Genomic DNA, 57,671 nt, shown 5'->3' with positions numbered 1-57,671 from the left:
CCTTCAAAAGCCAGTTGGTAATCTATCGGTGATTGGACTAACTGCATTTGATCGGAAGACAAACCAGCCACTTGAAGCTGTGCCTGTTTAATTGGTTGTTGTAAAATAGTTAATTCATTCTCAAAGTCATCATGGACATCATCGCCGACCATATAGGTGACCGTTCCAGATTCCAATGTCTCTTGGTTGATTAAAACGTAAGCAGCTTTTTCTTCTTCGTTTAACTGCTCCTGCATTTGCTCCGGTTCATCAGATGTTTCAACAACATCCCACGATACAAAGTCACGATCTTCCAACATTGGCTGGATAGCTTCAAACACTCCTACCTCGTCATTTAAATAAACAGTTGTTTCAGAGTCTTCATCGTCTCCAAAATTACTTAAAAAAGTTGGAGCCATTGCAAAAATAACGAACAATAGGGGTGTGATAAAAAGCGAAATAATAAATGATTTATTTCTAGCATTTCGTTTAAACTCCCAATTAGCAACCTTCATACTATTACGCATTTGACCCACCTACTTCCTCTGCCAGATTTTTATCCGTCGCAATATCAACGAAAATTTCGTGTAAGGACACGCGATCCACGGAAAGCTCCTGTACGTCTAGTGAATCTGGAAGTTGTTTCAGCCAGTTGGTAACTTGTACGTCTTGCGTTAAGTATATAATCGAAATATCATCACTTTGCTCAACGCGAGTGACAGCTGGTAACTTTTCAAGGACGGATAAGTCATTTTTTCCTCGAATGGTACATTTAAAGTTGGCGTATTCTGTTTTAACTTCGTCCATTGAACCATAAATCACTTTTTGTCCACGGTTAATCATAAAGAGTCGATCGCACATCTCTTCGACTAAGTTCATTTGGTGTGAGCTTAGTAAAATGGCCGTACCATTTTTAGCTAATTGTTTAATTTCGTTTTTGAAAATTTCTTGGCTAACAGGATCCAATCCAGAAAATGGTTCATCTAAGATTAACAGTTCCGGTTCATGAATAATGGAACCAATAAACTGAACTTTTTGCCCCATACCTTTTGAAAGTTCTTCTACAGAAGCATATTCCTTCCCTTTTAGGCCTAGCTTTTCAAGGTAATCAATTGCTCGTTTTTTTGCTTTATCTTTTGGATAATCTTTTAAACTCGCAAAATAAAGAAGGACATCCATCACTTTGACATTCTTATAAAGACCACGTTCTTCAGGTAAATACCCAATTTTATGACGAGGTATTTCTGATCCATTATGGTTATGAAACGTCACGTTTCCTTTATCAGGATACATAATACCCATAATATTACGAATGGTCGTTGATTTACCCGCGCCATTAGGCCCTAATATTGCCATGATCTCTCCTTGGTGCACATCAAAGGAAATTCCTTTTAATACCTTGGTTTTCTTAAACCATTTTTCAATATTACTAACACTTAATACTTTTTCCAACACGCTCTCCCCCTTGTTATATTGTTAACATTAATGAAATGGTATCTTCTAAACTAAGCTGCTCTTTGTTTAACCAATTCAATTGATGTTGACTTAAATACTGTTCTAATTGAACTTCATTCTCCGTAACAATCGATTTACTACCTTTACGCTTCACTTCACCTGGTAATGAATCACTCGGAAGTGGGTCGACCATCCAATATTGAGTATAGGATTGTGTCAGCGAATCCTTATCTGTATGAGCGAGTAGGTCTCCGTCTTTCATAATAGCCACCATATCAGCTAACTTACGAATATCTTCGACTTGATGCGTGGCTAAAATGAGTGTCCGATCGTCATGTTCCATCCATTCCGCTAACAAATCTAATAAAATACTTTTTGAAACAATATCAATATGTGAGGTTGGTTCATCAAGAATCAAAATTGGAGTATTTCTTGGGATAGTTAAAGAAAGTAACAGTTTTTGTTGCATTCCTGGTGATAGACTTTTAAAGTTTTTACGTAGGTTAACGTCTAATTCCTTAACCATACGGTTGAATAACTTGTCATCCCAGTTTGGATATAAGCTAGCGATCAGCTCTTTTAACTGATTGCCATTAAACGGGTCATAGCCTAATTTATTCTGAGGTAAATAAGCGATTTCTTTTTGCCAATCTTGCGTTTCCTCTACATAACTTCCTAATATACGAATATCACCAGAGGAAGGTTTCACTAGGTTCATGATTGTTTTTATAAGTGTACTCTTTCCAGCACCGTTATTTCCGACTAGAGCTGTGACAATCCCAGGTTCAATGTTAATATTTATTGGTCCTAAATGAAAATCATCTCTTATTTTTTCAAGTTGGGTAACCTCTATAGATGCCTTCATAACCTTCCCTCCTGATCATTTAATATTGCGTTAAATAATTTGTTAATTTCTGTTTTACTGTAGTTATGCTGATAAGCGGTCTCGATGGCTGTCTTTAATGCTCTAACCACGGTGTCTTCTTTAATTTCTCGTTTGAGTGAAGAATGAATATTTGCAACAAATGTTCCTTTACCTTGTAAGGTTTTAATAAATCCTTCATACTCTAAATTCTGATAAGCCCGGCGTGTCGTGATGACACTCACCTCCAAATCTTTTGATAAAGCTCGAATGGAAGGAAGAGGTGTCCCAGTTTCTAATTGACCGCTAGCTATCAGAGCTTTAATTTGGTGTTCGATTTGATGATAAATTGGTTCTCTTGATTGTTCTGATAGTTTGATTGGGAGTTCCAAGGCGCCATCTCCTTCCTTAAATATCAAAGTCTTCTTTTAACAGTTTGTTTTCGGCATATTTAATCCAGATCCAATTTGAAACGGGGATTAGGATGAGTGAAAAAATAGACAACGCTAATGGATGTAGGTTCGCGATTTCAACCGATAAATTAATAAGACCATTATCATAGAAAATATAAGTTGGAATGGTAATCAATAACAAGGCTCCTATAAAGAAAATCGTAATCCAGATTAGCCGGACGGTACTAACATTACGATCTCCAACATCACTAGCTGGGTAGATCGCACTGCAGCTAAATCCTATACTGCTCCAAAACAAAGCAAAAGCGATATAAGATTCAAATGTAAAAATTCCATTAAAATCAGGAATAAAATAAAGCAGAGTAAATATAATCACTGACATCGGAATTAAGTTAATATAGAAGATGGCAAAACGACTTCTAATTAAAACCTCATTTTTTATAGGTAATTGATGGAGCATAAAAAATACAGGTGAAGCATAGGTTTGCTCGCTAATTTTTTGGTATTGAAAATCTTTTGGTATCGACCATGCATACCCGAATGCAAGAAACGTAATTAAGAAAATATCAATGCCAATACCGCCATCTTCTAATTGTGATCCAATTAATGAGCTTATAAATAGTATTAAAACTAATAAAGTTAATAATTGAATAAAAATTCGTTTAATCCACATAATTTTCCACTCAAATAGAGCGAGTTTAAATGCTTCTGACCACATATGTTGACCTCCGATTAACTGTTATACTGTTAATATCAATATACACAGTATACACACTTTAAAACTTTATGTAAACAGCTTTCTTTTAATTTAAGGAAATATCATATAGGATAGTCGATATGATTAAATAATTAAGAGGTGTTTGAAAATATGTCATCAAGATCATCCCATTGGAAATTAATACTCATGCTTGGCGCTTTCACGGCACTAGTACCATTAACGATAGACTTATATTTACCCGCTTTCCCGGAATTAGCAGGAGATCTTGGTACTTCGGCGTCGTTAATTCAATTAAGTTTAACAACTAGTTTAATAGGAATTGCTTTTGGGCAGCTTGTCATTGGTGCATTAAGTGATATTTTTGGAAGGAAAAAACCCTTAATCATCGCGATTTCTGTGTATATAGTGGCTTCCATTATCTGTGCGGTAGCACCAAACATTTGGGTGTTAGTTGTTGCGCGCTTTATCCAAGGCTTTTCAGGGGCTGGTGGAATTGTTATTTCCCGGTCCATAATTCGAGACCTTTATTCAGGTTCCGAGTTAACCAAAATGTTCTCCTTACTCGTTTTAGTAATGGGGCTTGCCCCAATTCTAGCACCTATGATTGGTGGGCAAATTTTACTCTTTACAAGCTGGCGTGGTTTATTTGTTATTTTATCAGTAGCTGGATTAATCTTAACGGCAGTGGCTATTTTGAGATTAAAAGAGTCATTACCGCTGAATGAGAGATCAGATGGCGGACTAAAGGCAACCATCAGTGTTTTTGTGCGATTGACGAAACATCGTCGATATATGGGCTTTGCACTCGTACAAGGTTTTGCATCGGCGGCGATGTTTGCCTATATTTCGGGTTCATCTTTTATTTTACAAGACATCTTTGAAATTTCTCCTCAAGCTTATGCCATGATTTTTGGGTTAAATGCCCTTGGGTTTATTTCTATGAGCCAAGTCGTTGGACGCCTATCTGGAATCGTTCATGAAGAGAAACTACTCATCACTGGGTTTATCATTGCGTTAACTGGTGGTGTGACCTTAGTATCAGCAGCCGTTATGCATGGAGGCTTAATCTTTGTTATCGTAGGGCTCTTCTTCATCACCTCTAGTACAGGTATGATGAATCCGACTAGCCTATCGTTAGCCATGCAAACACAAAATCGTAATGCAGGTAGCGCATCAGCCTTACTCGGCTTGTTTCAGTTCGTATTTGGTGGGACAGTGGCTCCTATTGTGGGTGTGTTTGGAACAAGTACTATTTTACCGTTAGCTATCATAATTTTAGTAAGTCAAATCTTAATTGTGCTAAGTTATATATTATTAGTGAAAACGAAGGAGGAGGGAAATGAATCTACCATATAAGGTTGAAACTCAAAACGGTACGGCAAAATTAGACGACCTAATTAAAAATGAAAGAACCGTTTTAGTTTTTACAAGACATCTTGGTTGACCAATATGTAGACAATTTCTCGCGCAGTTGCGTGAGCAGTATGAAGACATCGAGAGTGAAGGCTACCAGGTTGTGGCGGTCGCTCCATCTAAAGCAACATTTATAACACAGTTTTTAGATGCTTTTGGGCCTTATCCGTTTAAGATTGTTGGTGACCCCAATCGTGAAGCGTTTAACGGGATCGGTGCGATCACTCCGTCTAAAACTATGCCGATGGCTAAAGTGATGGTTGGAGTGGTTTTCGGGAAATTTAAGGACCTTATACCGAAGGACAAACAACAAGCCTCATTTGTTAAAAAATCTATGACCACTCAAGATGTATTTATTCAAGGTGGAACGTTCATTTTTAATGAAAATGGTAAGTTGTTATGGAAACATTTAGACGAATCACCTGAAAAACATGCGACAATAGAACAAATATTAAAAGTGATAAAAAGCTGACGAAATGTCAGCTTTTTTATTGTTAATTTTTGTGAATTTAGTATGATGGAGATGGCTAATAAAAAAGAGATTGGAGATGAAGGGATGAGGAACATTCGACGGTCAGAAAAGCTGTTAGTTTTGGGGCTTAGTATCATTTTAATATTTATGATTATACAAGATTGGGTTCCATTAGGTTCTTTGAATGATGTTCAAGCAATACATCAAGCAAAATCGTCTTCTGAGTTAATAACGACCACATTAATTGGAGTTGTACAGTTTCTCCTTCTATTAGGCCTAGTTTTAATTTTTATCGGCAAAAGATATCCAATTTGGGCAAGACTTTGGTTAGTGATTCATCAATTATCTATATTTATTGGCGTATTGTTTTCTTGGTACCTACCCTATTTCTTGGGCTATAAAGCAGAAGAAAAAGTAGAGGAATACCGAGAGATGTTCGGCGATACCCATTCATTTTTACCTGAGATGAATGGAATTGTGCCAAATACTTTTCATGTGGTATTCCATCTAACGTTATTATTTTCTATCGTGCTTTCAATCTATATATCGCTCACAAACAATAAAGAGAGTTCAAAGATTTATAAAAAAGCTAGTTAGATTTTATCGTTTTTTTCATTTAATCAGGGAAAAATATATCCTCTATCGAACAATTAAACGTTCTAGCAATATCAAATGCGAGTTGTAACGAGGGGTTGTATCTCCCTTTTTCTATTGAAATGATAGTTTGTCGGGAAACGTCTAAAATCTCAGCTAGATCATCTTGTGTATACCCGAATTCTTTTCGTTTGTCTTTTATGTTATTCTCCAAACTTTCACATCCGTTTCGAAGTGACGATAAATGATGTCCATATCATGATCATGATAAAAGATGTTAAATATTGAATTAACTTCATGGTTTCTAATTGGGCGTCAAAAAAACCTATGAAGATGATGATAAACAATAAAAATCCCATTATACCAAAAAAGCTATAAAATAAACCTCGTTCTTTAATCCGTTTTGTTCGTTCGTCATTCATTTTAAATTGTGGATACAAGTAATAAATACTCCACCCCATATAAGCCAAGCTAATCGTTATCATATCAATTCCTGCAGGGAAGTCACCAGCGTAAATAGTTGTAATTGAAATAAACACAGCATTGATCGTCATTAAAATGGCTAAAATCAGATAAACCGTCCTTGAGTTGTTTGATTTAAACAAAACAATCCCCTCCCAAATGTAAAGGTTACTTAACGTAAAGTTTACTTTACAATAAATGAGGTGTCAACTCTGTTTTACTGGACAATTACGTATTAGAATCCATGAATATTATGCGGAATCGAAATCAAACATTTATAAAACATAAATGATTCGTAAAGGACAAACTGGCTCTAATGTTAATTAAATATTTTGAATTTTTAGTTTAATGTTGTTAAAATATAATCAAGAGTAAAACTCTGTTGACTACATAATGGACACCATGAAAGCGTATACATTCGCAGAGTTCACTCCAAATTAAAATTATCAATAGGGAGGAATTATGAATGACGTATGCTTTAATGTCGTATGCTTTTCCGAACACAGATGGTGCTGTTGTGAATTTTAAAGACCGTTATGAAAACTATATCGGTGGTAAGTGGACCAAACCAGTAAATGGACAGTATTTTGAAAATGTAACTCCTGTAACAGGGAAACCTTTTTGTGAAATCCCACGTTCAACCAAAGAAGATGTGGAGTTAGCAATAGATGCTGCTCATGCTGCAAAAGATGAATGGGCGACAACATCTGTTGCTGAACGTGCAAATATGTTAAACAAAATTGCTGACCGTATTGAAGAGAATTTAGAAATGCTTGCGGTAGCTGAAACTTGGGAAAACGGAAAGGCCGTCCGTGAAACATTAAACGCTGATTTACCTTTAGCGGTGGATCACTTCCGTTATTTTGCAGGTGCTATTCGCGCACAAGAAGGTTCCATTGGTGAAATTAACAATGACACAGTAGCGTATCATTTCCATGAGCCAATTGGTGTGGTTGGTCAAATTATTCCTTGGAACTTCCCGTTATTAATGGCTACCTGGAAATTAGCACCAGCCCTAGCGACAGGAAACTGTGTCGTCCTAAAACCAGCTGAACAGACTCCTTCCTCAATTTTAGTTTTAATGGAATTAATTGAAGATCTAATCCCAGCTGGGGTTGTCAATATCGTAAATGGCTTTGGTCTTGAGACAGGTAAGCCACTTGCACAACACCCTCGTATTGATAAAGTTGCCTTCACTGGTGAAACGACAACAGGTCGTTTAATCATGCAGTATGCGTCACAAAACTTAATTCCAGTTACCCTTGAATTAGGTGGTAAATCACCAAATATTTTCTTTAAAGATGTCATGGACCAGGATGATGATTTCGTCGATAAAGCGATTGAAGGTCTCGTTATGTTTGCTCTAAACCAAGGAGAAGTTTGTACGTGTCCGTCACGAGCCCTCATTCATGAAGATATTTATGATGAGTTTATGGAACGGGCGTTAGAGCGTGTGAAAGCTATTAACACAGGTAATCCACTTGATCCAAATACGATGATGGGTGCTCAAGCCTCAAGTGAACAGTTAGAGAAAATCTTATCTTACTTAGACATTGGTAAGCAAGAGGGTGCTGAATGCTTGATTGGTGGTGAGCAAAACATTAAGGATGGTGAGTTCGCAGACGGTTATTATGTTCAGCCGACTGTTTTTAAAGGGCATAATAAAATGCGTATTTTCCAAGAAGAAATTTTTGGCCCAGTATTATCAGTTACGACATTCAAAGATGACGAAGAAGCACTCGAGATTGCGAATGATACGTTATATGGCTTGGGTGCGGGTGTTTGGACGCGTGATATTAATAAAGCTTATCGCTTTGGTCGCGGTATCAAAGCAGGTCGTGTCTGGACTAACTGCTATCATGATTATCCAGCACACGCGGCATTTGGTGGATACAAGATGTCTGGAGTAGGTCGTGAGAATCATAAGATGATGTTAAGTCATTATCAACAAACGAAAAACCTATTAGTGAGCTATAGCCCACAGAAATTAGGTTTCTACTAAGGTTAAATGAATAAAATGAAAGTAAGGGAGCCTGTTGATTAAGGCTCCTTTTTACAAAATTTAAGAAAGGTGAGATCTTTCATGGTTAAACGTGTCACAGCGACAGATGCCGCCTTGGGGTTAATCGAGCTACTAAAGGAAAAACATGGTCCGATCATGTTTCATCAATCAGGTGGGTGCTGTGATGGTAGCTCACCGATGTGCTATCCAGAAGGAGATTTAATGATTGGCGACCAGGATGTTTACTTGGGTGAAATTGGAGGAGTTCCATTTTATATCCATCGAAACCAATTTGAATACTGGAAACACACACAATTGATTATTGATGTAGTGGATGGAAGAGGTGGCATGTTTTCACTAGAAGGAGTTGAGGGCAAGCGTTTCTTAACTCGATCACGAGCTTTTACTAAAGAAGAAAATAAAGAATTACAATCATAAAAGGCCTTGCGCGCCTATGCGCAAGGCCTTTTTCGTATGAATTATAAAATAAGGCTTGTATAATGAGGCAATAGTTTTGCAATCCCTTAAAAACATACGTACAATATAATGAACAACGTACAAAAAGGGGTGATTTGCGGTGGAAGTTTTATTTTATGTAACGTCTCTTTTAGCTCTTACTATAGCCGCATTCCTGCTTTATAAAGGCCTGAATAAGCTATTTGTTCAAGGAAAAAACAATTAAATATAGAGGAAAACGAAGCGAGACATATTAATACGAAATAATGTAATCATTTGAATTTCTTATAAAAATATAGAATAATGGCTTTGAAACGAAATGTGGAGGTCGTAATATGAAGATCGAAATTTGGTCTGACGTTGTATGTCCTTTTTGTTATATAGGGAAAAGACGTTTAGAAGAAGCCATGACTCAATTTGGGCATAAAGAAGAGATTCAAATCCATTTTAGAAGCTATCAATTAACTCCAGATGCAGAAAAAAATATAAATCAAGATATACATGAAGTTTTAGCAAATAAGTATGGTATGCCATATGAAGAAGGTAAACGTATGAATGATCAAATGGCACAACAAGCTAAAACAGTTGGGTTGGAATTTAACTTTGATCAAGTGATTCCAACTAATACGGAAGATGCCCATCGCCTTAGTCATTTTGCCGATCAACAGGGTAAGATGTATGATATGATGGAACGTTTAATGCGAGCTTATTTCACAGAAGGTAAAGACGTTGGGAACCATCAAGTACTTTCGGATTTAGCGGAAGAAGTTGGTTTAAACCGTGATAACGTGATGGAAATGCTGGAATCATCCAAGTTCAAGCGCAATGTGAGTGCCGACCAACAAGACGCTAATCAAATTGGAGTGCAGGGGGTACCGTTTTTCGTATTTAACGAGAAGTATGCTGTATCAGGTGCACAACCAACGGATGTATTTCTCGATGTCTTAAACAAAGTTTATGAAGAAGAAAAAAACCAACCTAAAATCCAAGTCTTAAATGATAAACAATCTAAAACAGAATACTGTGATGATGGGTCATGTGGAACATAAACAAACTCCTCGGTTGTACCGGGGAGTTTTATTTATGCTTTATGAGACCATATAGCTTGTTTTAACGGTTCAAAACCACTTGCAGCTGTAGCCTCAGCGATCACTTCATATCCGTATTTATTAGGATGCAGCCTCCCGAAATTAAATAAATGCTCCCCTGCATAGATAAAGTAAGAATAAATATCGACAAACTGAGTCTGTTCATCTTTAAAAGATAGCAAAATATCATTAAATCGCTGTACCCAAAAATCACTATAAGATAAATGAGGAAATGGGTTGTATAATCCGATTAATCGAATGATATATGGAGTCGGGTGAAGTGATTTGAGATAATGGATTTCTGATAAGATGGACATCATATTGAGATAAAACTGAAAGGTGACTTCATCAAAAACGCTCGGGTTAAACGAATGCAAAAATGTCTCGTTAGCTTGTAATAAGTCATTTCCGCCGATTGTAATGGTGATGATATTAGCTGTCATTAACCGCGATTGGACTTTTTCATCTTGAATGCGGTATAACAAGTTATCACTCGTCAGTTTATTTTTAGCGAATACTTCAGTTCGGACTGGTAGCTGAAGTGTTTCAACTGCTCGTTGGGCATAGCGATTCACAAAGCCTTTAGAAAAATAATTACCAATTCCTACAGTTAGCGAATCACCAAGGGCTTTATATACGATAAAGTCGTTCATCCTTTTCCCTCCTCTAGGGCAATGGTAGGGGTGAGTTATCTAAGGTTTTGACCTACCATAAAAAGCTGCCTCTTATCATTAAATGACAGAAGCAGCGAGGAGGAATGGGTACTTACCATATCTTTAATAAAAGAATGGAAAGAAAATTCTCCTTAAATTAAAAAATGGGAAACGGAAACGCCTGAATCGACGGAAACGTCTTGGATAACCGTATCCATATTGTGGTCCAAATCCTGGTCCAAAACCGTACCCATAGCCTGGTCCGGGGCCATATCCATCTACACGATCTTGATCACCATAAGGCACCAGTAAAGTCACACCATCATCGTCATACTCATCAATGATCCCTTCGAACATTTGACCATCGATTGTTTCAGTCTGAACAAGGTATAGATGATGTTTGTGACAAGTATCAAATAAAGATTTCTTGTGATGATCTGCATTTCCCATATTTGCTTGCCCAGCGATGTTTTCATTAGGATGATTAGGGCCCATATGATGCATCATGTTCGGTCCCATATTATGTTCCATGTGACCACCCATGTTAGGCCCCATATTGTGTCCCATGTGATGAGGGTTCATGCCGTGATTCGCATTAGGCTGTTTATAATAGGAATGCTTATTAGAATCTTTTTGATACTTCATATTGTCATATTTGTCCTTTTTGTGTTCTCTGTCACCTTTAAATTGATCCATAATCTAACCTCCTTAGCCTTCATAGTTAAAATATTCAAAGCGTTGGGCAAATGTGCTTGGTGAATTTAAAAAGAAATCTATCCTTTTCCAAAAAAACGGGTTCAAATTTTGAATTATTTTGAAATGTAGTAACCTCATATTGAATAAGTTATGTACGGGTGTTAGAATATATAAAATTATTAAACTAAAATGCGATGAAGAGAAGAGTAAATGGAATCGATTCATAACAGAGAGCTCCAGATGCTGAGAAGGAGTATGAAAGTTTCATTGAAACAAGTCTCGGAGGATCACGTTGGATTTGATAAATGATAGCGTGACAGTTGCTCCTGTTATAGAGCTAGAGTATAAGCTTTTCGCTGTACTTGAAGAGGTTAATATGGCGACATATTAATGAAGTGGGGTGGCATCACGTAATACTCGTCCTCAAGGCAATAGGTCTTGAGGGCGAGTTTTTTTATTTTAAGGAAGGGGAGAAGTCATTGGTGATAAAAAATAAGTTAAAATCATGGAAATATCCTTCAATTTTATTACTGGGTATTGGGGTATCAAATATAGGTGAATGGATCTATTTTATTGCTTTAAATTTAATTGTATTGGATATGACGGGTTCACCGCTTGCTGTATCAGGTTTATACATCATTAAGCCATTGGCAACTCTATTAACTAACTTTTGGGCAGGAAGTGTTATTGATCGTTTGAATAAACGAAATTTGATGATTTTCCTTGATATATTTAGAGCTTCATTTATAGTTCTTTTGCCTTTTATGGACTCGATTTCTCTTATCTATTTAGTGGTCTTCATTTTAAATATGGCCAGTTCAATGTTTGAGCCAACTTCCATGACTTATATTACTAAACTTATACCAAAAGAAGAGAGAAAAAGATTTAATTCGCTTTATAGTTTAGTAACCTCAGGTGCCTTTTTAACTGGTCCAGCATTTGCAGGCTTACTGTTTGTTATTGGAACTCCAATCTTTGCTATTTACACAAACGCCATTACCTTATTTCTTTCTGGTTTACTTACGTTTCTAATGCCAGATTTAGAGGGACATACAAGCTCTCTAGCTACACAGAATAATGTATCAATAAAACTATTAAAAAAAGATTGGGATGTCGTCATGAATTTTAGCCGTCAACAAACCTATATCTTCATCATTTATTTTCTGTTTAGTAGTGTAATGGTCGTGATGGCAAGTGCAATTGTGTTAATATAAGTGTGTATGAAAGAGTAGCATTTTAAAAACGGAATGTAAAAACAACGCGGATGGTTCTGAAAACGTTCAGTATTTACGTATTTACGACGTAAATCATTCCAAAGGTGAGTGATAGCGCATAACTACTTCGAATATTAATAAATGGAGTAAAGAAATCTATGAAGGAAAGAGGTGATATTATATGAAAATTAGATACTTTTTACAATCTAAAGCTGTCTTATTTTGGTCTACTTTTTTCCCCGAATCCTATAAAAAATTTTCAATTAAAGGCACAATTGAAAAGAATGATTTACCAGCATCAAACACGTCGAAACCATTAAATTCGGCTAATGTAGCTTTGCTAACAAGTAGTGGTGTTCATCTAAATTCTGATCGACCATTTGATGTGGAGTCAGATGGAGATTATACGTTTCGAATAATTCCTGCACATTCCTCGGATCAGGAGCTGACAGCCACTCATTTATACTACGATACGAAAACAGCCAAAAAAGATATTTCAATTGTTTTCCCCCTTCAAACACTTAAAGAAATACAAAAAGATGGCATGATTGGTAGCGTCTCTAATCTAAACATTGGAGTTAATGGTGGTACTCTTAAACCAGAACCTCATGAGGACACAGCTACTCAAGTGGCACAGAAACTAAAAGAAGGTAAAGTTGATATATTATTGCTAACTCCTGGTTGAGGAGCTTGCCATACGGTATTGGGGCTGTATGCTCGCAAAGCAGAAGAAATGGGAATCACAACTGTGATGGTTACGTTAATTCCTGAGATTGGTGAAAGGTTAAAGATACCACGAACCTTATATGTTCCTTTTCGATTGGGGAGACCATGTGGAGAGCCGTTTGATTTAGAAACACGGAGAAAAGTGGTAGAAAAGATGTTGATTTTAGCCTTGAGTCCTTCGGGTACTCATGGAACATATTAATAGAACAAGACTATAGATATTGTTGAACCGTTTAGTTTTTGTATAAAACTGTACGGTTCTTTTTATTAAAAAAGCGCCGCGAACTTCAACATCTTCAACTTCCATTAAACGATCATTTAATTCCTGAACAATGGTTTCCTTTTCAGATGGTGAGATGCCTTGTTCTGGCGTCACAATCATTTCTGTATAGCGATTAAAAACATCTGGCATAATCGTCATTGGAATTTTACTGACTAAGAAACTTGAACCAATTAACATAAAAATGAACAGAGCCACAATAGCTAGGCTATGCATTTTTTTGCGAACAACCCAGTTTACAAGACGCCCGTAGAAACCTATAATCTTACCTTCATCTTTATTTTGCTTTTGATCTTTAATTTTTAAAAAACGATCTGCTAGTGATGGAATAATCGTAAATGCAACGATTACCGAACTAATTAAGGTAGCAGCGACAACTAGTGATAATACGATCATGAAGCTTCCGATATCGCCACCAACTAATCCCATTGGCAAGAATACCACAATAGTGGTTAACATTGAGGCCATAACAGCAGTTGCAACTTCTTTAACCCCTTTTAAAACGGCTTCCATCCCATGAATGCCTTTTTCTTTTTGACGGTAAATGGACTCTAAAATGACGATAGAAGAATCAACCATCATCCCAATTCCAAGCCCTAAACCAATAAGGGATAAAATGTTAAAGCTATAATCTAACAACCACATAGCTGTAAATGTTAGGAGAATAGATGCTGGAATTGTGACACCGATAATAATAGTGGCACGCACATTTCTTAAAAATATAAGGAGAACAACTAGCGCGAGGAGTCCACCAATTAATATGTTTTGACTAACTCCACTTAAAGCGTCCTCAGCATAATCGGCTTGAGAAACAACTTCAGTAGCGATGACATCTTGAAATAATCCTTCATCTTCCATTGCTTGAATTTCTTGACGTACGGCGTCAGCCATCTCGATCTGAGTAAAGTCTTTATTTCGACTGATTTGAACTAGCATAAAATCTTGTGACCCATTCTTCCACGCCATGGATTGCTGAGTACTATCTTGGATAGAGACATCAGCGACATCGTCCAACTCAATAAAACCAGATTCAGTTGGGACAGAAATAGATTCGATGTCCTCGAGTGATTGGATATTAGAAGGCCAACGCAAAATAGATGTCTGGTCTGCTTCGTTAAACTCACCTAATGTAGAATCCGTATTAGCTTGCTCAATGACAGATAGTAACGAGTGAGCATCTAAATTATAATCAGCCAGGGCATCCTGGTCAAAAGCGATTAAAACCTCTTCTTGAAAACCGCCTTCAAAAGACACATCATTGATTTCCGGCAAACTTTCTAGGCGAGGTTCAAAAGTATTTAAGGCGAATTGCGTCACTTCTTTTAAATCATCACCTGAAAGATCCATGAAAAATTCATAGCCTTGATCGGTACTTAATTGCCCAGACATAAAACTACTAATCTCATTAATTTCAGATGCCTTTGAATAGACGGAGGATTCAATGTCTTGATAAACATCGGATCCACGCCCTTCTTCTATTAAAATTTGAAATTGACTCATACCGTAGTAAGTGGTTGATTCAATCGTTTCAACCCCATCAATTCCTTCTAATTCTTGTTCAAGAGGGACCGTAATAGATCGCTCTACTTCAGTCGCAGGCAAATCATCTGCATAGGCATAGACATAGGCTGCGTCCAATTCGACATTAGGCAGTAGTTCTTGATCTAGTTTCAAGATGGCATAACCGCCAACTAAAAAAACTAATACAGTGACTAATCCAACTAAGATTTTTCGATTCAATAGAAATTCAATCAACTTCATTAGCTATCCTCCATAAATATTGACGTTTTGTTAATCCATATCAATTGTATGTTAAAAAACAATTGTTAACATTTGTCTTGAGGAGTAAATTTTTCTAAGTCTTAGGTCTGATAATTTTCATAATTCTATTTGTGTGTTAACTTATAATAAACTATAAGTCTAAAATAAGGTGGCTAATGAATGGGAGAACATAATCATTCGAACTACGAGGATCTTAAACTCATCAGTGATCAATTAGAAAAACGAAAATATGATTTGGCGAAGAAAATGGGCACTGATGAAGAGGTTACAGAAGAGCGTCTAGAAATCAGAGCTCAACTTGTAGGTTTTTTCGCTAAAGCTTGTACACCTGATTTTAAAGATAGCTTAGAACAAATTTCTAAGTGGGGTAAAAATACTGGTGACTGGGCGATAGAACGTGGGACGGATTTAAGTGATACGTTAGAAAAAGTATCATGTTTACGTTTAACCGTTTGGAAAGAGATTGAAGGGATTGCTTTAGAACAAGGTTTTTCAACTAAAACTATTTTTGAACTTATCCATAGGTTAGACCCATTATTAGATCAAGGAATCCATTCTTTTACATTAGCTTTTATAGAACAATATAAAACAAGAATCCAAGAAGCACATGATAACTTCTTAGTATTGTCTGCTCCTGTCGTTCCTCTAGGTAACGGAACTGCTGTATTACCTGTGGTTGGTAATATAGACACAGAAAGAGCTGAAATTTTACTAGATACAGCTTTAACAGAAGCAAATCGCCAAAGCCTATCTCAAATTTTTATTGATTTATCAGCAGTCCCAGTGATCGATACGATGGTCGCAAGCCATATATTTAAAATTGTAGAATCTATGGAACTAGTTGGAACGCATGCGGTATTAGTAGGAATAAGGCCAGAAGTTGCCCAGACTATGGTCAATCTCGGCGTGCGTTTCAAATCGGTTGAAACTCATAACACACTCAACCAAGCATTAATGCGAAAACGAATTTTTAATTAAAAAGTCCCTAGTTGGCTAATGGCTAACTAGGGATTACTTCGTAAGAATAGTTAATCATAGTTTCTTTAAAACCTAATGTCTCATAAAGTTTTATTGCGCTTGTGTTGTCAAGGTCAACAGCTAGAAAAACTTTTTCATTTGAGTTGTGCTTAGATTGAATTAATACATATTTTATAAGGTCGGAGGCAATACCTTGTCTCCTAGCAATAGGATTCACTGCGACATCTTCTAATCTAACAAAATTAGTTCCGTCAACATCATCCCATAGTATAGCTCCCATTAGTTGCTCACCATGTTCAATCAAAGCCGACTCCATCCCAAACTCATTTAACTCGTGCTGTAACCTTTCCTCGGCATTTTCCCAATTAAAAGCTTCTTTAAATAGTTCTGCTACTTTTGGTAACATTTTTTGGTCAGTAGGGAGAATGGGATGTTTAATCGAATAGGGTTGAATGTTTCTAAGATTAAATTGCATTTCCAACTGTTGGTGTGTACGTTTCCAACCAAGTCGTTGAAGGGCAGAGTTTGTGATTTGGTTTTTAGATGGAGTTGTGATCATCAGCCTAGAAAAAGTAGCTTGCTCTCGCAGCATTTCTAATATTTCGCTTACATTGTGTTCTGAATGTTCTTTCTCAGTAAATACAGGGCCAATGACATAGGCTTCATCATCACCGGGTTCAAATAAATATCCAGTAAACCCAATCGGATTCTCGTCACGTTCAATGATGAAGACGCAATTTTCAAGCGTATGATCATACTCAGCTATTTCAGCTTTTAGTACGTCCAAACTTTCAACTCTAGGATATCCAATCCACTGTTTTTCATTATCATAACTTAATACACATAAATCATGAATAAATTTATAATCTTGTTTATTAGGTTGTCTAGTTTTCATATTTTCCTCCGTATTTGGCCTATGTGCCATTATGTTGACATTCCTACAAAGAATAACGTAAATATCGCCACTACAATATTTGGCGCACCAAAGGTAAGTAGTTTTAACATAAATTGATGTCGGTTTTCGCGAAATTCTTTCGGCTCAGAATGGTAATTGGCTCTATTGCGGTCGCCACTTATAAAAGCTCCAGATAGAATGCCTCCAAATAATAAAGATCCCAACCCAGCAATGCCAGTAATAGAAAATGCTATATCCCAGTTATTAGTTACAAAACTAATGATGAGTGCCAAAAGAGCTACTGTCATTCCACTATATAAATAAGGCTTCAAATAATCACTCCTTAAATATTTGAAGTAAGAATATCTTCAATCAATCCCTCATGAGGTATGTAACCTTAATTTTTCAGATAATTATAAACATTGTATAATGTAAACAAACTATTAGCAAATCATGGAAAATGAGGTGTTGTTTTTGGATATTAGACTGTTCAATCATGAAAGTTATATGAAAGAGGCTTTGAAGGAAGCGGAAAAGGCTGGTGAGCGAGGAGATCTACCGATTGGTGCAGTGATTGTGCATGAAGGCAATATCATAGCGCGTGGTTCGAATCATATAGAGACGACTAATCATAATACGGCTCATGCTGAAATCGATGCTATTAATCAAGCTTCAAGTTACTTAAGAAAGCATGCAAGGGAATGTGTTATTTATTCGACGGTTGAGCCATGCGTCATGTGTTTACCTACCATTGTGATGGCTAATATTCGTCATATAGTTTTTGCGACAAAGGATCATTATATGGATACTGAATCATTAATTGAGAGTCATGATTATTTGAAGAAGCGCGTTCATACTTATATAGGTGGAATTCTTGAAGAAGAATCATTAAAGGTTATGGAGGAATATAACCCCAAGGCAGCTCGTGTGGTAAGAGGCGAATTTGTTTAGTTTTTGCAATTCTATTATACCATATTTTAGAAGAAAAAATTAGACTACTATTTGGCGCTAGAACCATTTACGATTGAGGAACACCATTATAGGAGGGGTTCTGTGTTAGGTTTACAAAAAGGTGAAGTGAAATTAGTTCCACACAACCCAGAATGGATAAAACAGTTTAATCAGGAAAAGGAATTACTAGAATCGCTAATTGGAGATTATATTTTAGGTATTGAACACATTGGAAGTACAGCAATTGAAGAGATTCATGCGAAACCGATTATTGACATCATGATTGGCTTAAAGCCATTAAATAATGCTAGAGATATAAGTTTAAGAACAATGCAAAAAGCTGGTTATTACCGTCTGAGAAAGCAAACTGTAGAAAATAAAGTTATTTTTGCGAAGTTTACTGCACTAGATTCAAATCGCCCTTTAAAAACTCACTATTTACATATGGTTGAATACGAGGGAGATTGGTGGAAGGAACATATCGCATTTCGTGACCGATTAAATGCAGAACCAAATCTAGCAAAAGAATATGAATCCCTTAAATTAGATTTAGCGAGCCAATATCAAGATGATGTTATGGCTTATGCAGAGCAAAAACTTCGCTTTATAAAATGTGTTATACAGTAGTATGCTTCTTTAAATCCTTCCAAGTAAATCTGGAAGGATTTTAAGTTTAATCGCTTATTTATAAGTTATTGTAAAAACAAGAGAGTTCTAGTGGTTATTTAGGGGCTAAATATAATTTTATAGGATTTAATCAAGAAAAATCTGAATTTAATAAAAATTTAAAACGTGAGACAATATATTATTAGTAAGATTAATTTTTTCGGGGGGTAATTTTTTAAATGAAGAAGATAATGTTGTTAGTGACGGCAGCATTCACCATAATGGTACTAGCTGCATGTGGTACATCAGGTGGGAGTGGTGATGGTAATACATATACAGTAGCTACAGATGCTAACTTCCAGCCGTTTGAGTATAAAAACCCAGATACAGGCGAAATGGAAGGGTTCGATATTGAGCTAATAGAAGCGATTGCGGAAGACCAAGGTTTCGAAGTTGAATTCGAAACTATGGAGTTTGATGGTTTACTAGGTTCTATGAGATCAGGTAAACATGATATTGGAATTGCAGGGATTTCAATTACAGAAGAACGTAAAGGATTCATTGATTTCTCAGACGCTTATTATGATTCGGGGTTAATTTTAGCAGTTCCCGTTGATTCTGATATCGAGTCAATTGACGATGTTTCTGGTTTAAATGTTGGGGCTCGTCAAGGCTCGACGAGTGAAGAATATTTATTAGATAATACAGAAGCTGAAGTGACAGCTTATCCAGAAATTGTAACAGCCTATATGAATTTAGAGCGAGGCCGTTTAGATGCCGTTTTATATGATTTGCCTAACGTGCAGTATTACATTAAAGAAAATGCAGCTGATAGCCTTAAAACCGTTGGCGATGTCATGGAAGGGCAACCATATGGAATCGCTCTACCAAAAGATGATAATCCTGAACTATTAGAATCAATTAACGAAGGTTTAGCAAATATTAAAGAAAACGGAACATACGATGAAATTTATGAGAAGTGGTTCGGTGAAGCGCCACCACAATAAGAGTTAATATAATAGCATCCATGAAAAACTAGAAATCATGCGTAACAAGTACTTCCTTGTTACGCTATTTTTAAAGGGGAGATCTAACAAGAATGATAGAAAACTTTTTAGATTCAGCATATGTAAAATCATTACCATATTTGTGGGAAGGCATTCAACTAACATTATATATTACGATAGTAGGTCTATTATTAGGGTTTATATTGGGAGCAATAACTGGACTTGGTCGCCTATCTAAAGTGGCGATATTTCGAGGGATTAGTACCGTTTATGTCGAGGTTGTCAGAGGGACACCGATTCTAGCTCAAGTGCTATTTATTTACTATGGTTTAACAGCCGTAAATATCGGTGAGCTGACAGCTGCTATTATTGCGATTATGATGAACGCAGGTGCGTATATAGCTGAGATTGTTCGAGGGGCCGTTTACTCTATTGATAAAGGGCAACATGAAGCGGGTCGTGCGATTGGTCTGACCGAACGACAGACGATGCGTTATATTGTTTGGCCACAAGCGTTCAAACGGATGATACCACCTTTAGGGAATCAATTTATAATAAGTTTAAAAGATACATCTTTATTTTCAGTTATCGCAGTTGGAGAAGTTCTCTATATGGCAAAACAGTACTATAATACAACATTTGAGATTTTTGAAACGTTAATTATGGTTTGTATTTTCTATTTACTCATTACTATTCCAACATCGATAATCTTGCGTAGAGTAGAAAGGAAGCTTGATGTATGATAACAGTTAAAGACTTGCATAAATCGTTTGGTGAACTAGAGGTGTTAAAGGGAATTGATGCCCAAATAAAAGAGCAAGAAGTGGTCTGCGTTATTGGCCCTTCAGGTTCAGGTAAAAGTACGTTTTTACGTTGTTTGAATTTGTTAGAAGATGTAACGTCTGGTGAGATAGAAATTGATGGGCAACAATTAACAGACCCGCGCATTGATATTAACGAAGTACGTTCACAAGTTGGTATGGTGTTTCAACATTTTAATTTATTTCCACATAAAACAGTATTAGAGAATATAACACTTGGTCCTATTAAGGTTAAAGGGGTCAGTGAAGGCGAAGCAAAAGAAATCGGTCAGTCGTTATTGAAAAAGGTCGGCTTAGCAGATAAAGAGAATGCGTATCCTGACAGTTTATCTGGTGGACAAAAACAGCGTGTCGCAATTGCTAGATCATTAGCTATGGATCCAAAGGTTATGCTGTTTGATGAACCGACTTCAGCTCTAGATCCTGAGTTAGTTGGTGACGTATTAGAAGTTATGAAGGATTTAGCGCAAGAAGGTATGACGATGGTTGTGGTGACGCACGAAATGGGATTCGCTAAAGAGGTGGGAGATCGTGTCTTCTTTATGGATGAAGGCGTTATTATGGAAGAAGGAGATCCAGTACAAATCTTCGATAACCCTCAAAATCCACGTACACAATCATTCCTTAGTAAAATTTTATCGTAAATCGGATAATAGTGTGGAATTCTTATAAACCCTCATAATTGCTCACAAAAAAGCTCTTCATTTAAAAATAAGTATTTCAATACAAAATCCCTTTTCATAAAGTATCTTCTTTCTATTGACTCTAACGTAACGTAATACTCTATAGTGGTAATTGAAGGAGGTGCAAAGTGATGGATATGAAGGTAAAAGAAGTGGCAGAATTGGTTGGTGTTAGTATTCGTACACTTCATCATTATGATCAGATTGGATTGTTGACCCCAAAAGAAATCACTGATTCTGGTTATCGACTCTATTCAGAAGAAAACCTTGAAACATTACAACAAATTTTATTTTTCAAGGAACTTGGATTCACCTTAAAGGAAATTAAAAAGATTATTAACAGCCCTTTATTTAACCGACAAGAAGCATTGATTTTACAACGAAAAATGTTGATTGAGAAACGAAAAAAAGTCGATAAAATGATTGAAACCATTGATAAGACGATTAAACATATGGCGGGAGAAATACAAATGACGAATGAAGAGAGGTTTGAGGGAATTAACGTTGGATTCAACCAATTTGAAGAAGAGGCTCGTCGCCGTTGGGGAAATCAATCTATTGATGAGATAAACGCAAAACTAAAGGGAATGTCCAAAGATGAACAAAATGATTTATCTGATAGATGGGATATGATCTTCAATAAACTTGCATGCCTTCGTAATCAATCCCCCGAATCCCAAGAGGTACAAGCAACAATTAAACAATGGTATGACTTTTTAAATGAAAATTTTAGTAAGTACTCTCTTGATGCCTTTTATGGATTAGGTCAACTTTATATTAATGATGAACGTTTCACAAAAAATATAGATCAGTATGGTGAGGGTTTAGCAAAACTCATGAGTGAGGCGATGGAGGTCTTTACGAATAATCAAATAAGAGGTGGTAGCAATGAAAATAATAATTGAGGATACAATTGAACAATACGATAAATTGTTTTCAATGGAAGAAGATAAAGAAAATTTTTATCGGTACTCAATGATGAAGCCTTTTGAAAAGATGTGGAATATGATTAATGTTCCATTAAAGGCTAAGCAACCTAATGGGTATGATGTAATAATGGCTACAAATATGCTTGGCTATCTTAATGTATCAGATACTCAAACTGGAAGACAAGCATTAGAAAGTTTAAAAGAAATTCAGGCTCTTCAAACAGCACATAGCACTTTGAATCATTGTATTGATTTTATTGAAAAAAATAATATAAATATTAATGCTGATGAATTGAGATTTGGTATGTATATAGCTGACCCGAAGAAGCTCGAATTACAAAAAGGTTATTGTGGTTTTGGAGGAATTCCAGGGTTTATTCAAGTATCTATTTACCCAAACTCCTATAATATTCCAAGGATTCCTGCTGTAATTGCACATGAATTCCATCATAATATCCGTTTTTCATATTTTGATTGGGATCATGGAGACGTTACCGTTGGTGATTACTTAATTATAGAGGGTTTAGCTGAGTCATTTGCAAAAGAACTTTATGGAGAAGATCTTTTAGGACCTTGGGTTACTTCTTTTGATAAAGAGGACTTAGAATATTCAAAAGAAGTTATAAAGGATGCTTTAGATATTAAAGGGTTTGCTGAGGTCAGCAGTTATATGTTTGGTGATACCATTGCAAAGGAACAAGGCTATCAACCTGTTGGCTTATCACCATTTGCTGGTTATGCAGTAGGCTACCATGCAGTGCAGTCTTTCATGGAAACCAATAATGTGGGGATAGAAGAAGCTACCTTACTTGGCACAGATGAAATACTAAGCAATTGTGGACTGTTTTCTAAATAACCTGTTTGTACTAATGAAGGCATTACTGTGATAGCTAAGTAATGCCTTTCTTATTTAACTGCAATTCATATGATTTTCTTATTAAATGCTCAATAAAACAAAGGGAAATGAAATAATGACAACTAATATGCTCAATCTACCAAGTTTTAAGATTATTGATATGAAGGAGAGTGAATATGATTATAGGTTCTTAGTTGAGACTACATTGCCACCTCCTTCTTATTGCCCAAAATGTGGTACGGTTGCTAATCTATATAAGCATGGTAAAAAGGAACAATTATTCTTTGATTTGCCGATGCACGCTAAACGAGTTGGCATCTTCGTTAAAAGACAACGTTACAAATGTAATGAGTGTGGGGCTACATTCTTTGAAAGTCTTCCAGATATAGATGAAGGCCGTTCTGTTACCAATAGGCTAATTAATTGGATTCAAGAAGCAAGCCTTGTAAAAACGTTTACCAGTGTTGCAGAAGAGATTGGCGTTGACGAAAAGACTGTACGAAACATCTTTAATGACTACGTTGATGAGCTTGAAGCTCAAACTGATTTTAGAACTCCTAAATGGCTTGGTATTGATGAAGTCCATTTACTTAAAAACTATCGTTGTGTCATCACAGATGTTGAAAACAAGTCAGTAATTGACATCTTACGCAAACGCAATAAAGATAATGTTATCAGTTATCTTTCAAAGCTCCAAGACATTGATAAAATTGAACTTGTAGCAATGGATATGTGGAATCCTTATAAGAGTGCTGTTAACACAGTGATACCACATGCCAAAATCGTAATTGACAAATTCCATGTCGTTAAATTAGCCAATGAAGCCTTAGAGAAAATCCGAAAAGCTAACCGTAAAAATATTACAGCCAAAGAACGTAGACAACTTATGAGAGATCGTTATGTGCTTCTTACAAGGAGTAAAGACTTAACAGACTTTGATGACCAGATAAAGCTACAGGTATGGACTCAGAACTTTCCATTACTCGGACAGGCTTATGAACTCAAAGAGCAATTCTTTGACATCTATGAAGCTGAATCAATCAACGATGCCTATATACTCTATCAAAATTGGGTTTCAAATGTACCTAAAGAATTAATGACTTATTTTGAAGATCTGATTAGGGCTATGAATAATTGGGAAGAAGAAATATTCAACTATTTCAATTCTCCTATTACAAACGCTTATACGGAATCCCTCAATCGTTTAATTAAGACAATGAACCATGTTGGTCGTGGTTATTCTTTTGAAGCCCTTAGAGCAAAGATTTTGTTTACTCAAGGCTATCGTAAAGTTAAAAAGAAAAAGAAATTCAAAGAAGTTGAAGTTACTTTTGGAAAAATGTTACCCGATCAATTCCCAAGTTGGTCACAAACTGGTTATGAATGGGTGTATGAAGAAATTTATGGTGCTGATTTTTCCACACTGTCTAAGGCTATGGAAGAGGGTACTTTTTAACCCTCTTTCCACACTATTTTCCGATTACCCAATTTTATAACCTAAGCTAGCCGATCCATTTTTCGTTGCTCGGTAAAATCAAACCACTGTTTGTCGCTACCGGGGTTGTTGGCATGATGAATCACACAACGGATTTGATCTTCTACACAAGGGTCTATTCGTTCGCCTACAATCTCTTCAAACCAATCGAAAAGGTAGGCGGGATCATAATCTTTAATTTCTTTTAATGAGTAAATATTTAAATAGTGTACAAGGTTATAAGCCATTCGGTAACCGATAGAAGGAATTTGTTGGAATATCGCAAGACCTGTGATGTATTTGGCTCTTTCTAAGGTAACCTGAATGGCTTTTGCTAATTCTTCAGGACGAATTAAATGTAGGTCACCAAGCCTAATTTTGGCCATGCGTAATTTTTGGCGCTCTACTTCGGTAAGGTCTAATTTTGTGGACATGTTACCACCTCGTTTTTTGAAATGACAAAGCTTAATTTTATTTTATCATGAACCACATTGCTCAACATGATAATATGACTCTGAGTCTATCGCCATTCTTCTATCATTACCTATATTATCCTTTTTTCCCGTTTTAACACGAAAATAACCGAAATTAAGTTATTTAACCAAATAAAAACCCCTTAGGAAAAAGGGGTTAAAAAGTTGTCGGAACAGGACCAATATATTCAGCATTTGGTCTAAATATCGTATTGTTAGAACGTTGCTCCATAACGTGGGCAGACCAACCCACTATTCGACTCGCGGTAAATGTGGCAGTGAATAGTGACGAATCAATGTTTAATGCTTTCATGACAGCTGCCGCATAATACTCAACATTTGTGTAAAGATTGCGTCCAGGCTTTAATTCTTCTAGTGTTTGAATCGCAATGTCCTCAAGCTCCAAAGCTAAGCTAAACCATTGATCTGCTTTTGGGTTTTGCTGGAGGATTTCTTTTAAGGCCTCTGCTCGAGGGTCGAGTGTTTTATAAACACGGTGGCCGAATCCCATTAGCTTTTCCCCGCGTTCCATTTTTTCACGAATCATCGATTTAATATTGTTGGAATGAGAAGCATCATTTAATAGCTCTATGACACCAGTTGGAGCCCCGCCGTGTAGTGGGCCTTTCATGGTTCCAATGGCAGATGTCATAGATGATGCGAGATCAGACTCTGATGAAGCTGTTACTCGTGCTGAAAAGGTCGAAGCGTTTAATCCGTGTTCCATCGTTAAAATCATATAAGTTTCAAGTGCGTGAGTGAGTTCTGGTTTTGGGTCAATACCAGTCGCCATGTAGTAATAATAAGCGACGTGGTTAAGGTCTTGGCGAATAGTTGGGAATTTTTTCGTACCTAGACTGTGTAATCGGTAAGCGATGATGGCTGGTATGATGGCAGTTAATCGAATAGCGTCTTCCACCGTCGGGATCTCTGGTGAGTTCAAATGTACAGATGAGATACTTGTACGTAAGACGTCGAGTATTCCCAATTCTTTAGGTAAGTTTTCAATGATGTTTTTCATATAGTGAGGAAGGTTGCGATGCGTTTTAAACTTTTCTTCAATCCACTGTAGTTCAGACTCATTCGGTAATGTTCCATACCACAACAAATATGCGACTTCTTCAAACGAGTGATTCATGGATAAATCTCTCGCGTCGTAGCCTGCATAGATGAGCTTACCTCGTTCACCATCGATCATGGATAATGTCGTTTCCGTGCATGTTACGCCTTTAAGTCCTTTATAAATCATGTAAATCCCTCCTTACATTGTCTACTATAATTATATGAGGTATGATTGATTAATAAAATTAAATGTTATTAATTAAATTAATTATGATTATTAATTAAAGGGTGTGAAGTATGGAGTTGTCTTGGATGAAAACCTTCGTAACAGTCGCAGAGACAGGAAATTTCCGTAAGGCATCGGAAAGACTTTATGTTTCCCAACCAACCGTAACGGTTCATGTCAAATCATTGGAGAAGGAACTTGGGGTTACTTTGTTTGAAAGAGGCAAACGTTTTGTCCGTTTAACAGAAGAAGGAAGGGTCTATTTACCGCATGCTCGTCAGTTGTTAAAGTTTCATCAAGATGGGTTAAACAATATTCAGTCTTACACACAAGGATATAGAAAGAGCTTGAAACTAGCGATTTCTCCACTCATTGCTGATACGATTATGCCTTTTGTTTTGAAAAAATATTTAGAAGAGAACCCAGAGGTCGAAATTTCCGTGGAAATTATGGAGTCTAATCAAATTGAACAAGCTGTCCTTAAAGAGGACGTGGATCTAGGGTTTACGTTACTTGAAACGAGACAAAGTTTATTGCATCAAGAGAAGTTGTATGATGATCCTGTAGTTTTCTGTGTCCCGCATGATGGATTAGATGCAGAAATAGCTCCCGCCTTCGAAGTTGAACAGTTATTAGAAGAGTATTACTTACTAACGCATAACCATCCCGTGTACTGGGATTCGTTGCTTACGCAAATTAAAGCTACATACCCCAAAACGAAAACGATGAAAGTGTCGCAAAACCATATTACGAAACGGTTCATTATTAGTGGACTTGGCGTGTCTTTTCTACCTAAATCAACCATACGCAGGGAAGTGTTAGAAGGAAGAATCCTTCAGATTGAAACCCCTCATCTAAACCTTCCTAATGTAAGTGCTTATGCTGTAACCAAATACCATCACAGTTTAGAGGTTGATTTTATCCAATTCGTTTCACAGTTTCATTTTCAATGAAAAATCCCGCCTCAGCGGGATTTTGCCATTTTAATTCATTTCAACAACATAAGAGGTTAGCTCTTTTATTTTTCCAGATTTATGACTACTCAATCTATAAACGTCACAAAAGCCAAACTTTTTATGTTCGCCTTCTTTCGTTGTGAACGTAATGACGCCATTAACGGATGCAGCAGTCCCATGAGTGATCGTATTATAAATGGTTAACTTAAACGTGTCGTTCGTTTTGACACCACCTAGTGCTTCACGAAGGGCCTCTTTACCTACAATCATATCGTCACCAACCATTTCCCACCGAACATCATCTGTTACACTATCTAGAATAAAATCCACATCACCTGTCATAAACGCCTGATTGAATTCTTCGAAAAATTTCTGCCGTTCAGTTGCCATACGATCACTCCTTTTCGAAATTTTTTTATTATTTAAGTTTAATCTCCGGAGAGGACTATCGTCAAATGAAAGAATTCATTATCTAATTTTTAGCGTTTATTCTCTAAATCTAAGAATTTATTATCCATTTTTTCAGATTTATTATCTAAATTTAAAAACTTATTCTCTATTTTTAAGGATTTATTATCTTAAAATCTATTTTTATTATCTAATTAACAAAGAATATGATCCAATTGATTCAAGTAATCTTTTAAAACATCTATGGAATGCGAGGGGTGTTGATCTTTTAGCTCTAAGCCATGGTTGGCACCTTTTATTAAAGTTAATCTCAAGCTAGAGTTATCTTTAATATCGTTAAATCGATCTTCGATATAACAGGGGTCTTCATCGCCAATTACAATAAGCCCTCTGTAGTCGGTTTCTATTAATTTTTGATAGACATCATCTCGCTGCAGGAGTGGAGTGAGCCAAATAGAATAGCTGGGTTGATATTCATCTATAATATGTGATAATGCTAAGGTTCCAAGTGATTTGGCACAAAAAATAATCTCTTTATAATTAGACACTACTTGATTAATTACCTGGCACACGTCTTGGCTAAATCCGGTCGCCCCTAACGCCTCAAATTCATTTTGAGTATAGGAATAATTGACGTGTAACACATCATAATCTTTTTCTACAAATAAACTTGTTGAATAATAAAGCCACGGTGCTTGTGCAGTGTATCCGGCTCCAGGTAGCACAATCACGAGTTGGTCACTCTTTTGTGTGATTAAAGTGTACTGAATCGTTTTGCCATTCGATTTAACATCCTTTTTTAAAAATTTCATAATCCCCAGCTCCCTTTTAGACAACATTATACTCCATTTTGGAAAATTTTAGAGCCTTTAAAAGAAGGTTTTTTATAATAAAAATAGAAAACAGTTATTGAGAACTTAACAAACAGGAGGTCGCTATGTCACAACCAGTTGATTTAGGAAATGATATGACGTTGATAGATTTGTTTGATTTAGGAATGCCAGAACGGACAGGGTCTTACATTATTCACTCAGAAGAATTAACGATAGTTGAAACAAGTGCTAGTCCGTCTGTGCCTTATTTATTGGAAGGTCTAAAAGATTTAGGGGTTGATCCCAAAGATGTAAAACATATTATTGTGACGCACATTCATTTAGATCATGCAGGGGGTGCTGGACTTTTTCTAGAGCATTGCCCAAATGCGAAGGTGTATGTTCACCCTAAAGGAAAACGTCACTTAGCCGATCCGACAAAGTTAATCGCTGGAGCTCGAGCTGTTTATGGAGATCAGTTTGATGAATTATTCGATCCAATCGTTCCGGTGCCAGAAGACCGGTTAGTTGCGAAAGAGGACGGTGATACATTAGACATTGGTGATAGAGTACTGACGTTTTACGACTCTCCCGGTCATGCAAAGCATCACTTTAGTATCTATGATTCATTAAGTAATGGAATTTTTACAGGAGATACCATTGGAGTCTATTACCCACAAGCAGAAGGGCTTAACTTCGTGTTGCCGTCCACATCACCGAATCAGTTTGACCCTGATGCTATGCTGAATTCACTTAAGAAAATCGAGAACTTAAACGTAGATCAAATTTACTTTGGGCATTACGGACGTTCTCGTGACCCTAAGCATGTTTATGAGCAAATCCGTTTCTGGCTGCCTCGTTTTGTTGAAGTAGGGGAGCAAGTGTTTAAAGAGAAATCGGAAGCTTCATTTGAAGAAAAAACTGTTGCCGTAACAGAGGGTTTGAGCCATATTGTGACAACACATTTGGTAGAACAAAACGTTCCGAGCAATCATAAGGTCTATAAATACTTGAATTTAGACTTGGAAGTATGTGCTATGGGAATCGTGGATTTCCTAACGAAAAAACAAAAGGTATAGGTTACAAGACAAAACTAAAAATTAATTAGACAAATCTTGATATGATCTAGACAATAGGTGGCCCGTAGCAATAAAAATAATGTTAAAAAAATATTGACATCAGATAAAAATCAGATTATTATGGAAAACATCACAAAATAATACGAAACACATTCTTCTTATCCCGAGAGGTGGAGGGACTGGCCCTAAGAAACCTCGGCAGCGGATCTGATTCGATCAGATACTGTGCCAATTCCAGCAAGCACTTATAAGTGTTTGAAAGATAAGAAGAGCTGGGATACATACATGAATGCAACCCTCTCTTCTTATCTTTTTTGGATAAGGGGAGAGGGTTTTTAATGTTTAGGAGGAACTTACATGATTCGTTTTGATCAAGTTACCAAGACATTCGAGCATGAAGGGACATCGTTTAAAGCGGTTGATCAAGTCGATTTGGACATTCAGAAAGGGGAAATCTTTGGAGTTATAGGGTTTAGTGGTGCTGGTAAAAGTACGCTAGTCCGTTTAGTAAACCAATTGGAACGTCCAACTTCAGGTCAAGTCAAGATAGATGGTCAAGACATGTCCCGAGTATCAGCAAGTGAACTTCGAAATATCCGCCGAGATATTGGAATGATTTTTCAACATTTCAACTTACTTGAAACCAAAACCGTATACCATAATATCGCGTTTCCGCTCACGCTTGCAGGTACACCAAAACGTGAAGTCAAAAAACGAGTCGAGGAGATCCTAGAGTTTGTAGGATTAACCGATCGTGCGAACCATTATCCGGATCAATTGTCGGGCGGTCAAAAACAGCGTGTCGGTATTGCGAGAGCACTGGCTACATCACCAAGTATATTATTGTGTGATGAAGCAACATCTGCCCTTGATCCAGAGACAACCAAGTCTATCTTAAAGTTGTTAAAAAAGGTGCGAGATGAATATAACATCACGGTCTTAATTATCACCCACGAGATGAATGTCATTAAGGAAATTTGTGATCGAGTGGCGGTGATGGAGAACGGAAAAGTTGTCGAACATGGATCGATTTTTGACTTATTCTCTCAACCTAAACATCCAACAACACAAAAATTCGTTCAAACCGTGATGAATGACGAAATTCCAGAGTCTATATTAAAAGAAGTTGAGGCCCGTCATATATATCGCGTCACCTTCAGAGACGGTTCGGCAAGTCAACCCGTTTTATCAAATGTGGCCAAACATTTTAATGTAGAGGTGAATGTTTTGTATGGCCAAATTACTGAGTTACAACAAACTCCTTTTGGAAATTTAATCGTTGAGTTACAAGGTGAAGATGAGGAGATTAATAACGCCTTACAACACCTTGAGAAACAAGTCATTATTCAGGAGGTAAAAGCCGATGGACGTTAGTGTTTTAGAGCTATGGCCAAGAATTGTTGAAGCGACGAACGAGACGATATTAATGGTAGGAATTTCGTTATTGTTAGCTTGTTTAATTGGTATTCCATTAGGAATTGCGCTCGTTGTCACACGTGAAAATGGATTAATGGAAAGCGGCCCAGTCTTTAATGTATTAAACGTTATTGTAAATATCTTTCGTTCCATTCCGTTTATTATCTTATTGGTTGCGATATTACCAATTACCAGATTCATAGTCGGAACTTCAATTGGAACGGCAGCTGCCGTAGTGCCATTGGTATTCTTCTCAGCTCCTTTTGTCGCAAGGCTAGTTGAAAGCAGTCTTTTAGAGGTCAATAAAGGAGTGGTTGAAGCGGCTCAAGCTATGGGAGCCACAAACTGGCAAATCATTTTCCGAGTTCTTCTGCCTGAGGCGTTGAGTTCAATCGCCTTAAACTTAACCATTGCCACGATTGGTTTAGTCGGAGCATCTGCAATGGCTGGATTCGTTGGCGGTGGAGGTTTAGGAGACTTAGCTATTTCATATGGTTATCAACGATTTGAGACAGATATCATGATTGCGACAGTGGTTTTACTCGTTGTGATCGTCCAAATCGTTCAAATGATTGGAAATTATTTATCTAAAAAACTACGAAGATTATAACCTAGGGGGAATATAACATGAAAAAGTTCATAAGTATGACATTAGCATTTATGGTGACTACTTTTATTTTAGCAGGGTGTAACTCAGGAGCAGATGAGACTGTTAAAGTAGGCTTAAACGGGTCCGGAATTCCGATTTGGGAAAAGGTAGCTGATTTGGCTGCTGAAGAGGGAATCGAATTAGAATTAGTGGAATTTGCTGATTACGTTCGTCCGAACTTAGCTTTAGCGGATGGTGATGTGGACATTAACGCTTTCCAAACAGTGTCTTACTTTGATGCTTTCATTGAAGAGCATGATTTAGATTTAGAACCTATTGCTACAACGATAATTGCTCCAATGGGTATTTACTCAGAAAAATATGAGAGTGTAGATGAGATTCCTGAAGGTGGAAAAGTAGCACTTCCAAAAGAAGCGACTAACATGGGGCGTGCGTTATTGTTACTAGAACAAGCCGGTCTCATTGGCTTGCCAGATGACTTCGACGGCAATGGAGATCTAGATAAAATTGAAGAGAATCCTAAAAATCTAGAATTTGAACCAGTTGTAGCAGCTCAGACCCCTCGTGTATTACCAGATGTTGCAGTCTCTGTCATTAATAACGGTATTGCAGTTGAAGCAGGATTTATACCAGTAGAGGATGCTATTTTCAGAGAGGATGATACAGCAACACCATACATCAATATCATTGCGGCTCGTGCTGATGAAACGGACAATGAAGCATACCAAAAAATAGCTGAAATTTACCAAACAGAGGAAGTAGCAGACCATATTCGTGAAGTATATGATAACTCGCTTATTCCAACATATGTTGAATTAGAAGAAATTGGGTGGTAATAGTATAGGTTTTCCAACCAAACATGACTTATGACTTACGCTTTGATAACAAAAAAGGAAAAAATAGTCCAAAAGACCCTTAACCTAGGGTCTTTTTTTGAGGATTTAGATTTATAGAAAAAAATTCCTAGTTTGGTAACATGGTAACTAGAAGAAGCCGTAAACCCTTTAGTATAAAAGGTTTATCTTGAATTTAAGGTATTTTTCCTGGAAATTTTATAGTAGTCAAAAAGGTGTAATTTATGCAGAAGGAAGGTAAGAGGAGTGCTGGAATCTAAAAGAAAAGCAATTATTTTTCTAATTTTAGCCATTTTATTAGCAGCTACATCAGGTTATTTAATCCTACAAAAAGTCCAATCGTTAAACAATGACCTCGGATCTTTTGTCACCGTCTATAAAGCTAACGGTGAAATCTCATCAAGAAAAATCATCACACCCAACGATGTTACAACTGAGCAAATACCCCAAAGATATTTAAGAGATGAATACATAACTTCAGATGCTGAATTAAGGAACATGGTATCACTTGTTCCTCTTTCAGAAGGGGAAATTATTACGAACAGTATGCTGAAAGAAGCGTCTGCGATTACAGATGAGAATACAAGGATTATATCACTCATACAATCTGAAAAAGTTTATTTTGATGAAGTCCTTGCTCCTGGAGATCGAGCCGACATTATCGTCTCCCATGAATTTGATGATGAACCTGTAACTGAAATTTTTATGGAGGATGTTAGTGTCATTCAAACAGCGAATCAAAGTGGAGATTTTGCTGGGGCTCGATTAGAAATCCCATTTGATAGAGTTACAGAACTCGTACACTTACAAAATTATGCAGATAGCTTAAGAGTCGTAAGAGCAAATGTAAGTGAGAATGAGCCGTCTGGAGAAGTTGAAACACCACAAGATGAATCAGGTGATGGGGAAGAAGCCGAAAATGAAAATAATAATGAAGAAAATGATTCAGAAGACGAATCAGATGAAGACTAGTAAATGAATCTTGGAGGAGACCTATGGATAGAGTTAATGATTTATTTGTAATAGGTAATCACCCTGAGCTTAATGAGACATTAGATGAACAATTAAGCAATGAATTTAACCTTAGTTATATCACAACAGCCGAACTTAAAAAAATTGAAGCTCAGATTATTATAGTCGTCAATCAAGATGATTCGACGGCAGATTTGGTTCAGGCCGTATTAGCTGAGAGCCCGAGTGCTTCTATTATTTGTGTGAATGGAGAAGAAGACTTTGATTTATTAAGAGGCCTTACACGAATTGGTGTGACAGACTTTTTTGTCTTACCTGGAGAAGAACTCATTTTAAAAGAAAGGTTAGAAGAACTAGCTAGAGAACATGCTCAACGAACCCTTTCCTTAGATGACACGGGTGGTTATAAGCGAGGTGGAGGTAAAGTCTTTGCTTTTTACAGTGGTTCAGGAGGGTCAGGTAAATCCCTCATCAGCACGACCTTTGCCCAAACTCTAAAGCTTGAATCAACCGCGAAAGTCCTGTTCATCGATTTGAACCTTCAGTATGGAGGAGCAGAGACTTATTTAGGTATTGAAAGCAATCGCTCGATGATTGACTTGATTCCTGTCATAAACGAGTTAGGGGAGCATCATATACGAAATGTCTCCGAGCGAGAATCACATTCAGAATTAAATGTTCTGGTAAGTCCTAAAGATGCCGAATTAGCAGAGAGAATTACGGAGGACTTTGTATTAAGGTTATTGAGAGCTAGTAAACGTAATTTTGATTTTATTATCATTGATTTGCCTATATGGATGGATGAGCGAACACTTATGGCATTAGAAGAATCCGATTTAATTTATTATGTAATGGATATCAATACTGTCTCCATGCGCGTTTTAAAAAGTGTTGAAAGCTTATTCACCAGACTGGGGATCAATCCTAAAGATAAACTCGAAATGGTTATTAACTTCAAAGGTAAAGATACTGAACTAAATAAGAAAGACTTAGAACGTTTTGTATCATACCCTGTTGCGACAGAAATCCGCCGAGATCAGAAAAACATTCAAGCTAAAATTAATCATGGTGAGCCGTTACGAAAAGAGCCTAAAGAGAAAAAGCTGTCGCCATTTGTAAAGGACATCAATAAATGGGTTCATTCCATGCTGAAATAAAATATAGGGGGGTGAGAGGATGTCGCTTTTTCAAAGAGAAGCTAAAGAGAAGCTAGAGCAAGAATTTGATTCTGAACTTAGGTCTAATTCAGGTTATATAGAAGAATTAGTCGAACACTATAAATCGCGATTATTAACGGAAGTGAACCTTGAACAGATTACTAGTTTAAGCGATTCAGATAAACGTTTAAAAATCGAGCGTTTCGTCAACCATTTTATGGCAGAAGAAAAAGTCGTCATCCCCAAGCAGGATAAAAAACGAATGCTCTCCATGTTAATTGACGAAAGTGTTGGTTTTGGTCCATTAGAACCATTATTAAAAGATGATGATATCACAGAGATCCTAGTCAACTCCCCTAAAGAAGTATATGTAGAAAAAAGAGGTCAACTTGAGAGGGTCAATATTTCATTTAAAGATGAGGATCATGTTCGACATATTGTCGATCGGGTAGTGGCCCCTCTTGGTAGACGTATAGATGAAAGTTCCCCAATGGTAGATGCTAGATTACCAGACGGTAGCCGTGTAAATGCGGTTATTAATCCAATCAGTTTAGGAGGTACTCTTTTATCCGTTCGTAAGTTTCGCAAAACACCATTTACGATGGATGATTTACAAGAGTTCGGCACTTTTACAGATGAAATGTCAGCTTTTATGCAAGCTTTAGTCAGAACGAAATTGAGTGTTTTGATCTCTGGAGGTACTGGTAGTGGTAAAACAACATTACTAAACGCATTAGCAAAATCAATCCCAACAAAAGAGCGAGTCATTACCATTGAAGACTCAGCCGAACTTCGTCTAGAACGACCTAATGCTGTTGGAATGGAAGCTCGCCCACCAAACGTGGAAGGTGAAGGGGAAATAACCATCCGACAACTCGTCAAAAACTCCTTAAGAATGAGACCAGATCGAATTATCGTAGGTGAGGTTCGGGGGTCTGAAGCTTTCGATATGCTTCAAGCAATGAACACAGGTCACGAAGGTTCTTTAACTACCGTTCACGCCAACACACCAATCGATGCGATCAATCGTGTAGAAGGTATGGTTGTCATGGCTGGTATGGACTTACCTACTGGGGTTATACGTGATTATATCACTGGAGCATTAGATTATATTATTCAAGTTCAAAGGCTCACCGACGGAACACGTAAAATCATGAATGTATCTGAAGTTGAAAAGACTTCGAGCGGAAAGATTGAGGTAAGAGACATATTTAAATTCCAACGCACTGGAATGGATGAAGATGGGAATGTAATCGGACATTTCACGGCAACAGGAATTTTACCTAAATGCTTACCTCATCTTAGAGTACATGGGATTGAATTTCGACCGTCTATGTTTGAATCCAAGGAGGGGTATAGCGATGAATATAACCATGTCTATACTCTATAGTTTATCCATACTAACTTTACTTATTGCAGGGTATTACTTCCTTGGTTATAGGTCTCAGAAGAAAGAATGGAACCAGAAAGTAAAAAAATGGTTTCCAGAAGAAGAGCGTAAAAGTTTTATTAGTAAATGGGGAGATCGATTCGATGAAAGAGAATCTTCCCAAGCCCTCAGAGATAAGCTACATAATGCGAACTTGAAGCTTTTACCCTCTGAATATTTAGGGATATTAATTGTTGGTTACATGACATTATTTGTCATGATGTATTCTATATTTAGCATGCCATTTAATTTAAGTTTGTTACTCCCGATTGGAATCTTGTTTATTGCCAATTACCTATTATTCTATTTTAGGAAAAACAGCTATGAGGCAAGGTTCAACGAACAGTTAAGTGAAGTCTGCCGAATACTTGGTAACGCGGCTCGCTCAGGGCTAACAGTAAACCAGGGAATTGACATTGTCGCTAGAGAAATTGATGGGCCTGCGGGAGTAGAGTTCAAACGAATCTCTAATGAACTTAAGATGGGTGTCACATTAGAGCATGCATTTAAATCGATTCAAAAAAGAAACAAATCAAGAGATTTCAACTTATTTATCGCAACCCTTTTAATTCAAAAGAAAACGGGTGGGAATCTCGCTCTTACCCTGGAAACAATGGCCAACACATTTGAAGATCGTAAAATTTTAAACCAAATTATCAAGACGATGACATCGGAACAAAAATATATATCATTCATCGTTCCGGCACTCCCTGTGTTTTTACTACTGGTCATGAATAACGTCATTGATGGCTTTATTGATCCATTGTGGTCCGGGTTTGGATTAATCATACTCTTTTTGTTTGTAGGAGCTATTGTTCTTTCGTTTATTCTTATCAGAAAAATTACGAATATAAAGGTGTAGCTTATGGATGCATTAATCATTTTATCAATTATAGCCTTTTGGTTTACAACATTGATTTGTCTAAAGCACTACTGGTCCTTCCTAAAGGATAAACGGGAAGCACTAGAGCATGTATCAGATGTGACCAACACTGATCCGTTCGAAAAGAAGGAAAAGAAGAAAAATAGGCGTGCCGAAATATTTAGTCATGTAACAAAGTATGCCGATGATTTTTCAGATTTAGGTCAGCGGATTAACTTTTTTAGTGAAAACCACATGGTTGAAGAGTGGCTAAGAAAATCCGGGAACCCATTAAAGCTGACGGTTGCTAGATTTCAAGGTTTGAAAATTTTTCTATTAATCGTTGGCTTTATTGCAGGTGTTTTAGCTGTATTAATAGGGTTACCGTTTTCTCAATATATGCTGGTATTTAATCCAGTTATTGGTTATTTCATTCCAATCATTTTAATTAAAAGAGAGGTGAAGAAACGACAACAAGCTTTACGGCGTGATTTACCTGATTTTATGGATACAATCAGCACGAGTTTGCAAGCGGGAGTTAGTTTAGATCAAGCCTTAAGGGAGGTCATACTTCATTTTGATGGACCGATAAGAGAAGAGTTTACTAGGTTTAATCAGGAAATTGATTTAGGAGTTCCAAGAGAGAAGGCTTACAGAGAATTACTTAAACGAAACGAAAATGAAGAATTTCAATCATTAATTAAAGGACTTATTCAAGGATTGGAATTGGGGATTCCAATCGCCCAAACTTTTAAAGTGCAAGCCGACGACTTAAGACAGATAAGGCAAGAGCAAGTTAAAGAACTAGCAGCTAAGGCTTCACCAAAGGTTACTTTAGTTACAACATTTTTAATTGCACCCGTTTCCATAATGATCATTGCGGGTTTAATGATCATGAATATGTTAATGGGTGATAATAGTATATTTAATTTATTTTAAAAAATAAGGAGGAAAATTATTATGAAATTTTTAATGAACATGTATGCAAAGGTGATGAACAAATCGGAGGAAATCAAGCAAGATGAGAGAGGGTCTCAAACACTAGAATGGATTGGGATTGCAGCGGTAATTGTTATTCTTGTTGGTGTAATTTCGCAAGCGTTTAGCGGAGGAGATTTTGGTAATACTTTAGTAACCAAGTTCAATGAACTAATTGAAGATATTGGAGGCGGCGAATAATTATATTATTAAAAATTAAGCCTAATTTATTGTAAAAGAGTAAAGCACCATATAATAAATAACTTAATAAGAAGAAGGATACATCTATTGTTTTAAAACTGCTACATCACAAATGTTAAAAGTAAAACGTTTATTTATTAAGCTATCAAGATTATACCCAAAGTAATTGAACGTATGAAGCAATCTAGTATAGGGTACTATGATTTAATAGATAACAATCTTAAAAAAAGTAGCAGTTTTAAAACTAAGGAGTTTTGAAGATGAAATTTAAATTTTTCATAGCGTTATTAGTCACAATGTTCATATTGTCTGGCTGTAAAGATAGTGAAAATACTGAGAAACATACTACTGATGAAGTAGAATCTGAAGAAGTAAATGCGGAACAAGACAGCGAAGAATTAGAAAAGGATGAAGAGAACAGCGAAGAAAAACAAGATGATTCATCAATTGCTTTGGAAGATCTCGATCCAATTCCAACGGATGTTGAAGGGCTAGCTAACCAATCTCCGGGAGTATTCGCTGGAGTTAATAGTTTATTTGATTTAGAAAATGAAATTAAAGAACAAATGGATGTTTTAGGGCCCATGAGTGATAACCCAACTGATGAAGAATATGAGAAGTACGTACGATATTTTTACTCTTTAGTCGCTGAAGATTATCCAAATCCAGAAGATATGATTAAAAAGTGGGAATTCTCTTCATTTGGAAATCCAGATTTACCTGACGAACGCTTCCATTTCAAAGAAAATTACAACGTAGAGATTATATTGGATTCCAGTGGAAGTATGGCAAATCCAGCCGGCAGTGGAACTAGAATGGATGTGGCTAAAGAGTCCATTAATAGTTTCTTATCCGAAGTGCCAGAAGAAGCGAATGTATCTTTAAGAGTCTATGGGCATAAAGGCTCGAGTGCAGATAGTGACAAAGAGTTATCCTGTGGTTCCATCGAACAGGTATATGGATTTGATACGTATAATGAGAGTGAATTTCAAAACGCTCTTAATCAATTCGAATCGAGTGGTTGGACTCCATTAGCTGATGCTCTAAAAGAATCCCAAGAAGCTTTAAGCGAATATGATTCGAGTAACCATACGAACCTGATATATGTTGTAAGTGATGGTATTGAAACATGTGATGGAGATCCTGTTGCTGTTGCGAAAGAGCTCTCTGACTCCAACGCTCAACCGATTATTAACATCATTGGTTTCCAGACTGATGCTGAAGCCCAACAACAACTAGAAGAAATGGCAGAGGTAACAGGAGGAATCTTTGCTTCAGCTAATAATGAAGAGGAATTACAAGAAGAATTTAAGCGAGCAGAAGAGATTATGGAAGCCTGGAAAAGATGGAAAGATGGTGCAATGAGAGATTTAAGAGCAGAGAGAGTTAATAGTAGCTTTGACATAATGGGACTTCATAATGATTGGTCCTTCACGACAACCCAAATAGGGAATCGTATGAACAATATGGCAGATATATCTAGAGAGCTTGAGTATGTGACACATGAACAAAGAAAAGAACTAAAAAGAAGAAATAAAGCTGTTATAAGTGAGATTAAGACGACAGTTGATCAACTTGAAGAGGACCTAAAAGAATTAAGAGATTCAAACCTAGAAGAAGCTAAAGAATTAATTGAAGATAAATATAATTCTCAAACAACAGAAGAATAAAAGGTCTGATAGCTAGGGGTATAGCAATGAAATTCAAATGTTTATTAATCTTATTTTCAACTTTATCTATACTGTCCGCCTGTAATAATGGTGAAAGTGCTGAAGAAGAACCTTCTAATGAAGTAGAATCTGAAGAAGTGAATGCGGAACAAGACGATGATGAGCTCGAAAAGGATGAAGAAGAAAGCGAAGAAAATCAAGGTGATTCATCAATTGCTTTGGAAGATCTCGATCCAATTCCAACAGATGTTGAAGGGTTAGCCAATCAGTCTCCTGGTAAATTTGCTAATGCGGACAGTATTTATGATCTAGAAGAAGAAATCCAAGAAGAAATGGCCGACATTGGTCCGTTGGGTGAAAATCCAACAGACGAAGATTATGAATTATACTTACGAAAAATGTATTGGTTAGTTGCGGAGGACTATCCAGATCCACAGGATGTCATTAAAAAATGGGAATTTGCATCTTTCGGAAATCCTGATTTACCTGACGAACGCTTCCATTTCAAAGAAAATTACAACGTGGATCATCTTAGATTCCAGTGGTAGTATGGCGAACCCCGCTGGCAGTGGAACCAGAATGGATGTAGCTAAAGAGTCTATAAATAATTTCTTATCCGCAGTCCCCGAGGAAGCGAATGTATCTTTAAGAGTCTATGGACACAAAGGGTCGAGTGCAGACAGCGATAAAGAGTTATCTTGTGGTGCCATTGAACAAGTGTATGGATTTGATACGTATAATGAGGATAAATTTCAAAATGCTTTAAACCAATTTGAGTCAAGTGGTTGGACTCCATTGGCTGATGCCTTAAAACAGTCTCAGGAAGCCTTGAGTGAATTCGATTCTAGTAACCACACAAACCTAATTTATGTGGTTAGTGATGGTATTGAGACGTGTGACGGGGACCCGATAGCAGTTGCCAAAGAGCTTTCTGACTCAAATGCCCAACCCATCATTAACATCATAGGTTTCCAGACAGATGCTGAAGCCCAACAACAATTAGAAGAAATGGCCGAAGTAACAGGTGGCATATTTGCCTCCGCAAAAGATGAGAAAGAGCTTCAAGAAGAGTTTGAACGAGCGGAAGCTGTACTCGAGGCTTGGGAAGATTGGAAGAAAGATTCATTATATGAGATAGATGTTCAGCGAGTTGAAAACAATTTCGATATTATGAAAGTCCATAACGATTACTCATTTACAACTTTATCTACACGAAATAACTTAAATAGTTATGCGGATGTACTAAAAAGAGTAGAGCTTATCACACATAAACAAAAGAAAGAATTGAAAAGCAAAATTAGAGAGACCATGGATCATATTGATGATGTTGGAGATCAATTAGAAGAGGATATGAAGGAGTTAAGCAAACAAACTATAGAGGATGCTAAGAAAACAGTAGAAGAAAGATACGAAAAACAAACATCTACAGATTAGATTAAGATCTAAATTTACACTCATGATAGCGTGAAATAACCCCGTAAAAAAGAATGAGTAAAAACGGGGTGATGAGGATTAAAAAGTGGTTTAAGAAAAGTGTAATTTTAACAATAGTGTTATATATAACTTTTTCTCCTTTACTTACACCTACCATACTTGCCGTAAGCCCTTGGTCAGGGGATTCATGGGAAGGTAATCCTTGGGAGGGTACCCCTTGGGATGGTTCTAGTCTCGAGTGGGAAGGTGAAACATGGCAGGGAAATCCTTGGGAGAGCAAAGGTTCTAAGGGCTCTGAAACTTCAGTCCATGGTAATTATGATTGGGCGATTGATCCTCGGTACTTGGAAGGAGGGGCTGTGGGTGATCAATTTGGGTATGACGGGTATCTTGGGTCACCTGATTTGCGGCCTGCACCCAATGTGCCGGTGGATGGTATTGATGTAACCCCTTCGGATAATTTTGGTTCTAGTACAGAATCATTTTATGAAGCTGATGCTTTTAAAAGTGTTCATTTTGCAACTAATAGTTTGAATAACATCGCAAACTTATCAGATCCCAACCCTTTTGGTTTTGACGGTAATTTAAGCCTAGGGAAAGTTACTAATAACATAGTACTTAACAGCTCAAAGTTATTATTAGGCGACAATGATACCGCAGTTAATATTTATGATACCGGTTCTAATACGTATGAAGTATTTAATTCAGCTAAAGAGCTAAGAGGGTTAGCTCAAGATTTTACAGATACTGCTGGTCAATCTATCAATAAAAGTAAAACATCGATGATTGGTAAATACTCATCTTTATTAAAAGAGTCTGGGAGTACATTTTTTAACAACACGGATATTTCTAATGTTAAAGGTACCTGGAATAGTATGGGTGCACTTTCAAAGTTTAATGCAGGGTTAGCTGGATTGAATTCATTTGTTTCTGCATATAAAACGGGTGAAAGTATTAGTGCATTTATGAATCTAAATGATAATGTCAGTGGTACAGTTAGAGCTGCTGCAGGTGCTGATATCGGTGAAAACATAGGGGACACAATTATGAGTGCTGGTGCATTAGCGATGGCTGTCCCTGGAGGGCAGGCTTTGGGGCTTGGTGTTACAGCTGTAGGTGCAGGAGTTTATGCTATTTCGAAGGGTGTAAAACTGTTTGCAAATAATTGGAAAGGAGACTTATGGTCTACTACTAAGTCTATAGGAAATAAAGCTGCAAACTCAGTTAAAAATGCAGCTAAAAAAACTTGGAGCACTGTTACTGGGTTTTTTTCAAAATAAAATATAGCTATTAGCTCTAAAGCACAATTAATAAATATTAAGGGGAAATGAGCTTGTGAATTTTAACCGAAATCAACTTTATAAATTAAGTAAAAAACACAAAAAGTCTTTTGAAAAGGTAGACATTAACCCATATGCTTACCTTAAAAATGATGTCCCCTATTATTTAGTTATATATATAAAAAGGTTAATAGGTACAGAGAAAGGTTATGCAATAATATCACCAGAACAAGAAGATTCTAAAGAATCAACAGATATTTTTGCTGCACATATTAAATATGCGATTACGACTAACAATATTGAAGATGGTTTAGATAGAACAAAGGTAGATCTTACTTCTCATGAAAAAGTTAAAGTTTACTTAGAAAATATACTAAGTATTGAACAGTTGAAGGATAGGGATGTATATAAACGCGCTCTTGAAACCATAGAACTGATGTTTACGTTACAAGAGGAATTTAATAAACAATGGAAGGAAGCCCAAAGACGAATTGATGACATAAATAAAAAGGGTTTTTTTTCTGAGGATGATTTAGAGGAATTAATGAGTTACATTCCAACTTTTAATTTAATCCAATACAAACAATTACATAAAAGATACATAAATCGCGAAGATTTTGATTTCATTTATGAAAATAGATATCATCTAAAACAATCTAAATCTTTAATTGATATAAAAATATTAAAAAGTATGACCAGTCCATATGTTAAACAGGAATTAGAAAATCTGTTAAAAAAATTAACAAAAAATATAGTTGTAACAAGCTTTGATACTTATGATTCGATTCACCAAAAGTGGGAAGATACTTTTAAAAGAGGACTAGAGGACCGGATTGAAAAAGAATTAAAACTTCTGCGTTATCCATCATAACCTCATGTGTAGTATGTGTAAAACTATATAAAACTTTGATAAGGAGATGTCCCGATCAAGGGTGTAACAATGAATTACCAAGACCCTAAGCTTAAGGATATATCCAAAAAACATAAAAAAATTTTAGAGAAAATTAGTATCCAACCAGGTGGTTATGTTGTTAATGGTAACCAATTTTTTCTAGTTGTTTATAGAAAAAAACGTATAAAGGGTTATACAGTAATTTCACCGCAATACCCTAAGAATGTTAGTCACTACATGGAAGCATTAGATTGGTTAGTAAAATATTCTTTATATGTTACGTCATTAAGTGAGGATGGTTATTTTAGAGCTAGCATTAATATGTCTTCTTTTGAAGTGGTTTATGCCTTTCTCAAACAGGTAACTGAGCAAGTTAATTTTAAAGAAAAACCCTTATTTATTGAGTGCTTGAATTCGGTGGAATATATATTAAATCTCCAAGATGAGCTTATTGATCAATATAACGAGTTTAATGCTGAACAAAATAAATTAGATCAAAGTTTAGAGGAACATTTTACAAAAGAATATGTAAATGATCTACTTCAGTTTGTTGGAGAATTAGAATATATACAATATACACAATTAAACACTCAATATCTAACCGTTGATAAATTTAAAGAAGTTTATAAGATTGCAAAATCCAATCCTGATATTAAACAATATTTAAATTATGATGTTAGATTTTATCTTTCCAAGTTCTCGAAAGGTAAAAAAGGATTTCGTAAATCGCTTCAGAACTTAAGTCACAAAAATAAAAATATGGATCAACTAACTAAGGAAGAACACATTGCTGCTGTTAAACAAACCGCTCTCGAAAGTGCAGAAGTTGTTAAAGCAAAGATATTGAAAATACTAAGGTTTCCTAATTCTAATCTATCTATTAAGCAGAATGTTATGATAAGGGGATTTGTTTGTGAATTTTGATAAAAAACGTCTTCTAGAACTAGGGAAAATACATAAAAAAGATTTTGAAAAAATAGAAGTGAATCCTTACGCATACTTCATAGATGATACCCCCTACTATTTTGTATTGTATAAATCAAGATTTATAGGTACAGAGAGAGGTTATGCAATTATTTCTCCCACTCAAAGTGTAGATCATAATAAATCAACTGAAGCCTTTGCAGCTTTTTTCAAGTTTATAATAACAAAGAAGAATATTGAAAATGGTGTTGACAGAACTAATGTTGAACTAAGTTCACATGAAGAAGTTAAGAACTATTTAGAAATCGTCTTAAAAAAAGAATCACTAGATACAAATACAAAAGAAATTTATCGACGGGCATTTGAGACCTTAGATCAAATGTTTAAATTACAAAATGAATTTAATGGACTTTGGAATGATGCTAAAAAATTTCTTGAAATGATAGATGAGAAAAACATCTTTTCAAGAGAAGAACTGGAACAACTGTTGAATTATGTGCCTTCGCTTAATTTAATCCAATATAAGCAATTACATAAAAGGTATGTAAATAGTGATGATTTTAATTATATTTATAAAAATAGGAATGAACTTACTAAAACAAATTCACTAATTAAGCCAAATACCCTAAAAGGAATGACTAGTCAAATTGTAAAATCTGAATTAGAAAATTTAATTAATAACTTAACAAGAGATATTAATATCACAAGCTTTGATTCTTATGATTCCATACATCAAAAATGGGATGTCACCTATAGAAGAGGTCTAGAAGACCTCATAAACGAAAAAATAAATCATTTACGTTACCCATCCTAATTACAGAAGGAAATTCCACACATATAGCCCTTTGTTATGGAGATAGTACAGGAGTATAAAAATGAGCAATAACATTCTCGAATTTAGAAAAATTGCCAAAAAGCATAAAAAATCTTAGATATCCAATATTGACTAATTAATATAAAGATGTGGATCTTTTTGATCATCAGTCCTAAAAATGTGTCCATGAAAGGAGGATAAAAATGTCTAAGAAGGAAAAGAAATGGAATAGGTTTTTTATCATTTTAATGGTCTTCATTTATGTTATTTACGCACCAATTACGATTTATGAGTGGCTAACTGGAAGTGGAGGTTTTCCGTTAACAGCAATTGTAGTGGGTACTGCACTGCCGTTAGCCAGAAAAAATTTTTTAAACAGGATACGTGCTCATGAAGAGAAGGATACTGCATAAAAAGATAGTTATTCAAGTTAAGTGTTCATGTAGATGGAGGTTTGGGTGATATGCTTAGATTCAAATGGGTTTTAAGCATGATCTTTCTTCTGGTTTTGTTGATGACCGCTTGTTCTAATCAAAATACCGCTTCAGACGAAAACGATGAGAATGAAGGTGAATCAGAATTTAATGAATTTCCAGAAGCTGCAACTGATCCAGAAGGAATGATTGAAGAGGGGCCTGGAGAGTTATTTTCCATGGATGAGATTGATGAAGAAGCGTTAAAGAATAGACTAGAAGCTTTACCTGAAGATTCCACGGCAGATGATGTTTATCGCTACTTAACATCTTTATTTGCGGCTGACTTTCAACCCCCATTAAGTAAGTATGAGAAATTTGATCCATCGTTCAGTGTTGAAGGCGCACCCGAGAGTGAAAATTTTGAAGAAGAAAATGAAACAGAAGAAAAGAAACAACATATTGCCTTATTAATGGATGCAAGTGGAAGCATGGGAGCTTCAGTAGGTAATGAAACGAAAATGGAAGCTGCTAAAAATGCTTTAAAACAATTTGTATCAGACCTACCTGAAGATGCCCAAATTATGCTTCGAGTGTATGGTCATAAAGGAAGTAACAAAAATGCGGATAAAGAACGATCATGTGAAAGTTCTGAGGTAGTTTATCCATTAGATATCTATGATAGTGAGAAGTTTGAGGAAGCTCTTTCTCTATTTGAACCCGTTGGATGGACACCGCTTGCAGCTTCAATAGAGGCAGCTGAGGAGGATTTAATGGAACACTCTGGCGATGATGTAGAAAATGTTGTCTATGTCATAAGTGATGGTGAAGAGACCTGTGACGGTGATCCAGTAAAGGCAGCAAAAGAATTACATGAATCAGGGATTGCAACCGCTGTAAATATAATTGGTTTTGACGTAGGAAATGAAGCACAGAAACAACTCCAAGAAGTTGCAAATGCTGGTGGCGGGGAATTTACTAATGTTGATTCGGGCGCAGAATTATTAGAAGCCGCTCAAAACAGTATAGGTAAAGCGCTACAAGATGCAAGTAACAATATATGGGGCGCTTTAGAAAAAACAGATATTAATTGGGATAAAATCGATAAGAATAATGAGCTGAACAGCATTTCGTCTGAATTTCAGGACATTATTAAAAGAGAAAGTAGACTCTATGATAGAGGTATTAACCTCCTTGTAGAACAAGAACAAATTAATGAAGAGGTCGTATCAGATTTAGAAAAATTAATTGAAGATCGATACAATGAGTTATCACAATATAATGAAGAACAATTTGATCAATACCAAGGCTTAATGGAAGAAGAGTACGAGAAAACGATTAATATGCTTGATGAATTAGGAAGAAAGTAAGTAGTAACCATTAAATCTATTAAGTTAATACATTAGAAAAGTTGGAGAGGTTAAAATGGATCATCCTTTAAGAAATACTTGGGAATTATATACAGGTAAATTTGAACAGATATTAGTGCTGATGTTAACCACAACGTTACCATTGCTCTTATTACATTCCTTCATTACGAACTACATATATGCGATTACACCGAGTTTTTCTGCAGTTTACTCCGTTGCTGATATTTATAACGGCTTTTTAACTTTGTTGTTATTTCTGTATGCCCAAACTCCTTATATTCGATTTGTTTATAACGAGCATGTTGGTATAGATCATAATCTTAGAAACTCGATTTATATTTTTCTAGTGAATGGATTCACTGTTTTTGTGTTTGCTTGTATTACGGCATTTATTAGTACGATAGGATTTGCCTTATTTTTACTTCCAGGATTAATCTTCTTAGCTTTGGTTTTCCCGGTACCATATATAAGTGTTTTCGATGAGAAGTCCGTTTGGAAATCGTTTAAAGAAGGATTTCGGATTGGTAAGAAACGTATTGTTAAAATATCCTTACTGCTTTTCGCTTTAGGGATGGTAGAACTATTATTTGGAATCTTTGTTACCTATCAATTATTTAACATAACATCTTCATTTGCAGCTCAGATGATCACCCAGATGACATTAAATCTAATATTTTTTCCTTTCTTAATTATGCTTATGACTTCTTTTATTTTGAAATGGCGTGAATCCTTAAAGACATTAGAAGTAGCAGAAGAGGAAAAAGTTGTTTAAAGAAAGTGGGTGCTAATGTGTTTGATAAGATTAAGAAACTTTTTATTTCGTTAGTTGTTGCTGTAATAGCTTTTTATCCATTATTTACACCAGTTGTTTATGCAGTAGACTCTTGGTCTGGTAATCCATGGACTGGTGACTCATGGGAAGGAAACCCTTGGGATGGATCTCATCTACAGTGGCAAGGAGAGTCTTGGGAAGGTGAGGGCACACAAGGTAATCCATGGGATGGCGAAGGAACTCAGGGGGAATCTTGGGAAGGAAGCCCTATCCAAGAATACTATCAGTGGCAGGCTTTACCATGGCAATTAGAGGGATGGGAAGCTGACGGCTTTACGGGAGATTATTGGTCCCAGAACGGGTTTAATGGGAACGGAACTACAGGAACCCCTTGGTCTCAAAACGGATTTAATGGAAATGGAACCGTGGGATCTCCGTGGGTCAATAACGGATTTAATGGAAATGGATTTGCAGGTTCTCCATTTTTGAACAATGGTTTCAATGGAAATGGAACTCAAGGTTCAGGTTGGGCTCAAAATGGATTCACTGCCAATTCATCAACAGGTGAAACAACTAATGGTGATTCATGGAATTTACATGACTTTGTCCAAAGTGATGGTTATAAGGCTGGCAAGTATGTGGTTAACGATGTCATTATGGGTCAAGTGGATCTAGTGGGAGATGCCTTTACTCATCAGAACATGCAGAACTTAGGATATAATTCTAGTTTTGGTTTAAGTTCGCTTAACAGTTTCAGAGGTGGCCTTCTTGTTAATGGTCTAAAATTAGGCATGGGAGATAATTTTGTCTTTGATGCTTATGATACAGCAAACACTGTTGCAGCCGGAGTCGGTGGAATTCAAGATTTTAGAACTGTAAGAAATTTAGCTCAAACGGCTGATAGTGTAAGTGACTTAGCAGCGGCTTCTAATATAACTCCACCTCCTGCTGCAGTAGGTGCATTATCAAAACTAAATGTTGCAGCAGCAGCTGTGGGGACAGGATTTTCAGTTGTTGAAACAGCGGGAAGTATATCTGACTTTAATGATTTAAGGGCCTCGGGTGCATCGGGGTCAGAACTGACTGAAGCAGGCGCTAAAATCGGAGAAGGAGTAGGAAGCACTTTAATGAATGCGGGTGTCGTTACAACCGCCATTCCAGGTGGTCAATTAGTAGGTGCAGGAATGGTCGCAGCAGGTGCAGCAGTATGGGTAGGTTCCAAATTAACGGGGGCTATTGCTAAACGTTGGAAAGGCAGTGTGAAAGAGACTGCTAAATCCATGTGGAACGGTGCAAAAGAGAAAGTAAGTGGTGCATTTAACACAGTTAAAGGTTGGTTCTCTTAAATTGAAAGGATGATAAGATGCAGGTTGAATTAAAACATAAAGTTGAACATCATAAGAAACTTTTTGAATCATATTGGATCGATCAAAAAAACCTATCTTATAAAGGTAACGTTTACCACATGGCTTTTTATAAAAGGTTTAATAAAGATACAGGTGGAATATTTTTCACATTAAGAGATGAAAACGTAACTAAAGAAGAATATTTGGAAGCTTTTGAATTATATACTCTTTTACTAACAAGATACGGTAAGACATTAAAATATGGGACTGAAAGAAAAAATATAAATATGATAGGGTTTGAGAAAACAAATACCTACTTAAATGATGTACAAAATAATACTAGTCTAACCAAAGAAGATTTTTCGATTATAAATTCACTACATGATTCAATAGAGCAAATACTAGATTATCAAAAACAACTATCTAACCTTATGAACCGTTTCAATAATTTTATAAAATCAAAAGAACCCAAAAATATCTATACTCCTGAAGATGTTGATGAAATATTAAAAATGAATGCAGAGTTAGATTATTTACAAAACAGACAAATAAATTTGTTAATTGACTCAACAGACGAATTTAAGTTATTACAACAAATCATTCAGCATAATCCAGATTTATCTAATGCAGAGATTAATAAATATATTGCTGAATTCACTAAAGGTAAAGAGCAAATGAGGGAAGAGCTTGCACAAGCAACATATATTGATACATCTAAAGTTCAATCTAAAGAAGAATATATGGATGCTTATATTCAAGATTATATCCAGAGGCAAAGAAATTCTAATAAAAAAATAATTAAAGAGTTAAGATATCCTGTAAATTTAACTTAACTGTATGGTGGAATTTAATGGCACCTCAAAAAGTTATTCAAGATGCAAAAATGCATAAAAAACTATTTGAAAAGTATACGGTACACCCTTTTTATGTTCATTTAAATGGAAATGATTTTTACTTAGTCTTTTATTCTAGCTTATTTAGTAAAGGTAATGATTTTATTATTTCAGCTACAAATAACAGAGTAACGAAAGGTGACTATAATAAAGCATTAGAATTACTTGTATTCTTACTTAATAATGGTGCTAGTATAGTGAAAAATGGTAATGCTAGAAAAAATATAAATATGTTAGCTTTCGAAAAAACAAAGTCTTTTTTAAGCCAGGTAGCAGAAAAAGTTAGATTGGACGAAGATATAAAAAATAACTATAAGAATGCCCTGAATACTATTACGAACAATTTAATTCTACAAAATGAATTAATTGAACTAATGGATCGATATCATTTATTTATTGAACAAAAACGTGAAAATGATGGAAATCGATTTATTCCGGAAGATGTGGAATATGTACAAACGATATTAGCTACATTAGATTATATTCAGTACCAGCAATTGAATAATGAACTTAATACATTTGATGATTTTGTTCAGATCAATGAAGATCTAAATTATAATAGTCAAGTTAAAGAATTAATTACATCTGATGTAAAAAGGTATATAACAGAGTTCTCTAAAAATAAATCTGCCCTTGAACAAGAAATTAAAAAGGTGACTTATTTTGAAAACCAAGGAAATCTAACTAAGGAAGAGCATGTTCAACTCGTTAAAGAAAGTTATAAGGATACACAACGTGGGTATCTAAAAGACTTAAAAAAAGATTTAAGGAATCTGGATTAAATTTTCATGCTTAGATGATACAGATAAAAAATTCAGATTATTATCCATAAAATCTACTAAACTTTTAATTTAGTTTTGGTATGAGATTACTTTTTATTAAACAACATGAACCGTTAATTATGATTAGTTTGTGAAAAAATTTGGGAGTGGGTGTTGATGTGTTTAGTAAATTGAAAAAAGTTTTAATTTCCCTAGTCGTTGCCGTTATAGCATTATATCCATTATTTACACCTGTGGTTTACGCGGTAGATTCATGGTCTGGTAATCCATGGACAGGTGACCCATGGGAAGGAGCTCCGTGGGATGGTTCAAATCTTGAATGGCAAGGTGATCCTTGGCAAGGTGAAGGAACTCAAGGAGATCATTGGGAAGGAAATCCAACGCAAGGAATCCCACCTAATCAGTGGCAGTCTTTACCTTGGCAACTAGAAGGATGGGGAGATGAAGGTTTTACAGGAGAGTATTGGACTCAGGAAGGGTTTATTGGAGAAGGAATCACGGGAAATCCTTGGTCCCAAAACGGATTTAATGGAAACGGAACTCTAGGATCACCCTGGGCTAATAGTGGATTTTATGGAAATGGGTTTGCCGGTTCTCCATTTTTGAACAATGGTTTCAATGGAAATGGGACTCTAGGGTCATATTGGATGCAACCTGGTTTCTCAGGAATAAGCGGTACTTCAAATGAAAGCTCTTTACATGATCAGTTTATTGATGTTATTAATTCTGATGGTTATAAAAGATCCGAATTGATTATTAAAGGTTTAGTTCAAGGTAAAGCAAATCTAATAGGTAATTTTCTTACCAGTCAAAACATGCAGGGCATGGGTTATGATTCAAAGTTTGGCTTTTCATCTGTTAGTGAATTCCGAAATAATATATTGATGAATGGGCTAAAGCTAGGTCTAGGAGATAACATTTTATTTGATACATATGACACTGCATCAAATACAAAACGATTAGTTAAAGGTACTTTTGATACCGTAAAAACTAAACAGTATCTAGATGCGGTAAAAAGTGCAAAGGACTTAACTTCGACAATTGACAATGCACAAGACTTAGCAAATGCTGTTAGTGTAGTGAATAACGGAGCTTCACCACATACAACTGCAGTTGGGGCGTTATCAAAATTTAATATTGCAGCATCCGCAGTGGGTACAGTGTTATCCGGGATAGACACTTATAATAAGATAGATACTTTTACTGATGTTCTGGGGAGCAATGCATCTACACCTGACAAAGTAGCTGCAGGAGCAGACATAGGAGCTGGAGTAGGCAATATGATGATGAATGCAAGTATAGCAGTAGCAGCAGTTAACCCAGTGGTAGGACTTGGCGTTGGTGCAGCAGGCGCAGGTGTATGGCTAGCATCTCGAGCTACTAAATTTGTTTCTAAAAACTGGAAAGGTTTCAATGGTGATACTTTAAAATCTATGAAAAATTCATTAGTTGATAGTGGTAAGAAAACGATTAATAAAATTAAAGGCTGGTTCTCTTAAGAATTAATACAGACTTTATTATATTGAGGGTGGTCATTTGAAAGTAACAGACCAGAGTTTAATTAACAAAGCAAAAAAATATAAGAAAGCTTTTGAACGTTACAGAATCGTTAACAATCACCTTTACTATAAAGGTGTCAATTTTTACATGGTAGATTATAAGAATCGAATTACAAAGGGTATAAAATTAGCTATTATATCTGATAAAGATGCGAGTCAAGAGGACTATGAATTTGCGTTTAAGAAAATTATTGCCATAAATAACTTGTTAAACAGTTTAATAGTTCTAGGATCCGAAAGAAGTGAAATTAATATGGGAGCCTATGAACAAACAAAGAATTTTTTAGAGGATGCTGTCACTGAGATTAGCACAAGTGGAACGGAAAAAGAGAATTTGCAAAATGGTGCCCAATATATGAATCAAATATTGGAGTTACATAGTCATCACTTAAAAACGATGGAAAAAGGTAAGCAGTTTATTGATCGCAAAGTAATAGACCAGCAAAAGTTTTTGCTTGAAGATTTAAGTGAATTAAAAGATTTGGTCGCTGAGTTGGATTATTTACAGTATCATATATTAAAAACTTCTCGCGAAATGATTAGTACATTCGATTTAATTAAGGGCTATTTGGAAGATGGTAAATATAACAAAAGAAATTATAAAGATGTCAAACAGTTTGTGAATCAGTTTGCAACAGCTGAGAAGAGAATAGATGTTGAAATGAAAAAAATTAATTATTTACCAGAGGAAGATAATATGTCCAAAGAAGAACATAAGAAAGCTGCATTAGAAAAACATGATCAAGATCAAGAAAGATATCTTGATAATATTAAAGAAGACACTAGAAATCTATAATTACTCAGGGAGGGTAATAGTTAATGAAAAAATTAAAATCTGAGGAAGGTTCAGCGACAATTGAATTTATAGGAATAGTCCCATTGGCTATTATCCTGCTAGCGATTATGATTCAATTCATTGTAAGCGTTAATGGGGTGATTGTAGCGCAATCGGCGGCTAATGAGTATGCGAAAGTGTATTCAGTTACCGAAAACCATGATCAAGCCACTTCTGCAGCACAGGAAGTTTTGAATTCGACAGGTAGCTACTTAAGTGGGTCAATCAGCGGACCCAACCAAATTAATAAAGAGTTTTCGACTACAGTAAATGCACAGATTAAGCTTATTTTTTTACCAGACGAGATATTAGGTCACGGAGTGCCTACGATCAATTTTTCGACCAAAGCCAATAGTAGGGTGATTGAGTGATGAAAAACATTTTAAAAAATGAACGAGGTAACATCGCGATATTTGTATTAGGTTTATTAACCATTAATATGGTGTTGTTTGTGTTTGTTTTAAACCTAGGTAGCGTCTTTGCTACGAAAGAGAAATCATCCACCATCGCTCAACAAGCTAGTATGGTTGCGACGAGTGTTTACTATGAAGAAGTCCAACGAGTGATAGAGGAGTATGAGGACGAAACATTAGAAGGAGCTTTACAAGCTTTTTTTGAAGATTTTGATGAAAAGGTGTCCGATAGAAAACAGTCTCTAACAAATTCAGGTCAATATTCTGGTTGGTCGGTAAAGGAAATTGAAATCGAGGCATTCGACCAGGTCTTAAATGAAGAATTGCATGAACCGCTCGTTAGAAATAAACTTAGAGATTTATTATCTAGTGAAGCAGTAGAAAACAAAGTTATCCAAAGGGTTAGACATGCGATTACATCGAATGGCGGTTTATTAGAGGATGCCCAGTTAAAGGTTGACCAAAATAAATTCCATGTAAAGGCATCAAACGAATTTAAATCTACCACATTAGAAGGTGTGATTGATAGTTTTAAAGAGAATGTTTTTCAAAGTTCTTCTGGACCTAAAATTGATTTTTTAGAAGAGGTATGGACAGGATCAACAACCATAGATCTTGAATAATAAAGGGAGAGATCATTAGTGAAAAAATTATTTCAGAGTCTATTACCGGTTTTAATGGTACCTATATTTTTAGTCGCTTGTGGTGAGTCAGATGAAGGGAAAGAACTAAGAAATTACCATAACGATTTCATGGATTACACACAAGAAAGAATGGATGAAATCAATATTATTGCTCAAGAGGCTTCCACAGCTACTAGTGTCGAAGAAATGTATGAGATTCAAGGTGAGGATTTACCTGTACTAGCAGGTGAAATGTTAGAGTACGTGGAATCGCAAGAACCTGAAACTGAAGCCGTTCAAGAGTATCATGAATTACGCAAAAAACAAATTGAAAAATGGAATGAAGCAATCACGGTTGAACTAGATGCTTTAGAACAGTTGGTGAATGGTGAAATATCTGAAGATGAAGCAACAGAAATTTCGATGGAAGCTCAAGGGTTATTTGGCGAGTTTGAGCAATTAACTCAAGAAGCGGATGAAAAACTACAAGAGTTAGCAGAAGAATATAATATCGAACTTGAAGAATCTTAAAGTTTTGGATTATTTCTATTACTATTATTGTTTGAGATGTTATGACTTAAACAGTATTCTGATGATAGAAAATAATATCTCATCGAGAAGTTAGCTAAAGGAGAAATATTATGTATTATGAATATATTGTTATAGCTTTAGGAGTTGCTCCTTTTATTTGGTTATATTTCTCGTTTTTAAATGTGAGAAAGGGAAAGCGAGATCAAGTGAATTGGAAAGGTCCACTTGGGCTATATATAGGGTTATGTTTATTAATATTAGTCATAGCCATTTATCAAAAATATACATACGACATTCCAATATTTATTAACAGCTCATCTTTTATAAGTGGATTAATTGTATCGGGAGGTCTATTTGCAATTATAGGTTTAGTTAATATATTTGTGACCTTTCGTTATCGTAAAAACCCGTTACCCAAAGATTTACATGATCCTAAGGTGGTTTGGATTCTTGGGGTTATTATATGTTTAGGTATATTTGTTTTTATGTCTTGGTTTTTTCCTGCTGGCAAAAAAATGAATTACACTTCAGCACTCAATAACGCCTATAGTGAACTTGAAGAAGATAATGATGAGGAAATAGGATTAGTTTTAGCAACTTCAGAAGAACGATGTATGAGAAGAAGAGATTGCGATTTTAAAGTGTATAACGTGTTTTATGCTAAAAACAATTTAGAAAAAACTCAGGATGTTCAGTTTTTAATTAGAACCATAGATAAAAATGGAGAACAGCAAAAAGAGATAGAGTCGAAAGTTATAACTATGGAACCAGGAGAGATCAAGTTAGTTGAAACAGAGGAAACAAATTCGTCTTCAGAGATGTGGATGAAATATTCATTCACAACAGATAATTGGTTTGATGGTTATCAGTATAGGTATCGTTATAGAGATAATCAATGAAATGTTGGAAGAAGCAATAAAAGCCCTCGCAACTAGTTGCGAGGGCTTTTATTCATTATTCTTCGTAAATTCCAACTTGATCAAAGCCGCTAGCTGTAGCTAAAGCTTCTTCACTATCTTCTCCGTATAAATCAACTGCTGATTGTATGATTACTTGGCGTGCTTCTTGGAAATCAGAATAAGGTGTTAAATAATGCGTCAGTGCACGGTAATAGATTTGCCCTAATGCATCACGTCCAATTTCTTGAGCAGTTAAATAAGCAGCATGGTTAATAATAGAGGAGTTAATGTGTACACCACCATTATCTAGATTAAGTGGTAAATCATAGTACTCATCCATATGTGATGGGTACATTCCTTCGCCATTCCCATATGGTACGTAATCTTCGTTAACAGGGAATTTACTAGGATCACTTAAGCTTCGTAATGCTGTTCGTCCATCTTCGATTGCTCCAGGACCCATGATATCCTCACCCATTTCCCAGTTTTCATCATCAATCAGAGCACCAAAGATATCAGCAAAGGCTTCGTTTAATGCACCTGGTTGCTCACGATAAACAAGGTTAGCTGTATTTGTAATAACCCCGTGAGTCATTTCGTGTGCAGCAACATCAAGACCTGCAGATAATGGAACCATGAAATCACCATCTCCATTACCATATGTCATGTGACGACCGTTCCAGAAGGCATTGTTATAATTGGTTCCATAGTTAACGTATGAAATGATCGCCATGCCTTCATCATCTAATGAATTACGGTCATGCTCTTCTTTATAATACTCATAAACCGTTTCTGAATTATAATGAGCATCTACGGCAGGGTGATGGTATTCATCTACAAAAGAAGCTGAGTCATTAGTTGCTAGCTCACCAGTGTTGTAATCGTACGTATAAATACCCTCTAATCCCTCATGGATATGGTTTGCAAGCATGAATAAAGTATCTTCTTTATCTGGTTTAACTCGAGACATATAAAGGTCCTTGCGGTGTTCACCATGAACACCTGTTCCGACACCTTTGTGATCTTTCATTTCATATTCTTCTATTGGATGCAGAGCATTAAACTTATCAATAATTTGTCCATTATGGGCATCTACATAAACAAACCAGTTACCTGGGTCATCAGATAGATACGTAACATTAACTTTATGGGCTAAATAGTTGTCACCTTCAAATGGGTAAATGACAAGTTCTGAGTTTGGCTCATATTTTAACTCTTCAGGAGCATTAACAGATGATATTGCTAATTCAATCGCTTTTTTTGCACTTAACTTAGGGGAAGTATTGAGGTGATCTATGATGGAATGATCACTAACGTGACCGTTGACTGAAACCACTTCATTTTGATCATTGAAGTGAACAATGACTTCTGTTCCCTCAATTGGAATGCCATTTTTCTCTTGGTTGAAGCGAACGTGTGTCATTCCAATCTCGTCTTTCTCAACATTTTTAGCTTTTAAATTTTCTTCAACACTATCAATGCCATGTTTAGTTTTATTCTTATTTAAGTATGCCATGGCATTTTTGACATCACTATTGGCAAACCGCTCTTTTTGCTTTTCTTGGACGAAGATGGGGACATGATCTTTAAAGTCCTTTATTTTTTGTTGTGACATAACATTTGGTGCTTGAATATCATCTTCGATGAGTGCGTGACTTGTTTGAAAGCCAACTAGTATTAATGTTGAAGCAAGTAAAACGGATGTCGCGCGTTTCATTTTCTTCAAATAAACCCCTCCTAATTGTTATTTAATAGATATTATAGATTGGAAGATTCAGGTTGTCATGATGATATCTCTTTAATTTATTGAATTATCTGAATAGTATAATGGTTTCAGTGTTAAAGGGACGAAGAGGTGATAAGCCTTGGAAAATCAACATTTAAAAAGGTTTATTACTATAGTATGATATTTCGGGTTTCGAATTTTATTAGGGAATGTGGACTACAAAAAACTTAATAGAATTAAGTTCAGCTTGTAGAGAAACCCCGTGTTTTTCTACAAGCTTTTTTAGGTTAATAAATAGATATCTCAATAATTTATGTCTATCACAACCTTAATAATAAGAAAAAGACTCTCCTCTACCTAGACCACACGGTCTAGGTGGAGGGCAATCTTCTTCATGTTCTGACAAGCAGCTGTCATAAGCGCTTGCTCTCGAACATTATCCCTTCCACGCAAACGACAATAGCGCAGCCCATGCAGTTCTTTTGAATCTGCGAAGCTACGTTCGACTTTCTCTTTTCGCATTCGATATATCCAT

At 36.0% G+C, this 57,671-nt stretch carries 65 protein-coding genes, 1 riboswitch and 1 other annotated feature (1 of these 67 running past the window's edge); of the genes, 47 read left to right on the top strand and 18 right to left on the bottom strand.

Features of this window, described 5'->3' with window-relative positions:
• The 5 genes in view from BMY57_RS04320 to BMY57_RS04300 are tightly spaced (at most 16 nt apart) and all read right to left on the bottom strand, a layout consistent with a single transcriptional unit that may run on beyond the window.
• On the bottom strand, positions 1–506 hold the 5' end (the start) of the coding sequence (locus BMY57_RS04320; protein WP_091772799.1) for an ABC transporter permease. The gene continues 730 nt to the left of window position 1, outside the view; 506 of the gene's 1,236 nt are visible here — the first part of the coding sequence; its start codon is at positions 504–506; its stop codon lies off the left edge, out of view.
• Positions 499–1,431 (bottom strand): ABC transporter ATP-binding protein, encoded by a 933-nt coding sequence (locus tag BMY57_RS04315; protein ID WP_091772798.1) that lies wholly within the window; start codon positions 1,429–1,431, stop codon positions 499–501. Before BMY57_RS04315 ends, BMY57_RS04320 begins: the two co-directional genes overlap by 8 nt.
• 16 nt (positions 1,432–1,447) lie before the next feature.
• Positions 1,448–2,299, bottom strand: coding sequence for an ABC transporter ATP-binding protein (locus BMY57_RS04310; protein WP_091772797.1), 852 nt, complete (start codon positions 2,297–2,299; stop codon positions 1,448–1,450).
• Positions 2,296–2,688, bottom strand: coding sequence for a GntR family transcriptional regulator (locus BMY57_RS04305; protein ID WP_091772796.1), 393 nt, complete (start codon positions 2,686–2,688; stop codon positions 2,296–2,298). The genes BMY57_RS04310 and BMY57_RS04305 overlap by 4 nt, the downstream gene beginning before the upstream one ends.
• A 16-nt stretch (positions 2,689–2,704) precedes the next feature.
• Positions 2,705–3,427: a hypothetical protein gene (locus BMY57_RS04300; RefSeq protein WP_091772795.1), complete on the bottom strand. Its 723-nt coding sequence runs from the start codon at positions 3,425–3,427 to the stop codon at positions 2,705–2,707.
• Between the two features lie 150 nt (positions 3,428–3,577).
• On the opposite strand from BMY57_RS04300, the gene BMY57_RS04295 reads away from it, so the two are divergent.
• From BMY57_RS04295 to BMY57_RS04285, 3 genes are all read left to right on the top strand, one after another.
• The gene (locus BMY57_RS04295) at positions 3,578–4,783 is read left to right on the top strand and encodes a multidrug effflux MFS transporter (RefSeq protein ID WP_091772794.1); all 1,206 of its coding nucleotides are present in this window, start codon (positions 3,578–3,580) and stop codon (positions 4,781–4,783) included.
• 91 nt (positions 4,784–4,874) lie between these two features.
• Positions 4,875–5,312 carry an AhpC/TSA family protein gene (locus BMY57_RS04290; RefSeq protein WP_091772793.1) on the top strand — a complete coding sequence of 146 codons (438 nt, stop codon included), beginning with the start codon at positions 4,875–4,877 and terminating at the stop codon, positions 5,310–5,312.
• A 51-nt stretch (positions 5,313–5,363) separates the two neighbouring features.
• The gene (locus tag BMY57_RS04285) at positions 5,364–5,909 is read left to right on the top strand and encodes a hypothetical protein (RefSeq protein WP_256205237.1); all 546 of its coding nucleotides are present in this window, start codon (positions 5,364–5,366) and stop codon (positions 5,907–5,909) included.
• A 19-nt stretch (positions 5,910–5,928) separates the two neighbouring features.
• Here BMY57_RS04285 and BMY57_RS04280 read toward each other — a convergent pair whose 3' ends face one another.
• A complete protein-coding gene (locus BMY57_RS04280; protein ID WP_091772792.1) occupies positions 5,929–6,120 on the bottom strand; it encodes a helix-turn-helix transcriptional regulator in 192 nt (63 codons plus the stop codon).
• Positions 6,121–6,124: 4 nt separating this feature from the next.
• On the bottom strand, positions 6,125–6,511 hold the full coding sequence (locus BMY57_RS04275; protein ID WP_091772791.1) for a hypothetical protein: 387 nt from the start codon (positions 6,509–6,511) through the stop codon (positions 6,125–6,127).
• Between the two features lie 338 nt (positions 6,512–6,849).
• On the opposite strand from BMY57_RS04275, the gene exaC reads away from it, so the two are divergent.
• The 3 genes from exaC (at position 6,850) to BMY57_RS04260 (ending at position 9,875) form a co-directional block, all read left to right on the top strand.
• Complete coding sequence (gene exaC, locus BMY57_RS04270) at positions 6,850–8,370, top strand: acetaldehyde dehydrogenase ExaC (RefSeq protein ID WP_091772853.1); 1,521 nt, start codon at positions 6,850–6,852, stop codon at positions 8,368–8,370.
• 81 nt (positions 8,371–8,451) lie between these two features.
• Entirely contained in the window at positions 8,452–8,808 is a 357-nt protein-coding gene (locus BMY57_RS04265; RefSeq protein ID WP_091772790.1) for a DUF779 domain-containing protein, read from the top strand.
• A gap of 353 nt (positions 8,809–9,161) precedes the next feature.
• Positions 9,162–9,875, top strand: coding sequence for a DsbA family oxidoreductase (locus BMY57_RS04260; RefSeq protein WP_091772789.1), 714 nt, complete (start codon positions 9,162–9,164; stop codon positions 9,873–9,875).
• Positions 9,876–9,907: 32 nt separating this feature from the next.
• On the opposite strand, the gene BMY57_RS04255 is transcribed toward BMY57_RS04260, so the two are convergent.
• On the bottom strand, positions 9,908–10,567 hold the full coding sequence (locus BMY57_RS04255) for a GDSL-type esterase/lipase family protein (RefSeq protein WP_091772788.1): 660 nt from the start codon (positions 10,565–10,567) through the stop codon (positions 9,908–9,910).
• A 123-nt stretch (positions 10,568–10,690) separates the two neighbouring features.
• Positions 10,691–11,263 carry a hypothetical protein gene (locus tag BMY57_RS04250; protein WP_091772787.1) on the bottom strand — a complete coding sequence of 191 codons (573 nt, stop codon included), beginning with the start codon at positions 11,261–11,263 and terminating at the stop codon, positions 10,691–10,693.
• A gap of 185 nt (positions 11,264–11,448) precedes the next feature.
• Positions 11,449–11,691 (top strand) — a binding site (T-box leader).
• A 54-nt stretch (positions 11,692–11,745) separates the two neighbouring features.
• Between BMY57_RS04250 and BMY57_RS04245 the strand changes: the two genes are divergently transcribed.
• Together BMY57_RS04245 and BMY57_RS04240 are read left to right on the top strand one after the other, a co-directional pair.
• On the top strand, positions 11,746–12,477 hold the full coding sequence (locus BMY57_RS04245) for an MFS transporter (protein WP_256205246.1): 732 nt from the start codon (positions 11,746–11,748) through the stop codon (positions 12,475–12,477).
• Positions 12,478–12,658: 181 nt separating this feature from the next.
• On the top strand, positions 12,659–13,162 hold the full coding sequence (locus tag BMY57_RS04240) for a glycine/sarcosine/betaine reductase selenoprotein B family protein (RefSeq protein WP_091772786.1): 504 nt from the start codon (positions 12,659–12,661) through the stop codon (positions 13,160–13,162).
• Positions 13,163–13,366: 204 nt separating this feature from the next.
• Here the strand turns inward: BMY57_RS04240 and BMY57_RS04235 are convergent, their stop codons facing one another.
• A complete protein-coding gene (locus BMY57_RS04235; protein ID WP_091772785.1) occupies positions 13,367–15,244 on the bottom strand; it encodes an efflux RND transporter permease subunit in 1,878 nt (625 codons plus the stop codon).
• Between the two features lie 180 nt (positions 15,245–15,424).
• Here BMY57_RS04235 and BMY57_RS04230 point away from each other — a divergent pair, with 180 nt between their 5' ends.
• On the top strand, positions 15,425–16,243 hold the full coding sequence (locus tag BMY57_RS04230; RefSeq protein WP_091772784.1) for an STAS domain-containing protein: 819 nt from the start codon (positions 15,425–15,427) through the stop codon (positions 16,241–16,243).
• Positions 16,244–16,265: 22 nt separating this feature from the next.
• On the opposite strand, the gene BMY57_RS04225 is transcribed toward BMY57_RS04230, so the two are convergent.
• Both BMY57_RS04225 and BMY57_RS04220 read right to left on the bottom strand, forming a co-directional pair.
• Positions 16,266–17,138, bottom strand: coding sequence for a GNAT family N-acetyltransferase (locus BMY57_RS04225; protein ID WP_175615244.1), 873 nt, complete (start codon positions 17,136–17,138; stop codon positions 16,266–16,268).
• Positions 17,139–17,167: 29 nt separating this feature from the next.
• Positions 17,168–17,470, bottom strand: coding sequence for a DUF5316 domain-containing protein (locus BMY57_RS04220; protein WP_091772782.1), 303 nt, complete (start codon positions 17,468–17,470; stop codon positions 17,168–17,170).
• Between the two features lie 142 nt (positions 17,471–17,612).
• On the opposite strand from BMY57_RS04220, the gene BMY57_RS04215 reads away from it, so the two are divergent.
• The 8 genes from BMY57_RS04215 (at position 17,613) to BMY57_RS04180 (ending at position 24,447) form a co-directional block, all read left to right on the top strand.
• Entirely contained in the window at positions 17,613–18,089 is a 477-nt protein-coding gene (locus BMY57_RS04215) for a nucleoside deaminase (protein ID WP_175615245.1), read from the top strand.
• Positions 18,090–18,191: 102 nt separating this feature from the next.
• Positions 18,192–18,716 (top strand): GrpB family protein, encoded by a 525-nt coding sequence (locus tag BMY57_RS04210; protein WP_091772780.1) that lies wholly within the window; start codon positions 18,192–18,194, stop codon positions 18,714–18,716.
• Positions 18,717–18,934: 218 nt separating this feature from the next.
• Positions 18,935–19,702, top strand: coding sequence for a transporter substrate-binding domain-containing protein (locus tag BMY57_RS04205; protein ID WP_091772779.1), 768 nt, complete (start codon positions 18,935–18,937; stop codon positions 19,700–19,702).
• A gap of 92 nt (positions 19,703–19,794) precedes the next feature.
• Entirely contained in the window at positions 19,795–20,445 is a 651-nt protein-coding gene (locus BMY57_RS04200) for an amino acid ABC transporter permease (protein ID WP_091772778.1), read from the top strand.
• Complete coding sequence (locus BMY57_RS04195) at positions 20,442–21,167, top strand: amino acid ABC transporter ATP-binding protein (RefSeq protein ID WP_091772777.1); 726 nt, start codon at positions 20,442–20,444, stop codon at positions 21,165–21,167. The genes BMY57_RS04200 and BMY57_RS04195 overlap by 4 nt, the downstream gene beginning before the upstream one ends.
• Before the next feature lie 170 nt (positions 21,168–21,337).
• Positions 21,338–22,111 carry a MerR family transcriptional regulator gene (locus BMY57_RS04190; RefSeq protein ID WP_091772776.1) on the top strand — a complete coding sequence of 258 codons (774 nt, stop codon included), beginning with the start codon at positions 21,338–21,340 and terminating at the stop codon, positions 22,109–22,111.
• On the top strand, positions 22,095–22,991 hold the full coding sequence (locus BMY57_RS04185; protein ID WP_091772775.1) for a DUF2268 domain-containing putative Zn-dependent protease: 897 nt from the start codon (positions 22,095–22,097) through the stop codon (positions 22,989–22,991). Before BMY57_RS04190 ends, BMY57_RS04185 begins: the two co-directional genes overlap by 17 nt.
• Positions 22,992–23,118: 127 nt before the next feature.
• The gene (locus BMY57_RS04180) at positions 23,119–24,447 is read left to right on the top strand and encodes an ISL3 family transposase (protein ID WP_256205236.1); all 1,329 of its coding nucleotides are present in this window, start codon (positions 23,119–23,121) and stop codon (positions 24,445–24,447) included.
• A 41-nt stretch (positions 24,448–24,488) separates the two neighbouring features.
• Here BMY57_RS04180 and BMY57_RS04175 read toward each other — a convergent pair whose 3' ends face one another.
• Complete coding sequence (locus BMY57_RS04175; RefSeq protein WP_091772773.1) at positions 24,489–24,899, bottom strand: helix-hairpin-helix domain-containing protein; 411 nt, start codon at positions 24,897–24,899, stop codon at positions 24,489–24,491.
• Between the two features lie 196 nt (positions 24,900–25,095).
• The gene (locus BMY57_RS04170; RefSeq protein WP_091772772.1) at positions 25,096–26,187 is read right to left on the bottom strand and encodes a citrate/2-methylcitrate synthase; all 1,092 of its coding nucleotides are present in this window, start codon (positions 26,185–26,187) and stop codon (positions 25,096–25,098) included.
• A gap of 125 nt (positions 26,188–26,312) precedes the next feature.
• Here BMY57_RS04170 and BMY57_RS04165 point away from each other — a divergent pair, with 125 nt between their 5' ends.
• The gene (locus tag BMY57_RS04165; protein ID WP_246247403.1) at positions 26,313–27,179 is read left to right on the top strand and encodes a LysR family transcriptional regulator; all 867 of its coding nucleotides are present in this window, start codon (positions 26,313–26,315) and stop codon (positions 27,177–27,179) included.
• A 30-nt stretch (positions 27,180–27,209) separates the two neighbouring features.
• On the opposite strand, the gene BMY57_RS04160 is transcribed toward BMY57_RS04165, so the two are convergent.
• Both BMY57_RS04160 and BMY57_RS04155 read right to left on the bottom strand, forming a co-directional pair.
• The gene (locus BMY57_RS04160; protein WP_091772770.1) at positions 27,210–27,572 is read right to left on the bottom strand and encodes a nuclear transport factor 2 family protein; all 363 of its coding nucleotides are present in this window, start codon (positions 27,570–27,572) and stop codon (positions 27,210–27,212) included.
• A 212-nt stretch (positions 27,573–27,784) separates the two neighbouring features.
• A complete protein-coding gene (locus BMY57_RS04155; protein ID WP_091772769.1) occupies positions 27,785–28,402 on the bottom strand; it encodes an alpha/beta family hydrolase in 618 nt (205 codons plus the stop codon).
• A 125-nt stretch (positions 28,403–28,527) separates the two neighbouring features.
• On the opposite strand from BMY57_RS04155, the gene BMY57_RS04150 reads away from it, so the two are divergent.
• From BMY57_RS04150 to BMY57_RS04010, 29 genes are all read left to right on the top strand, one after another.
• On the top strand, positions 28,528–29,481 hold the full coding sequence (locus tag BMY57_RS04150; RefSeq protein WP_091772768.1) for an MBL fold metallo-hydrolase: 954 nt from the start codon (positions 28,528–28,530) through the stop codon (positions 29,479–29,481).
• Positions 29,482–29,636: 155 nt separating this feature from the next.
• Positions 29,637–29,750: riboswitch (SAM riboswitch) on the top strand.
• An 88-nt stretch (positions 29,751–29,838) separates the two neighbouring features.
• Positions 29,839–30,855 (top strand): methionine ABC transporter ATP-binding protein, encoded by a 1,017-nt coding sequence (locus tag BMY57_RS04145; RefSeq protein ID WP_091772767.1) that lies wholly within the window; start codon positions 29,839–29,841, stop codon positions 30,853–30,855.
• Positions 30,845–31,507 (top strand): methionine ABC transporter permease, encoded by a 663-nt coding sequence (locus tag BMY57_RS04140; protein WP_091772766.1) that lies wholly within the window; start codon positions 30,845–30,847, stop codon positions 31,505–31,507. The genes BMY57_RS04145 and BMY57_RS04140 overlap by 11 nt, the downstream gene beginning before the upstream one ends.
• A gap of 17 nt (positions 31,508–31,524) precedes the next feature.
• Positions 31,525–32,343 (top strand): MetQ/NlpA family ABC transporter substrate-binding protein, encoded by an 819-nt coding sequence (locus tag BMY57_RS04135; RefSeq protein WP_091772765.1) that lies wholly within the window; start codon positions 31,525–31,527, stop codon positions 32,341–32,343.
• A 264-nt stretch (positions 32,344–32,607) separates the two neighbouring features.
• Positions 32,608–33,333 carry a flagella basal body P-ring formation protein FlgA gene (locus BMY57_RS04130; protein ID WP_091772764.1) on the top strand — a complete coding sequence of 242 codons (726 nt, stop codon included), beginning with the start codon at positions 32,608–32,610 and terminating at the stop codon, positions 33,331–33,333.
• A gap of 23 nt (positions 33,334–33,356) precedes the next feature.
• Complete coding sequence (locus tag BMY57_RS04125) at positions 33,357–34,490, top strand: CpaE/TadZ family protein (RefSeq protein ID WP_091772763.1); 1,134 nt, start codon at positions 33,357–33,359, stop codon at positions 34,488–34,490.
• 19 nt (positions 34,491–34,509) lie between these two features.
• Positions 34,510–35,880, top strand: a complete 1,371-nt coding sequence (locus BMY57_RS04120) for a TadA family conjugal transfer-associated ATPase (RefSeq protein WP_091772762.1) — start codon at positions 34,510–34,512, stop codon at positions 35,878–35,880.
• A complete protein-coding gene (locus BMY57_RS04115; RefSeq protein ID WP_256205235.1) occupies positions 35,852–36,781 on the top strand; it encodes a type II secretion system F family protein in 930 nt (309 codons plus the stop codon). The genes BMY57_RS04120 and BMY57_RS04115 overlap by 29 nt, the downstream gene beginning before the upstream one ends.
• 3 nt (positions 36,782–36,784) lie before the next feature.
• Positions 36,785–37,720: a type II secretion system F family protein gene (locus BMY57_RS04110; RefSeq protein ID WP_091772761.1), complete on the top strand. Its 936-nt coding sequence runs from the start codon at positions 36,785–36,787 to the stop codon at positions 37,718–37,720.
• Positions 37,721–37,741: 21 nt separating this feature from the next.
• Positions 37,742–37,960 carry a hypothetical protein gene (locus BMY57_RS04105; RefSeq protein WP_091772760.1) on the top strand — a complete coding sequence of 73 codons (219 nt, stop codon included), beginning with the start codon at positions 37,742–37,744 and terminating at the stop codon, positions 37,958–37,960.
• Positions 37,961–38,220: 260 nt separating this feature from the next.
• Positions 38,221–39,630, top strand: a complete 1,410-nt coding sequence (locus tag BMY57_RS04100) for a VWA domain-containing protein (RefSeq protein ID WP_091772759.1) — start codon at positions 38,221–38,223, stop codon at positions 39,628–39,630.
• 26 nt (positions 39,631–39,656) lie between these two features.
• Entirely contained in the window at positions 39,657–40,178 is a 522-nt protein-coding gene (locus tag BMY57_RS04095) for a hypothetical protein (RefSeq protein ID WP_091772758.1), read from the top strand.
• Position 40,179: 1 nt separating this feature from the next.
• A complete protein-coding gene (locus BMY57_RS04090) occupies positions 40,180–41,064 on the top strand; it encodes a VWA domain-containing protein (RefSeq protein ID WP_177176327.1) in 885 nt (294 codons plus the stop codon).
• Positions 41,065–41,135: 71 nt separating this feature from the next.
• The gene (locus BMY57_RS04085; RefSeq protein ID WP_177176326.1) at positions 41,136–42,344 is read left to right on the top strand and encodes a hypothetical protein; all 1,209 of its coding nucleotides are present in this window, start codon (positions 41,136–41,138) and stop codon (positions 42,342–42,344) included.
• 55 nt (positions 42,345–42,399) lie between these two features.
• Positions 42,400–43,215 (top strand): hypothetical protein, encoded by an 816-nt coding sequence (locus BMY57_RS04080; protein ID WP_091772755.1) that lies wholly within the window; start codon positions 42,400–42,402, stop codon positions 43,213–43,215.
• Positions 43,216–43,284: 69 nt separating this feature from the next.
• A complete protein-coding gene (locus BMY57_RS04075; protein WP_091772754.1) occupies positions 43,285–44,160 on the top strand; it encodes a hypothetical protein in 876 nt (291 codons plus the stop codon).
• The gene (locus tag BMY57_RS04070) at positions 44,150–44,974 is read left to right on the top strand and encodes a hypothetical protein (RefSeq protein WP_091772753.1); all 825 of its coding nucleotides are present in this window, start codon (positions 44,150–44,152) and stop codon (positions 44,972–44,974) included. Before BMY57_RS04075 ends, BMY57_RS04070 begins: the two co-directional genes overlap by 11 nt.
• A 203-nt stretch (positions 44,975–45,177) precedes the next feature.
• Positions 45,178–45,387 carry a hypothetical protein gene (locus BMY57_RS04065; protein ID WP_091772752.1) on the top strand — a complete coding sequence of 70 codons (210 nt, stop codon included), beginning with the start codon at positions 45,178–45,180 and terminating at the stop codon, positions 45,385–45,387.
• A gap of 50 nt (positions 45,388–45,437) precedes the next feature.
• Positions 45,438–46,757 carry a vWA domain-containing protein gene (locus BMY57_RS04060; protein ID WP_091772751.1) on the top strand — a complete coding sequence of 440 codons (1,320 nt, stop codon included), beginning with the start codon at positions 45,438–45,440 and terminating at the stop codon, positions 46,755–46,757.
• A 55-nt stretch (positions 46,758–46,812) separates the two neighbouring features.
• Entirely contained in the window at positions 46,813–47,529 is a 717-nt protein-coding gene (locus tag BMY57_RS04055; RefSeq protein ID WP_091772750.1) for a hypothetical protein, read from the top strand.
• 17 nt (positions 47,530–47,546) lie between these two features.
• Positions 47,547–48,875 (top strand): hypothetical protein, encoded by a 1,329-nt coding sequence (locus BMY57_RS04050; protein WP_091772749.1) that lies wholly within the window; start codon positions 47,547–47,549, stop codon positions 48,873–48,875.
• Positions 48,876–48,892: 17 nt separating this feature from the next.
• The gene (locus BMY57_RS04045; protein WP_091772748.1) at positions 48,893–49,708 is read left to right on the top strand and encodes a hypothetical protein; all 816 of its coding nucleotides are present in this window, start codon (positions 48,893–48,895) and stop codon (positions 49,706–49,708) included.
• A 17-nt stretch (positions 49,709–49,725) separates the two neighbouring features.
• Positions 49,726–50,550 (top strand): hypothetical protein, encoded by an 825-nt coding sequence (locus BMY57_RS04040; protein WP_091772747.1) that lies wholly within the window; start codon positions 49,726–49,728, stop codon positions 50,548–50,550.
• A gap of 158 nt (positions 50,551–50,708) precedes the next feature.
• A complete protein-coding gene (locus tag BMY57_RS04035; protein ID WP_091772746.1) occupies positions 50,709–52,049 on the top strand; it encodes a hypothetical protein in 1,341 nt (446 codons plus the stop codon).
• A 37-nt stretch (positions 52,050–52,086) separates the two neighbouring features.
• Complete coding sequence (locus BMY57_RS04030) at positions 52,087–52,905, top strand: hypothetical protein (protein ID WP_091772745.1); 819 nt, start codon at positions 52,087–52,089, stop codon at positions 52,903–52,905.
• 23 nt (positions 52,906–52,928) lie between these two features.
• A complete protein-coding gene (locus BMY57_RS04025; protein WP_091772744.1) occupies positions 52,929–53,315 on the top strand; it encodes a TadE family protein in 387 nt (128 codons plus the stop codon).
• Complete coding sequence (locus tag BMY57_RS04020; RefSeq protein ID WP_091772743.1) at positions 53,315–53,980, top strand: Tad domain-containing protein; 666 nt, start codon at positions 53,315–53,317, stop codon at positions 53,978–53,980. Before BMY57_RS04025 ends, BMY57_RS04020 begins: the two co-directional genes overlap by 1 nt.
• Positions 53,981–53,998: 18 nt before the next feature.
• The gene (locus tag BMY57_RS04015) at positions 53,999–54,511 is read left to right on the top strand and encodes a hypothetical protein (RefSeq protein WP_091772742.1); all 513 of its coding nucleotides are present in this window, start codon (positions 53,999–54,001) and stop codon (positions 54,509–54,511) included.
• Between the two features lie 110 nt (positions 54,512–54,621).
• On the top strand, positions 54,622–55,410 hold the full coding sequence (locus tag BMY57_RS04010) for a hypothetical protein (protein WP_091772741.1): 789 nt from the start codon (positions 54,622–54,624) through the stop codon (positions 55,408–55,410).
• A 55-nt stretch (positions 55,411–55,465) separates the two neighbouring features.
• Here the strand turns inward: BMY57_RS04010 and BMY57_RS04005 are convergent, their stop codons facing one another.
• Positions 55,466–57,127: a M4 family metallopeptidase gene (locus tag BMY57_RS04005; protein ID WP_091772850.1), complete on the bottom strand. Its 1,662-nt coding sequence runs from the start codon at positions 57,125–57,127 to the stop codon at positions 55,466–55,468.
• Between the two features lie 366 nt (positions 57,128–57,493).
• On the bottom strand, positions 57,494–57,671 hold a 178-nt coding region (locus BMY57_RS04000), incomplete at its 5' end, for a transposase (protein ID WP_177176325.1).

This window comes from Piscibacillus halophilus, from assembly GCF_900110685.1.
Taxonomy (GTDB): domain Bacteria; phylum Bacillota; class Bacilli; order Bacillales; family Alkalibacillaceae; genus Piscibacillus; species Piscibacillus halophilus.
This window is presented reverse-complemented; position numbering and strand designations above follow the sequence as displayed.

Coding starts and splice junctions, on each gene's coding strand:
- BMY57_RS04060 (WP_091772751.1), top strand. CDS start 45,438: ATGCTTAGATTCAAATGGGTTTTAAGCATGATCTTTCTTCTGGTTTTG.
- BMY57_RS04040 (WP_091772747.1), top strand. CDS start 49,726: ATGGCACCTCAAAAAGTTATTCAAGATGCAAAAATGCATAAAAAACTA.
- BMY57_RS04010 (WP_091772741.1), top strand. CDS start 54,622: ATGTATTATGAATATATTGTTATAGCTTTAGGAGTTGCTCCTTTTATT.
- BMY57_RS04025 (WP_091772744.1), top strand. CDS start 52,929: ATGAAAAAATTAAAATCTGAGGAAGGTTCAGCGACAATTGAATTTATA.
- BMY57_RS04285 (WP_256205237.1), top strand. CDS start 5,364: ATGGCTAATAAAAAAGAGATTGGAGATGAAGGGATGAGGAACATTCGA.
- BMY57_RS04295 (WP_091772794.1), top strand. CDS start 3,578: ATGTCATCAAGATCATCCCATTGGAAATTAATACTCATGCTTGGCGCT.
- BMY57_RS04165 (WP_246247403.1), top strand. CDS start 26,313: ATGAAAACCTTCGTAACAGTCGCAGAGACAGGAAATTTCCGTAAGGCA.
- BMY57_RS04235 (WP_091772785.1), bottom strand. CDS start 15,244: ATGAAGTTGATTGAATTTCTATTGAATCGAAAAATCTTAGTTGGATTA.
- BMY57_RS04200 (WP_091772778.1), top strand. CDS start 19,795: ATGATAGAAAACTTTTTAGATTCAGCATATGTAAAATCATTACCATAT.
- BMY57_RS04120 (WP_091772762.1), top strand. CDS start 34,510: ATGTCGCTTTTTCAAAGAGAAGCTAAAGAGAAGCTAGAGCAAGAATTT.
- BMY57_RS04075 (WP_091772754.1), top strand. CDS start 43,285: ATGAATTACCAAGACCCTAAGCTTAAGGATATATCCAAAAAACATAAA.
- BMY57_RS04085 (WP_177176326.1), top strand. CDS start 41,136: ATGAGGATTAAAAAGTGGTTTAAGAAAAGTGTAATTTTAACAATAGTG.
- BMY57_RS04175 (WP_091772773.1), bottom strand. CDS start 24,899: ATGTCCACAAAATTAGACCTTACCGAAGTAGAGCGCCAAAAATTACGC.
- BMY57_RS04100 (WP_091772759.1), top strand. CDS start 38,221: ATGAAATTTAAATTTTTCATAGCGTTATTAGTCACAATGTTCATATTG.
- BMY57_RS04150 (WP_091772768.1), top strand. CDS start 28,528: ATGTCACAACCAGTTGATTTAGGAAATGATATGACGTTGATAGATTTG.
- BMY57_RS04140 (WP_091772766.1), top strand. CDS start 30,845: ATGGACGTTAGTGTTTTAGAGCTATGGCCAAGAATTGTTGAAGCGACG.
- BMY57_RS04065 (WP_091772752.1), top strand. CDS start 45,178: ATGTCTAAGAAGGAAAAGAAATGGAATAGGTTTTTTATCATTTTAATG.
- BMY57_RS04240 (WP_091772786.1), top strand. CDS start 12,659: ATGAAAATTAGATACTTTTTACAATCTAAAGCTGTCTTATTTTGGTCT.
- BMY57_RS04155 (WP_091772769.1), bottom strand. CDS start 28,402: ATGAAATTTTTAAAAAAGGATGTTAAATCGAATGGCAAAACGATTCAG.
- BMY57_RS04005 (WP_091772850.1), bottom strand. CDS start 57,127: ATGAAACGCGCGACATCCGTTTTACTTGCTTCAACATTAATACTAGTT.
- BMY57_RS04195 (WP_091772777.1), top strand. CDS start 20,442: ATGATAACAGTTAAAGACTTGCATAAATCGTTTGGTGAACTAGAGGTG.
- BMY57_RS04225 (WP_175615244.1), bottom strand. CDS start 17,138: ATGAAAACTAGACAACCTAATAAACAAGATTATAAATTTATTCATGAT.
- BMY57_RS04055 (WP_091772750.1), top strand. CDS start 46,813: ATGGATCATCCTTTAAGAAATACTTGGGAATTATATACAGGTAAATTT.
- BMY57_RS04300 (WP_091772795.1), bottom strand. CDS start 3,427: ATGTGGTCAGAAGCATTTAAACTCGCTCTATTTGAGTGGAAAATTATG.
- BMY57_RS04265 (WP_091772790.1), top strand. CDS start 8,452: ATGGTTAAACGTGTCACAGCGACAGATGCCGCCTTGGGGTTAATCGAG.
- BMY57_RS04170 (WP_091772772.1), bottom strand. CDS start 26,187: ATGATTTATAAAGGACTTAAAGGCGTAACATGCACGGAAACGACATTA.
- BMY57_RS04090 (WP_177176327.1), top strand. CDS start 40,180: ATGGCGAACCCCGCTGGCAGTGGAACCAGAATGGATGTAGCTAAAGAG.
- BMY57_RS04160 (WP_091772770.1), bottom strand. CDS start 27,572: ATGGCAACTGAACGGCAGAAATTTTTCGAAGAATTCAATCAGGCGTTT.
- BMY57_RS04250 (WP_091772787.1), bottom strand. CDS start 11,263: ATGGATCAATTTAAAGGTGACAGAGAACACAAAAAGGACAAATATGAC.
- BMY57_RS04255 (WP_091772788.1), bottom strand. CDS start 10,567: ATGAACGACTTTATCGTATATAAAGCCCTTGGTGATTCGCTAACTGTA.
- BMY57_RS04230 (WP_091772784.1), top strand. CDS start 15,425: ATGGGAGAACATAATCATTCGAACTACGAGGATCTTAAACTCATCAGT.
- BMY57_RS04125 (WP_091772763.1), top strand. CDS start 33,357: ATGGATAGAGTTAATGATTTATTTGTAATAGGTAATCACCCTGAGCTT.
- BMY57_RS04095 (WP_091772758.1), top strand. CDS start 39,657: ATGAAATTCAAATGTTTATTAATCTTATTTTCAACTTTATCTATACTG.
- BMY57_RS04135 (WP_091772765.1), top strand. CDS start 31,525: ATGAAAAAGTTCATAAGTATGACATTAGCATTTATGGTGACTACTTTT.
- BMY57_RS04105 (WP_091772760.1), top strand. CDS start 37,742: ATGAAATTTTTAATGAACATGTATGCAAAGGTGATGAACAAATCGGAG.
- BMY57_RS04020 (WP_091772743.1), top strand. CDS start 53,315: ATGAAAAACATTTTAAAAAATGAACGAGGTAACATCGCGATATTTGTA.
- BMY57_RS04310 (WP_091772797.1), bottom strand. CDS start 2,299: ATGAAGGCATCTATAGAGGTTACCCAACTTGAAAAAATAAGAGATGAT.
- BMY57_RS04185 (WP_091772775.1), top strand. CDS start 22,095: ATGAAAATAATAATTGAGGATACAATTGAACAATACGATAAATTGTTT.
- BMY57_RS04260 (WP_091772789.1), top strand. CDS start 9,162: ATGAAGATCGAAATTTGGTCTGACGTTGTATGTCCTTTTTGTTATATA.
- BMY57_RS04045 (WP_091772748.1), top strand. CDS start 48,893: ATGCAGGTTGAATTAAAACATAAAGTTGAACATCATAAGAAACTTTTT.
- BMY57_RS04180 (WP_256205236.1), top strand. CDS start 23,119: ATGCTCAATCTACCAAGTTTTAAGATTATTGATATGAAGGAGAGTGAA.
- exaC (WP_091772853.1), top strand. CDS start 6,850: ATGTCGTATGCTTTTCCGAACACAGATGGTGCTGTTGTGAATTTTAAA.
- BMY57_RS04110 (WP_091772761.1), top strand. CDS start 36,785: ATGGATGCATTAATCATTTTATCAATTATAGCCTTTTGGTTTACAACA.
- BMY57_RS04205 (WP_091772779.1), top strand. CDS start 18,935: ATGAAGAAGATAATGTTGTTAGTGACGGCAGCATTCACCATAATGGTA.
- BMY57_RS04115 (WP_256205235.1), top strand. CDS start 35,852: ATGAATATAACCATGTCTATACTCTATAGTTTATCCATACTAACTTTA.
- BMY57_RS04190 (WP_091772776.1), top strand. CDS start 21,338: ATGGATATGAAGGTAAAAGAAGTGGCAGAATTGGTTGGTGTTAGTATT.
- BMY57_RS04145 (WP_091772767.1), top strand. CDS start 29,839: ATGATTCGTTTTGATCAAGTTACCAAGACATTCGAGCATGAAGGGACA.